Source organism: Microlunatus sp. M237 (assembly GCF_056896895.1).
Map to the genome: position 1 here is coordinate 226,417 of NZ_JBXHBL010000002.1, position 57,671 is coordinate 284,087.

Annotated in this window: 48 protein-coding genes (2 of these 48 only partly in view); 24 read left to right on the forward strand and 24 right to left on the reverse strand. The window is 69.9% G+C overall.

Annotated features, from left to right (window positions below; genetic code table 11):
* The 7 genes from AC1XX3_RS07295 to AC1XX3_RS07325 all read left to right on the forward strand — a co-directional run.
* Positions 1-675, forward strand: the 3' portion of a protein-coding gene (locus AC1XX3_RS07295) for a TIGR01777 family oxidoreductase (RefSeq protein WP_483320426.1). It extends 228 nt beyond the left edge of the window; 675 of the gene's 903 nt are visible here — the last part of the coding sequence; its start codon lies off the left edge, out of view; its stop codon occupies positions 673-675.
* 37 nt (positions 676-712) lie between these two features.
* Positions 713-1,444 carry a lipoyl(octanoyl) transferase LipB gene (gene lipB, locus AC1XX3_RS07300; protein WP_483320427.1) on the forward strand — a complete coding sequence of 244 codons (732 nt, stop codon included), beginning with the start codon at positions 713-715 and terminating at the stop codon, positions 1,442-1,444.
* 53 nt (positions 1,445-1,497) lie between these two features.
* Positions 1,498-2,535 (forward strand): ATP-binding cassette domain-containing protein, encoded by a 1,038-nt coding sequence (locus AC1XX3_RS07305; RefSeq protein ID WP_483320428.1) that lies wholly within the window; start codon positions 1,498-1,500, stop codon positions 2,533-2,535.
* Positions 2,532-3,497 carry a hypothetical protein gene (locus tag AC1XX3_RS07310; protein WP_483320429.1) on the forward strand — a complete coding sequence of 322 codons (966 nt, stop codon included), beginning with the start codon at positions 2,532-2,534 and terminating at the stop codon, positions 3,495-3,497. The genes AC1XX3_RS07305 and AC1XX3_RS07310 overlap by 4 nt, the downstream gene beginning before the upstream one ends.
* Positions 3,498-3,520: 23 nt before the next feature.
* A complete protein-coding gene (locus AC1XX3_RS07315) occupies positions 3,521-4,099 on the forward strand; it encodes a hypothetical protein (protein ID WP_483320430.1) in 579 nt (192 codons plus the stop codon).
* Between the two features lie 101 nt (positions 4,100-4,200).
* Positions 4,201-5,136: a lipoyl synthase gene (lipA, locus tag AC1XX3_RS07320; protein WP_483321160.1), complete on the forward strand. Its 936-nt coding sequence runs from the start codon at positions 4,201-4,203 to the stop codon at positions 5,134-5,136.
* Complete coding sequence (locus tag AC1XX3_RS07325; RefSeq protein ID WP_483320431.1) at positions 5,129-5,920, forward strand: DUF4191 domain-containing protein; 792 nt, start codon at positions 5,129-5,131, stop codon at positions 5,918-5,920. The genes lipA and AC1XX3_RS07325 overlap by 8 nt, the downstream gene beginning before the upstream one ends.
* A 45-nt stretch (positions 5,921-5,965) precedes the next feature.
* Here AC1XX3_RS07325 and AC1XX3_RS07330 read toward each other — a convergent pair whose 3' ends face one another.
* Positions 5,966-6,478 (reverse strand): DUF1707 SHOCT-like domain-containing protein, encoded by a 513-nt coding sequence (locus AC1XX3_RS07330; RefSeq protein WP_483320432.1) that lies wholly within the window; start codon positions 6,476-6,478, stop codon positions 5,966-5,968.
* Between the two features lie 158 nt (positions 6,479-6,636).
* Complete coding sequence (locus tag AC1XX3_RS07335; RefSeq protein ID WP_483320433.1) at positions 6,637-7,884, reverse strand: hypothetical protein; 1,248 nt, start codon at positions 7,882-7,884, stop codon at positions 6,637-6,639.
* A gap of 127 nt (positions 7,885-8,011) precedes the next feature.
* On the opposite strand from AC1XX3_RS07335, the gene AC1XX3_RS07340 reads away from it, so the two are divergent.
* Positions 8,012-9,808, forward strand: a complete 1,797-nt coding sequence (locus AC1XX3_RS07340; RefSeq protein ID WP_483320434.1) for an ABC-F family ATP-binding cassette domain-containing protein — start codon at positions 8,012-8,014, stop codon at positions 9,806-9,808.
* Positions 9,809-9,813: 5 nt separating this feature from the next.
* On the opposite strand, the gene AC1XX3_RS07345 is transcribed toward AC1XX3_RS07340, so the two are convergent.
* The 4 genes from AC1XX3_RS07345 to AC1XX3_RS07360 are packed head-to-tail and all read right to left on the reverse strand — an operon-like array spanning position 9,814 to position 15,330.
* Positions 9,814-11,703, reverse strand: a complete 1,890-nt coding sequence (locus AC1XX3_RS07345) for an ABC transporter ATP-binding protein (protein WP_483320435.1) — start codon at positions 11,701-11,703, stop codon at positions 9,814-9,816.
* 1 nt (position 11,704) lies between these two features.
* The gene (locus tag AC1XX3_RS07350; protein WP_483320436.1) at positions 11,705-12,625 is read right to left on the reverse strand and encodes an ABC transporter permease; all 921 of its coding nucleotides are present in this window, start codon (positions 12,623-12,625) and stop codon (positions 11,705-11,707) included.
* Positions 12,626-12,638: 13 nt separating this feature from the next.
* Positions 12,639-13,628, reverse strand: coding sequence for an ABC transporter permease (locus AC1XX3_RS07355; protein ID WP_483320437.1), 990 nt, complete (start codon positions 13,626-13,628; stop codon positions 12,639-12,641).
* Between the two features lie 16 nt (positions 13,629-13,644).
* A complete protein-coding gene (locus AC1XX3_RS07360; RefSeq protein ID WP_483320438.1) occupies positions 13,645-15,330 on the reverse strand; it encodes an ABC transporter substrate-binding protein in 1,686 nt (561 codons plus the stop codon).
* Positions 15,331-15,647: 317 nt separating this feature from the next.
* Here AC1XX3_RS07360 and AC1XX3_RS07365 point away from each other — a divergent pair, with 317 nt between their 5' ends.
* The 4 genes from AC1XX3_RS07365 to AC1XX3_RS07380 are packed head-to-tail and all read left to right on the forward strand — an operon-like array spanning position 15,648 to position 22,753.
* Positions 15,648-17,810 (forward strand): glycoside hydrolase family 3 N-terminal domain-containing protein, encoded by a 2,163-nt coding sequence (locus AC1XX3_RS07365; protein WP_483320439.1) that lies wholly within the window; start codon positions 15,648-15,650, stop codon positions 17,808-17,810.
* The gene (locus tag AC1XX3_RS07370; protein WP_483320440.1) at positions 17,807-20,188 is read left to right on the forward strand and encodes a beta-galactosidase; all 2,382 of its coding nucleotides are present in this window, start codon (positions 17,807-17,809) and stop codon (positions 20,186-20,188) included. The genes AC1XX3_RS07365 and AC1XX3_RS07370 overlap by 4 nt, the downstream gene beginning before the upstream one ends.
* A 59-nt stretch (positions 20,189-20,247) precedes the next feature.
* The gene (locus tag AC1XX3_RS07375) at positions 20,248-21,615 is read left to right on the forward strand and encodes an FAD-binding oxidoreductase (RefSeq protein WP_483320441.1); all 1,368 of its coding nucleotides are present in this window, start codon (positions 20,248-20,250) and stop codon (positions 21,613-21,615) included.
* Between the two features lie 16 nt (positions 21,616-21,631).
* Positions 21,632-22,753 carry a pyridoxal-phosphate-dependent aminotransferase family protein gene (locus tag AC1XX3_RS07380; protein WP_483320442.1) on the forward strand — a complete coding sequence of 374 codons (1,122 nt, stop codon included), beginning with the start codon at positions 21,632-21,634 and terminating at the stop codon, positions 22,751-22,753.
* Between the two features lie 42 nt (positions 22,754-22,795).
* Here AC1XX3_RS07380 and AC1XX3_RS07385 read toward each other — a convergent pair whose 3' ends face one another.
* Entirely contained in the window at positions 22,796-23,239 is a 444-nt protein-coding gene (locus tag AC1XX3_RS07385; RefSeq protein ID WP_483320443.1) for an RDD family protein, read from the reverse strand.
* Positions 23,240-23,434: 195 nt separating this feature from the next.
* On the opposite strand from AC1XX3_RS07385, the gene glnA reads away from it, so the two are divergent.
* Positions 23,435-24,856 (forward strand): type I glutamate--ammonia ligase, encoded by a 1,422-nt coding sequence (gene glnA, locus AC1XX3_RS07390; RefSeq protein WP_483320444.1) that lies wholly within the window; start codon positions 23,435-23,437, stop codon positions 24,854-24,856.
* Positions 24,857-25,017: 161 nt separating this feature from the next.
* Here the strand turns inward: glnA and AC1XX3_RS07395 are convergent, their stop codons facing one another.
* The 7 genes from AC1XX3_RS07395 to AC1XX3_RS07425 form a co-directional block, all read right to left on the reverse strand.
* The gene (locus tag AC1XX3_RS07395) at positions 25,018-25,659 is read right to left on the reverse strand and encodes a Fic family protein (protein ID WP_483320445.1); all 642 of its coding nucleotides are present in this window, start codon (positions 25,657-25,659) and stop codon (positions 25,018-25,020) included.
* Entirely contained in the window at positions 25,659-25,814 is a 156-nt protein-coding gene (locus AC1XX3_RS07400) for a hypothetical protein (protein WP_483320446.1), read from the reverse strand. Before AC1XX3_RS07400 ends, AC1XX3_RS07395 begins: the two co-directional genes overlap by 1 nt.
* 283 nt (positions 25,815-26,097) lie before the next feature.
* Positions 26,098-27,030, reverse strand: a complete 933-nt coding sequence (locus AC1XX3_RS07405) for a Fic family protein (RefSeq protein WP_483320447.1) — start codon at positions 27,028-27,030, stop codon at positions 26,098-26,100.
* Between the two features lie 123 nt (positions 27,031-27,153).
* Positions 27,154-27,300: a hypothetical protein gene (locus tag AC1XX3_RS07410; RefSeq protein ID WP_483320448.1), complete on the reverse strand. Its 147-nt coding sequence runs from the start codon at positions 27,298-27,300 to the stop codon at positions 27,154-27,156.
* Positions 27,301-27,544: 244 nt separating this feature from the next.
* Positions 27,545-28,393: a class I SAM-dependent methyltransferase gene (locus AC1XX3_RS07415; RefSeq protein ID WP_483320449.1), complete on the reverse strand. Its 849-nt coding sequence runs from the start codon at positions 28,391-28,393 to the stop codon at positions 27,545-27,547.
* A gap of 9 nt (positions 28,394-28,402) precedes the next feature.
* The gene (locus AC1XX3_RS07420; RefSeq protein ID WP_483320450.1) at positions 28,403-29,035 is read right to left on the reverse strand and encodes a hypothetical protein; all 633 of its coding nucleotides are present in this window, start codon (positions 29,033-29,035) and stop codon (positions 28,403-28,405) included.
* Between the two features lie 37 nt (positions 29,036-29,072).
* Positions 29,073-29,486 (reverse strand): (R)-mandelonitrile lyase, encoded by a 414-nt coding sequence (locus tag AC1XX3_RS07425; protein WP_483320451.1) that lies wholly within the window; start codon positions 29,484-29,486, stop codon positions 29,073-29,075.
* A gap of 234 nt (positions 29,487-29,720) precedes the next feature.
* On the opposite strand from AC1XX3_RS07425, the gene AC1XX3_RS07430 reads away from it, so the two are divergent.
* The 3 genes from AC1XX3_RS07430 to AC1XX3_RS07440 all read left to right on the forward strand — a co-directional run bounded on the left by AC1XX3_RS07430 (position 29,721) and on the right by AC1XX3_RS07440 (position 31,851).
* Entirely contained in the window at positions 29,721-30,740 is a 1,020-nt protein-coding gene (locus AC1XX3_RS07430; protein WP_483320452.1) for a zinc-dependent alcohol dehydrogenase family protein, read from the forward strand.
* A gap of 83 nt (positions 30,741-30,823) precedes the next feature.
* The gene (locus AC1XX3_RS07435) at positions 30,824-31,399 is read left to right on the forward strand and encodes a DapH/DapD/GlmU-related protein (protein WP_483320453.1); all 576 of its coding nucleotides are present in this window, start codon (positions 30,824-30,826) and stop codon (positions 31,397-31,399) included.
* Positions 31,400-31,518: 119 nt separating this feature from the next.
* On the forward strand, positions 31,519-31,851 hold the full coding sequence (locus AC1XX3_RS07440) for a VOC family protein (protein ID WP_483320454.1): 333 nt from the start codon (positions 31,519-31,521) through the stop codon (positions 31,849-31,851).
* Positions 31,852-31,855: 4 nt separating this feature from the next.
* Here AC1XX3_RS07440 and AC1XX3_RS07445 read toward each other — a convergent pair whose 3' ends face one another.
* A complete protein-coding gene (locus AC1XX3_RS07445) occupies positions 31,856-32,254 on the reverse strand; it encodes a pyridoxamine 5'-phosphate oxidase family protein (protein ID WP_483320455.1) in 399 nt (132 codons plus the stop codon).
* Between the two features lie 441 nt (positions 32,255-32,695).
* Positions 32,696-33,241, reverse strand: a complete 546-nt coding sequence (locus AC1XX3_RS07450) for a GbsR/MarR family transcriptional regulator (protein WP_483320456.1) — start codon at positions 33,239-33,241, stop codon at positions 32,696-32,698.
* 54 nt (positions 33,242-33,295) lie between these two features.
* Between AC1XX3_RS07450 and AC1XX3_RS07455 the strand changes: the two genes are divergently transcribed.
* From AC1XX3_RS07455 to mshA, 3 genes are all read left to right on the forward strand, one after another.
* Positions 33,296-34,228 carry an ABC transporter ATP-binding protein gene (locus tag AC1XX3_RS07455; RefSeq protein WP_483320457.1) on the forward strand — a complete coding sequence of 311 codons (933 nt, stop codon included), beginning with the start codon at positions 33,296-33,298 and terminating at the stop codon, positions 34,226-34,228.
* Positions 34,229-34,334: 106 nt separating this feature from the next.
* On the forward strand, positions 34,335-35,834 hold the full coding sequence (locus AC1XX3_RS07460) for an ABC transporter permease (protein ID WP_483320458.1): 1,500 nt from the start codon (positions 34,335-34,337) through the stop codon (positions 35,832-35,834).
* Between the two features lie 38 nt (positions 35,835-35,872).
* Positions 35,873-37,105, forward strand: coding sequence for a D-inositol-3-phosphate glycosyltransferase (mshA, locus tag AC1XX3_RS07465; protein WP_483320459.1), 1,233 nt, complete (start codon positions 35,873-35,875; stop codon positions 37,103-37,105).
* A gap of 48 nt (positions 37,106-37,153) precedes the next feature.
* On the opposite strand, the gene AC1XX3_RS07470 is transcribed toward mshA, so the two are convergent.
* The 4 genes from AC1XX3_RS07470 to AC1XX3_RS07485 form a co-directional block, all read right to left on the reverse strand.
* Positions 37,154-43,129, reverse strand: a complete 5,976-nt coding sequence (locus tag AC1XX3_RS07470; protein WP_483320460.1) for a DUF3320 domain-containing protein — start codon at positions 43,127-43,129, stop codon at positions 37,154-37,156.
* Between the two features lie 51 nt (positions 43,130-43,180).
* Positions 43,181-43,738 carry a DUF1990 family protein gene (locus AC1XX3_RS07475; RefSeq protein ID WP_483320461.1) on the reverse strand — a complete coding sequence of 186 codons (558 nt, stop codon included), beginning with the start codon at positions 43,736-43,738 and terminating at the stop codon, positions 43,181-43,183.
* A 43-nt stretch (positions 43,739-43,781) separates the two neighbouring features.
* The gene (locus AC1XX3_RS07480; protein ID WP_483320462.1) at positions 43,782-46,742 is read right to left on the reverse strand and encodes a bifunctional [glutamine synthetase] adenylyltransferase/[glutamine synthetase]-adenylyl-L-tyrosine phosphorylase; all 2,961 of its coding nucleotides are present in this window, start codon (positions 46,740-46,742) and stop codon (positions 43,782-43,784) included.
* Between the two features lie 70 nt (positions 46,743-46,812).
* Positions 46,813-48,156: an MFS transporter gene (locus AC1XX3_RS07485; protein WP_483320463.1), complete on the reverse strand. Its 1,344-nt coding sequence runs from the start codon at positions 48,154-48,156 to the stop codon at positions 46,813-46,815.
* Positions 48,157-48,197: 41 nt separating this feature from the next.
* Between AC1XX3_RS07485 and AC1XX3_RS07490 the strand changes: the two genes are divergently transcribed.
* The gene (locus tag AC1XX3_RS07490) at positions 48,198-49,313 is read left to right on the forward strand and encodes a LacI family DNA-binding transcriptional regulator (protein ID WP_483320464.1); all 1,116 of its coding nucleotides are present in this window, start codon (positions 48,198-48,200) and stop codon (positions 49,311-49,313) included.
* An 11-nt stretch (positions 49,314-49,324) separates the two neighbouring features.
* Positions 49,325-49,843: a GNAT family N-acetyltransferase gene (locus AC1XX3_RS07495; RefSeq protein ID WP_483320465.1), complete on the forward strand. Its 519-nt coding sequence runs from the start codon at positions 49,325-49,327 to the stop codon at positions 49,841-49,843.
* Between the two features lie 12 nt (positions 49,844-49,855).
* On the opposite strand, the gene AC1XX3_RS07500 is transcribed toward AC1XX3_RS07495, so the two are convergent.
* The 3 genes from AC1XX3_RS07500 to AC1XX3_RS07510 all read right to left on the reverse strand — a co-directional run bounded on the left by AC1XX3_RS07500 (position 49,856) and on the right by AC1XX3_RS07510 (position 53,223).
* Positions 49,856-51,121 (reverse strand): glucarate dehydratase family protein, encoded by a 1,266-nt coding sequence (locus AC1XX3_RS07500; RefSeq protein ID WP_483320466.1) that lies wholly within the window; start codon positions 51,119-51,121, stop codon positions 49,856-49,858.
* 151 nt (positions 51,122-51,272) lie between these two features.
* A complete protein-coding gene (locus AC1XX3_RS07505) occupies positions 51,273-52,196 on the reverse strand; it encodes an LLM class F420-dependent oxidoreductase (RefSeq protein ID WP_483320467.1) in 924 nt (307 codons plus the stop codon).
* A 154-nt stretch (positions 52,197-52,350) separates the two neighbouring features.
* Positions 52,351-53,223, reverse strand: a complete 873-nt coding sequence (locus tag AC1XX3_RS07510) for an MBL fold metallo-hydrolase (protein WP_483320468.1) — start codon at positions 53,221-53,223, stop codon at positions 52,351-52,353.
* A 182-nt stretch (positions 53,224-53,405) separates the two neighbouring features.
* On the opposite strand from AC1XX3_RS07510, the gene AC1XX3_RS07515 reads away from it, so the two are divergent.
* Positions 53,406-54,197, forward strand: coding sequence for a sterol carrier family protein (locus AC1XX3_RS07515; RefSeq protein ID WP_483320469.1), 792 nt, complete (start codon positions 53,406-53,408; stop codon positions 54,195-54,197).
* A gap of 73 nt (positions 54,198-54,270) precedes the next feature.
* Here the strand turns inward: AC1XX3_RS07515 and AC1XX3_RS07520 are convergent, their stop codons facing one another.
* Positions 54,271-55,608, reverse strand: a complete 1,338-nt coding sequence (locus tag AC1XX3_RS07520) for a glutamine synthetase family protein (protein WP_483320470.1) — start codon at positions 55,606-55,608, stop codon at positions 54,271-54,273.
* A gap of 92 nt (positions 55,609-55,700) precedes the next feature.
* Here AC1XX3_RS07520 and AC1XX3_RS07525 point away from each other — a divergent pair, with 92 nt between their 5' ends.
* Positions 55,701-57,455: an NAD+ synthase gene (locus tag AC1XX3_RS07525; RefSeq protein WP_483321161.1), complete on the forward strand. Its 1,755-nt coding sequence runs from the start codon at positions 55,701-55,703 to the stop codon at positions 57,453-57,455.
* Between the two features lie 7 nt (positions 57,456-57,462).
* On the forward strand, positions 57,463-57,671 hold the 5' portion of the coding sequence (locus AC1XX3_RS07530) for a DUF2510 domain-containing protein (protein WP_483320471.1). 700 nt of this gene lie beyond the right edge of the window; the window shows 209 of its 909 coding nt (coding positions 1-209); its start codon is at positions 57,463-57,465; its stop codon lies beyond the right edge, outside the window.

Here is a 57,671-nt window from a genome sequence, read left to right on the forward strand (position 1 = left end):
GCCCGCCGGGAGCTGATCTTGTCCTCACGGGTGAACACCACCCGCACCCTGGCCCAGGCTGTCGCCGCGGCGGCCGTGGACGGATCGCCGCCGGTGCTGATCCAGGCCAGCGGGATCTCCCGCTACGGCACGGTCGCCGGCGACGCCCCGTTCACCGAGGACTCCCCACCCGGTACCGACTTCCTCTCCTCGGTCGTGGTGGCCTGGGAGGCCGCGGCCGCGCCGGCCTCGCAGGCCGGAGCCCGGGTGGTGTTCCTGCGTACCGCGCCGGTGATGGACCGCCGCGGTGGACCGCTGCAGCTGATGCGCATCCCGTGGTCGCTGGGGCTCGGCGCCCAGCTTGGCGACGGCCGCCAGCGGATGCCGATGATCGCTCTGGAGGACTATCTCCGGGCGCTGCTGTGGACCGTCGAGATCCCGACCGCGGCGGGGGCCTACAACCTGACCCTCCCGCAGCCGGCCACGAACGCCGAGTTCACCACCACCTTGGCTGCGGTGTTGAACCGGCCGACTGTGCTCCGAGCACCCGGGTTCGTGTTCCGCGCAGCGCTCGGGGAGCTCGCCGAACAGCTGCTGGGTGACATCTACGCGGTGCCCCGTCGGCTCGAGCAAGGGGGATTCGAATTCCTCGCACCCGACGTCGAGTCCACCCTGCGTTCGGCACTGCGCCGATGACCCCCGGGCGAGTCGCGTCGGCGTAGACTCCCCCGTCATGACCCTCGAATTCCTCCATCCTGGACTCGGAAGCGAGCAGGTCGACTACGTGTCGGCCTGGGACCTGCAGCGCAAGATCCATGCCGCGGTCTCCACCGGCGAGGAACCGAACACGGTCATCCTGCTCGAACACCAGCCCGTGTACACCGCGGGCAAACGGACCCAGCCGCACGAGCGGCCCCTGGACGGAACCCCGGTGGTCGACGTCGACCGGGGCGGCAACATCACCTGGCACGGGCCCGGCCAGCTCGTCGGCTATCCGATCGTCCGGCTGCCGGAAGCTGTGAAAGTGGTGGACTACGTCCGCCGCCTGGAGGAAGCGCTGATCGCCACCATGGCGGAGTTCGGCTTGGCCACCGGTCGGGTGACCGGACGTTCGGGGGTGTGGCTGCCGGCCGACGAGCGGCGGCCCGAACGGAAGATCGCGGCCATCGGCGTCCGCGTCGCTGCCCAGACCACGATGCACGGCTTCGCGATCAACGTGGATCCCGATATGACCTGGTTCGACCAGATCGTGCCCTGCGGCATCACCGACGCGGGCGTGACCTCGATGGCCGCCGAGCTCGACCATGCGGTGGACCTGATGTCGGTGGTGCCGGTGCTCACCCCGCAGCTGGAACGGCTGCTCGCCTTCGAGCCGTACGACCGCACACCGGATCTGCCGTCCCGGGAGCGTGCCACCCCCGTCACGGGCTCCATCAGCTATGGCCTCACGGCCGGCATTCGTTGACCGCGAACGCGCACTCAGTGCTCGGGACCCGCGCCGTCGGGCCCCGGCGCGCCATGCCCCGCGAGATCAGCTATGCCATTGAGACCTCAGGCTTGCGCAAGACGTACCGCACCCGCAAGGGAGTGCACGTCGCCGTCGCCGGGCTCGACCTGCGGGTGCCCGAGGGCGGCGTCCATGGCTTCCTGGGTCCCAACGGGTCCGGGAAGACGACCACCATCCGGATGCTGCTCGGGCTGATCACCGCCGACAGCGGGTCGATGCGGGTGTTCGGCGCCGAGCTGCCGGCCGAGCTGCCGTCGGTGATCGACCGGATCGGCGCCATCGTGGAACAACCCAAGTTCTTCCCCGGGTTCAGCGGCCGCAAGAACCTGACCATCCTGGCCCAGGCCATCGGTCGGACCGACCGGGTGTCGCAGGTGCTCGAGGAGGTCGGGCTGTCCGAGCGCAGCCGGGACAAGTTCCACACCTACTCCCTCGGCATGAAACAGCGGCTGGCCATTGGCGCGACCCTGTTGAAGGATCCGGAGCTGCTGATCTTCGACGAGCCGACCAACGGGCTCGACCCCGCCGGCATCCACGAGATCCGCGCCACCATGCGTGACCTGGCCGACCGGGGCAAGACGGTGCTGGTCTCCAGCCACATCCTGAGCGAAGTCCAGCAGGTGGCCGACACGGTCTCGATCATCGGGCGTGGTCGGCTGCTCGCCCAGGGTGAGGTCGACGACATCCTCGCCGCCGGCGAGAAGGGGGTCGTCCGGGTCGGGATCGCCGATCCCGAGCGAGCGACCCAGGTGCTGCAGAGCCGCGGCTTCACGGTGGTGGGCGGGCCGGAGCGGTTCCTCAGCGTCAGTGATCCCGACGGCCGCGCCGGAGACGACCCTGCGGTGATCACCAGGGCGCTGGCCGAGGCCGGCCTCTACGTCGATGAGCTGGTCGCGGTCCGCGCCGACCTCGAGTCGGTGTTCCTCGAGCTCACCGCGGCGGATCATCTCGGCGCCGCCCAGCACCAGCCAGCCGACGGCGTCAGTCGAGCCGGGTCCGCAGCCGCACCGATGCCCGCCGAGATGGCGACCCCCGGCGGACGACGATGATCCGGCTCGCGCAGGCAGAGCTGAACCGGCTCCGCAGTCGACGGTTCGTCTGGATCGCGCTGCTGATCACGGTGCTCGCCCTCGGCGGCTTCCAGGTCATCGTCAACTTCCAGGTCACCCCGCCCTCGGCCGAGGCCGTCGCCGCCAACCGGGCCGACTTCGAGCGATACCAGCAGGACTGGGAGCAGAACCACGCCCAGTTCGAGCAGGAGTGTGTCGACAGCGGCGGCACCCCCGAGGATTGTGCGTCCGACCCGCCGCTAGAAGAGGACTGGGGGCTGCAACCGACCCCCTTCGCGGACGTGGCATCACTGTCGACCTCGGTGGCGGTCTATCTGACGGCGCTGGTGATGTTCATGATCGGCGGGTCGTTCGTCGGCGCCGAGTACAGCAGCGGTTCACTGGCGAACTGGTTGAGCTTCGTCCCCAGCCGCTGGAAGGTGTTCATCTCCAAGGTGGGGGTGCTCGCGGTCACTGCGGCGGCGGTGTCGTTCCTGGCCTCGATCCTGAGTCTGTCCAGCACCGCAGCGCTGGTGGCGCTGCACGGCGGGGACGTCACCAGCTGGCAGCCCTATCTGGCCCAGGCGGGCCGTGGCACGCTGGTGGCGCTCGCGTTGGCCGTCGTCGGCTTCTGTCTGGGTCTGCTCGGACGGCACACCGCCGCGGCCATCGGCGTCCTGCTCGGCTATCTCTTCGTCTTCTTCGTCCGGGTGACCGTCCTCGGCAGCTTCGGTTGGGCCTCCGGACTGACCAAGTGGAGCCCGGAGGGCAACATCGGCGCGATCGTGTTGGACAACTACGTCTACGTCGTCCCCGTCGAGCAGCTCACCGAGGACGGGATGGTGCTCAACTACATCGAGCGCACCATCAGCCACACCCACGGCTTCATCTACTGGGGCGTCGTGCTGACCGTGCTCGTGGCCGGATCCCTGCTGGTGTTCCGGCGCCGGGATGTCAACTAGCGCGGCTCCCCTAGTCTGTCCGCGTGGACCGACCCCTTCCCCGTGCCGAGTACGAGCGGCTGCGCACGTCGCACAACACCTTGCTGGTGGCCCACAGCGAGCTGCGGGCCCTGGTCTCCCGGCTGCAGGTGCTGGTGCTGGTGCTGCTGGGCGCCGCGACGGTGCTCGGCCGCCTGCTCGTCGTCAGCGAGGACTCCGACGATCCCGGTGCCCCGTTTCCGTTGTTGTCGTCGCTGGCGGCTGCCTTCACCGCGGACGCAGCTGACTTCGGCTCCGAGAAGGCGCACCCGTTCGCGATCGCCGGTGGACTGACGCTGCTGCGCGTCGGACTCGTTCTTGTCCTCCTCGCCACCATCGCCGCTCTGGCCTTCTGCCCCGCTCTGCTGGACCCGCCGGTGAGCCGGAGGGTCCGGGTGTTGGCGCGGCTGGTCGGGCTGCTGCTGATCGCAGCGGTCCTGCTGGTGGCGGTGGGTGCCGGCTGGCTGCCCGACGACGAGATCGACGTGCGGGCCGGCGTCGGTCTGCTGGCTCCGGTCGCCGCCGGGCTGTGGCTGGTCGTCGGTTCGCCGAGCACCGAACCGGACCCCGCCCTGCACGCCTGAGGGGGTCGTACGGTCGCCGTCCGGGCCGGGCCGGGCACCACAGCCGGTGGCAGGCGGGCGAGTAGTCTGGTCCGGTGACCATCGCACCTGAAGGACGCAAGATGCTGCGGCTCGAAGTCCGCAACGCCGCCACCCCGATCGAGAAGAAGCCCTCGTGGATCAAGACCACGGCGCGGATGGGGCCGGAATATCGCGAGCTGCGTGAACTGGTCAAGAACGAGGATCTGCACACGGTCTGCCAGGAAGCCGGCTGCCCCAACATCTTCGAGTGCTGGGAAGACCGCGAAGCCACCTTCCTCATCGGCGGTGACCAGTGCACCCGCCGCTGTGACTTCTGCCAGATCGACACCGGCAAGCCGGCCGACTTCGACGCCACCGAACCGCTCCGGGTGGCCGAGTCGGTGCAGAAGATGGGCCTGCGCTACGCCACGGTCACCGGCGTCTGCCGCGACGACCTGCCCGACGAGGGCGCCTGGCTCTACGCCGAGACGATCCGCAAGATCCATGAGCTCAACCCCGGTGTCGGGGTGGAGATGCTGGCGCCGGACTTCTCCGGCAACCTGGACTACCTCAGCCAGCTGTTCGACACCAGGCCTGAGGTGTTCGCCCACAACGTCGAGACCGTGCCCCGGATCTTCAAGCGGATCCGCCCCGGTTTCCGCTACCAGCGTTCGCTCGACGTGCTCCGCGCCTCCCGCGACGCCGACCTGGTGACGAAGTCCAACCTCATCCTCGGCATGGGCGAGACCCGCGAGGAGGTGTCAGAGGCGCTCCGCGACCTGCACGGCGCGGGCACCGAGCTGATCACCATCACCCAGTATCTGCGGCCCTCGCCGCGCCACCACCCGATCGAGCGGTGGGTCAAGCCGGAGGAGTTCGTCGAGCTCGAGGCCGAGGCGCTGGAGATCGGCTTCGCCGGCGTGATGAGCGGTCCGCTCGTCCGGTCGTCGTACCGCGCAGGCAGGCTGTATCGTCAGGCCGTTGAATCCCGGATGAACTTCCAACCGTTAGTGGCAGGACAGACCCAGCATGGCTAAATCGGACCCCAGCTCGACCAGCTCGGACAAGCGAGCGGCCAAAGTCGCGGCGCGTGCCCTGAAGAAGTCGGAGAAGGCCCGCAAGAAGGCCAGCACCGACCCGGCCGACATGGGTCGGATGCGGCAGATCGGTCAGGCGTACAAGCTGACCCACGAGCACGACAAGCAGCTGCCGTATCTGCTGCTGGCCGCGTTCGTGCTGCCCATCGTGGCGTTCTGGGCACTGCACTACGTCTGGGATCACCCGATCTACCTCACCCTGCTCGGGGTGATGGTCGGCTTCCTGCTGGCCATGATCGTGCTCGTCCGCCGAGCCAAGAAGGCGACGTTCAAGCGGTACGCCGGACAGGCCGGTTCGGCCGAGGTGGCTCTGCAGATGCTGCCCAAGCAGTGGATCTCCACCCCGGTGGTGGCCGTCAACCGACAGATGGACGCGGTCCACCGCACGCTCGGCCCGGGTGGTCTGGTGCTGATCGGTGAGGGCGAGCCCGGCCGGCTCAAGCCGATGCTCGCCGGTGAGGTCCGCAAGCACGAGCGGGTGGCGTACGGCGTCAAGGTCATCACCATCGTGATGGGAGACAAGCCCGGCCAGGTGCCGCTGAACCGGTTGGCCGAGCACATCAAGAAGCTGCCGAAGGTGCTGCAGCCCGCTCAGATCACTGACATCAAGCAGCGGCTCCGCGCCCTCGACGCCGTCCGGCCCCAGATGCCGGTCCCCAAGGGCCCGATGCCGACCAGCCCTCGCCAGGCGAAGGGCTCACGTCAGGCGATGCGCGGCCGCTGAGCGACCGACCCCGGCGCCGCAGCCACGCTGGCGGCGCCGTCGGTGTCAACGTCGCGGATCCGCGTTCCGGGTCCGCTGGGCCCAGCGAGTGATCAGGAACGCCGTCCCTGCTCCGGCCGAGGCGGCCGCAACCCCGCCGAAGGTCGCGCCGACGAACAGCCACGGCTCGACCAGGCCCAGCAGGAACAGCATCCCGAACGCGGTGAGCGCGGCACCGATGACGCAGAGCAGGACCACCAGGTCGAGCACCGCCGGCTGCCCGGCCGGAGCGGCCGCCGGCCGCGCAGGTGCCGCGAGCGGTGGCAAGTCGGACACCATCAGCTGCAGGTCCCGGATGCTCTGCGCGGCCATCGCCGCCGCCAACCGCTGGTCCAGCTCGACCGGGTCCAGCCGGCCCGCGGCGTAATGGGCCGCGAGCTCGTCGCAGACCTGGTTGCGTTCGAGGTCGCCGACCCGTTGCTGCCAGGGCGCGCGCCGGTCCAGCGGCGGTGCGGCCGCGACGCTGCCGAGGTGGGGGTCGAAGGCGCTGCGCCCGTCCAGCGGTCTGATCTGCTCCATAGCTGTCAGTCTGGTCGCCGCGCGCCGGTCCGCCGGGGCGCTGGGCCAGATCGCAGACCGTACGCCGATCTCCTTGCCCGGGACCGAGACCATGGTCGTACCTGATGCCGGCGATCGGCCCGAGAACCAGTGCGATCCGTCAGAACCGGTGCGATCCGTCAGCGCCGGATCCGGCTGCGTACCGATCTGGCGGCCCGCATCGCGGCCGCCGCGAGCAGGTCCGAGGCGGTGGCGTCGGGGGTGGCCGAATAGGTCCGGAGCCAACGCGCGCCACGTCCTGACTTCGCCAGCCGGCTCTTGCCCGCGCTCAGCCCCGCCTGCGGGTCGAAGAAGGCGCCCTGCCCGGTCGCCGCCGACACCAGCCCGGCCACCATCTCCACCGCCACCTCCATCGGCACCTCGGTGGCGACCGGCAGCTTGGAGTCGATACCGCGCACCGGTGCGGCAAGCGCTGCCAGGTCACCGATGACCTGGCAGTCGACCTCGGCGATGCCCCGGGCGAACTCGGCACCGCGGGCCGCGGCACGGTCCACCGCCCAGGTCGGCAGCACCACCTTCTGCTCGTCCGGGCCGGGGCGCCGGTTCTCCAGCAGCCTGGCCACCGCACCACCACGGATCAGCGTCGAATACTGCTGCCAGCTGAGGTCACCCGCCCGGATCACCCGGTTGACCCGGCGCAGCAGCTCGGCCTCGGCCAGCGACATGCTGCGGTTCGCGGCCAGGCCGCTGCCCTCTTGGCGCAGCATCCCGCGCGGCAGATCCAGCAGATCCTCGAACGCGTCGGTGAGCTGGGTGGGACGGTCCTTATCCGCCACCACCACGGTGACCTTGTCGGCGCCCACAGCGTCGGCCCAGCGGCGGACGATCGCCGCCTGGTCGTTACGGCGATAGAACTGAACCGCCGTGGACGGGTCCGGCTCGGCGGGCAGGATCTCCTCGAGCCAGCGGCCGAAGGACTGTCGCCGCCCCGCCTTGACGTACTGCTGCCAGCTCGAGGTGAGCAGGGCCGGAAATGAGCGCAGCGTGACCACCACGTGCAACGACGGCCCGAGGGAGTCGACGAAGCGGCCGATCCGCTCCTCATCGCTCTCGGAGGCGAACTCATGGCTGATCAGGGCGCGGGCATCGGGATGCCTGTCGATCTCGGCCACCAGCCGGTCCCACAGCCGACGGTCGGGAACGTAGTCGCCTGCACCGGCCCAGCCCAGCCGACGGCCCATCACTGCGCATACCGCCTCCCGGTGGTTGATGCCGGTGCCCGGATAGCACACACCGTGGCGCAGCAACGTGGCCCGGTTGGTGGCCGCGGCATGCTGGATGGCGGTGGTACCGGTCTTCGGAATGCCGATGTGCAGCAGCCGAGCTCCGGGCGGTAATGGCGGGGTGCTTCTCTGGTCCGCGGTCATCGGCTTCCTCCTGCTCGTCTGGGCCGGGCCATCGCGGCGCCGGGTACCCGCTCGGAGCCGCGCCACCGGAAGCAACAACCCCGCCGTGAGAGGATCTCCCGGTCATGACTGATTCCCTGCAGGTGCCATGTCCAATCTGATCAACGCCGAACGCATCTCCATGACGTACGGCACCCGTACGCTACTGGACGAGGTCAGCGTCGGGCTCAGCCGCGGCGACGTGATCGGCGTGGTCGGTCGCAACGGCGACGGCAAGACCACGCTGCTGCGCATCCTCACCGGCGCCCTCGAGCCCGACTCGGGCCGGGTCACGCACACGGGCCGGGTGTCGGTCGGCTATCTGCACCAGGCCGATGACTTCTCCGCCGACGCCACCGTGCGGGACGTCATCGTGGGCGGCCAGCCGGACCACGTCTGGGCCCGCGATGCCGCCACCCGCGGTGTGGTCGAGCACCTGCTGGCCGACGTGGACCTCGACGCGGTGGTCGGTTCGCTCAGCGGTGGCGAACGGCGGCGGACAGCCCTGGTCGCGCTGATGCTGGGCGACCACGACCTGCTGGTCCTGGACGAACCCACCAACCACCTGGACGTGGAGGCGGTCAGCTGGCTCGCCGAGCACCTGCGCGCCCTGCAGAACCGGGACATCGCGATGCTCGTGGTCAGCCACGACCGCTGGTTCCTCGATGCCATCTGCACCCGGATCTGGGAGGTGCACGACGCCGTCGTCGACTCCTACGACGGAGGGTACGCGGCCTACGTGCTGGCCCGGGCGGAGCGGGCCCGGCAGGCGGCCGGGATGGCGTCGCGGCGCAAGAACCTGCTGCGCAAGGAGCTGGCCTGGCTGCGGCGCGGCGCGCCGGCCCGTACCTCGAAGCCCAAGTTCCGCATCGACGCGGCCAACACCCTGATCGCCGACGAGCCCCCGCCGCGGGACTCGATCGAGCTCGAGCGGTTCGCGGTCAGCCGGCTGGGCAAGGACGTGTTCGACCTGGTGCACGTGGACCTGTCGGTCGGCGAAGGTGAGTCGCGCCGGGTGCTGCTGGACGACCTGAGCTGGTCGATCGGGCCCGGCGACCGGATCGGGCTGGTCGGGGTCAACGGGGCCGGCAAGACGTCGCTGCTGCGGCTGCTGACCGGTGACCTCACCCCGGACGCCGGCAAGGTCAAGCAGGGCAAGACACTCAGCCTGGGTCATCTGTCCCAGGCCGTGGCCGAGCTGGACGGCAACGACCGGGTGCTGGACGCGGTCAACCGGATCCGCCAGGCCACCCAGCTGGCCTCGGGGCGCGAGATCAGCACCTCCTCGCTGCTGGAGGACTTCGGCTTCACCGGCGACAAGCTGACGGCACGGCTCGGCGACCTGTCCGGCGGCGAGCGGCGACGGCTGCAGTTCCTCCGGCTGCTGCTGACCGAGCCCAACGTGCTGCTGCTGGACGAGCCGACCAATGACCTGGACATCGACACCCTGACCGTGATCGAGGACTACCTCGACTCCTGGCCGGGCACGCTGATCGTCGTCTCGCACGACCGATACTTCTTGGAGCGGGTCTGCGACGTGACCTATGCCCTGATGGGTGACGGCAGCTGCGTGCTGCTGCCCGGCGGGGTGGAGCAATATCTGGAGCACCGCCGGCAGCGACCACGCTCAGCCACCGCCGGCACCGGCTCGGGCTCCGCCACCGGAGCACCGTCGGGCGGCGGGCTCTCCCCCGCCGAGTCTCGGCAGGCCAAGAAGGAGCTGGCCCGGGTCGAGCAGCAGCTGAGCCGGGTGGACACCCGGATCGCCCGGGTGCACACGGAGATGGCTGCCGCGGCCAGCGACTACGGTCGACTCGCCGAGCTGCAGGCCGACCTGACCCGGCTCGGCGCGGAGAAGGACGAGCTGGAGCTGGCCTGGCTGGAGGCGGCGGAGAAGGTCTCCTGAGCCGCTCAGCCGAGCGTCGGTTCCACCGCGTCGAACGGGTTGGGGATCGCGTCCAGCAGCAGCTGGGTGTACGCATCCTGCGGCTGCCGGATGACGCCCAGTGCCAGACCCTGCTCCACCACCCGGCCCTCGTTGAGCACCACCACCTCGTCGGCCAGCATCCGCGCACTCAGCAGGTCGTGGGTGATGTAGAGGATGCCGACATCGCCGTCCTGGACCAGCCGGTTCAGCAGCTGCAGCACCTCGGCCCGGATGGAGACGTCCAGGCTGGAGATCGGCTCGTCGGCGACGATGAGCTCCGGCTCCACCGCCAGGGCCCGCGCGATCACGACCCGCTGCCGCTGGCCGCCGGAGAGCTCGTAGGCGAACCGGTTGACGAACCGGCTCGCCGGCGTGAGCGCCACCGTCTCCAGCAGCTCGAGAACGCGCTGCCGCACAGCATCACCGCGGAGACCGCGGTAGTTCATCAGGGGCCGGCTGAGGATGTAGCCCAACGTCTTGGCCGGGTTGAGCGATGAGTACGGGTCCTGGAACACCATCTGCACGTGGCTGCGATAGTCGCGGAGCCGCCGACCTTTCATCCCACCGACGGTGAGATCGCCGTCGCGGCCGTGGAACGTCAGCGACCCCGCGGTGGGGGCCTCCACCCCGGTGATCATCCGGGCCAGCGTCGTCTTGCCGCTGCCGCTCTGGCCGACCAGCGCCGTGACACCTCCGCGGCGCAGCACGAAGCTCGCGTCGCGCACCGCCTCGGTCCGGGTGACGGTGGTGCCCCGCCGCTGGACGAAGGTCTTCGACACCCCGGTCACCGTGAGCAGCGGCGCTCGCTCGAGAGCCGCCACCGATTCGTCCGCCGACTTCACGAACTGCGGACCCACGAACACCCGGGTGATGGGGCCGACCTCGGCGCCCGTGCCGTCGGCTGCGCCGGGGCGGCGCTGCAGCTCGGCCACGTGGCAGGCGACCCGGCCACCGTCCAGCGGCACCAGCGGCGGGTCGTCCACGACACAGCGGCCGATCCGCTCCGGACAGCGCGCCGCGAAGGAGCAGCCGACCGGCTTGGCCGAGAGGTCCGGTGGCCGGCCCGGGATGTAGGTGATCCGGACGGTCTCGCCGCGCGGGTCGGCGTACGAGCCGAGGAGGCCCTTCGTGTACGGGTGCATCGGGTCACGCAGCAGTCGGTCCGCCGGCTGCTCCTCCACGATGGTGCCGGCGTACATGACGAGGATCCGGTCGGACAGCTCCAGCACGGTGCCGATGTCGTGGCTGATGAACAGCACCGCGAAGCCCAGCTCGCTCTGCAGCCGGCGGACGTTGTCCAAGATGCTGCGCTGGACCACGACGTCGAGACCGGTCGTCGGTTCGTCCAGCAGCACCAGCCGCGGCTCCACTGCCAGGGCCAGGGCCAGGTTGACCCGCTGCTTCATCCCGCCGGACAGCTCGTGCGGGAAGGCGTCGATGAACTGGTGGTCGATCAGAACCATGTCGAACAGGGTGCGGATCCGCTCGCGTACCTGGCTGCCGCGCAGCGCCGTGTGGTGCTCGATCACGTCGCGGAACTGGCCCTCGATCCGGACGACCGGGTTCAGGGCGTTCATGCTGCTCTGGAACACGGTGGCGATGCCGGTCCACCGCAGTGAGCGCAGCTCGTCCTGGCTCAGGGTGGTGATGTCGGTGCCGTCGAAGACGATCGAGCCACCGGCGATCCGGCCCGGCCGCTCGAGCAGACGCAGCAGCGCGGTGCCCAGGGTCGTCTTGCCCGAGCCGGACTCGCCGATCAGGCCGACGAACTCACCGGGCTCGATCGCGAACGAGATGTCGGTGACGGCGTCGACCGCGGCACTCCGCTTCGGCTCGTAGCGGATGTGCAGGTCGGTGACCTCAAGCAGCGCCACGTCAGCCCTCCCTCAGATGTGGGTTGCTCAGCAGATCGACGCCGAAGTTGATGAACGACATCGCGGTGATCAACACGGCCAGGACCAGTCCCGGCACGAAGACCCAGGCGAACAGCCCTTGGGAGACGGCCCCCGCGGCATCGGCCTGGTACAGGATCGTTCCCCAGGAGACCGAGTCGCTGCTGCCGAGCCCCAGCACCGCCAGGCCCGCCTCGGCCCCGATCGCACCGGTGGCCGCGCCGACGAACGCCGCGGCGACCAGCGAGGTCATGTTCGGCATGATCTCGAAGAACACGATCCGCAGCGGCCCTTCGCCGGAGAACTTGGCAGCGGTGACGAAGTCCCGGTTGCGCAAGGTGATGATCTGGGCCCGTTTTCCACGCGCCGCGCCGGCCCAGGAGGTGATCGCGATGACGCCGACGATCAGGCCGATCCCGCGAACCTCGGAATAGGCCACCAGGGTGATCACCAGCGGCAGCACCGGGATCACCAGCGCCACGTTGGTGACGAAGGACAGGCCGTCGTCGACCACGGTGCCCTCGGCGTAACCCGAGACCATGCCGACCAGCAGCGCGATCACCGTGGCCAGCGTGCCGCCGAGGAGGCCCACCAGCAGCGACACCCGGCTGCCGTAGACCAGCTGGGAGAACACGTCCTGACCCCCGACATTGGTGCCCAACAGGTGCGTGGCCGACGGCGGCTCCAGCGGCACGAAGGAACCGTCGGTCGGTGCGTGCGGCGCGATCACCGGCGCCAGCAACGCGATCAGCGCGTAGACGGCCACCACCGCGATGCCCACCCGGGCCTTCTTGCTGCTCCAGACGACGCTCCACCAGGCTTCGGGCCGCTCGGCGGCGCCGAGGGGTTCCCCGCCCTGCTCGGGGGCGCCCTCGGCCATGGGGTCGGCCCCGACGAGGGTCATACGGCTCCTCTCCTCATGCTTGGCTCCGGCGGACCCGCGGGTCCAGCACGCCGTAGAGCAGGTCGGCCACCAGGTTGGCCACCAGCGTCGCCACTGCCGTGAGCAGCATCAGCGCCTGCAACAGCGGGTAGTCCTTGAGGCCGACGGCCTCCCCCATCAGCCGGCCCAGACCGGGATAGTCGAAGACGGTCTCGACCAGGATGGTGCCGCCCAGCACGCCGCCGAGCGCCAGGGCGAACCCGGTCACACTCGGCAGCAGGGCGTTGCGGGCCGCGTAGCGCAGGGCCACCACCCGGTCGGGAAGACCCTTGGCCTTGGCCAGCTTGATGTAGTCCTCACCCAGGTTCATGATCATCGTGTTGCGCATGCCGAGGATCCAACCGATCGGCGTCACGATCATCAGGGTCAGTGCCGGCAGGAAAGCATGGCTCACGGCGTCGTAGAGGAAGGCCCAGTTGAAGCCCGGCGTTGACTGCTCATAGCCGCCCGAGGTGGCGAACCAGCCCAAGCCGTAACCCAGGCCGAAGATCAACAGCAGCGCGATCCAGAACGGCTGCAGTGTGCCGAGGAACGTCGAGACCAGCGTGACGGTGGTGTCGAAGCGACCGTTGCGACGCCAGGCAGCGAAGGCGCCCAGCAGGATGCCGACGGCGAAGGACAGCACCTGCACAACGGTCACCAGCACGACGGTCCACCAGAACGCCTGCGCGATCACCTCGGTGACCTTGAACGGGTAGTAGTTGTACGACAGTCCGAGGTCGCCGCGGAGCAGCTGACCCAGATACTGCACGTACTGGGTGGCCAACGAACCGGTCGGGGTGCCGAGCAGGTCCCGCATCGCCTGCACCTGTGCTTGGTCCAGCTGGGCGTTCTTGCCCGCCAGCCGCTGGACCATGATCTCGGCCGGGTCGCCGGGCTGCAGCCGCGGGATCAAGAAGTTGAGCGTGACCACGGCCCACAGGGTCAACAGGAAGAACCCCAGCTTGCGCAGGTAGTACGTCATCGGCGTCCGGTCCCGTTCACTTCGGCGCGCTCAGTCGGGTCATCCACAGCCGGGCATTGTCCTGCGGGTTGGCGTACGGGTCCTCCGCGCTCGGCCAGCCCACGGCGCGGTCGGTGCGGTAGATCCCCCGCGCCGGGGCGTAGAACAGCGGCACCACCGGATATTGGGTCATCATCGTCGTGACGAGGACGCCGACCAGATCCCTGGTCTGTGCCGGGTCGGTGGCACCCGTCAGCTGGTCCACCGCAGCGTCCACCGCGGGGCTGGAGTAGCGGCCGATGTTGTTCTTGATCTCGGTCTTCGTCGGGAACGTCCGGGTGCTCAGGGTCGCGCCCATCCCGTTCGCGTGATCGCAGCCGGCCGCCATGAAGTTGATCATGAGCTGGAACTCGCCGCTCTTCTTCTGTTGGTCGACCGACTCCGGAGCCGCCTTGTTGGCTTTGATCCGCAGGCCGAGGCCACGCAGGTCGGCGACCACCTGGTCCGCCGTCGCCTCATAGTCGATGTAACCCGCCTGCACCGACATGACGATGTCGATCGGCGACCCGTCCGGGTTGGTGCGGAAGCCGTCCGCGCCCGTGGCATAGCCGGCGGCGTCCAGCAGCTGGTTGGCCCGGGCACGGTCGAACCCGATCACCGTCGTCTCGGCGGGGTAGCCCGGTGGCAGCAGGTCCTCCTTGGCGGGCAGCGTCAGGCCGGACTGGCTTGCCGGCTCCATCAATCCGTAGGTCGCCTTGAGCGAGGCGCTGCGCTTGTCCACCCCGTAGGCCAACGCCTCGCGAAACTTGACGTCGCTGAACGGCTTGAGCTTCAGGTTCGGAGCCAGCACGGTCAGGCCGTTCGCGGGATACCAGATGTGGTTGGTCGCCGGATCGGCCTCGACGAAGGTCTTCTGCGGGTTGGGCAGCTCACCGGAATAGAAGTCGAGGCCGCCGCTGCGGAGCTTGAGGGCGGCCTGGTTGGCGTCGTAGTTGCCCTCCAGCACCAGCCGCTGGACCTTGATCTTGTCCGCCTGCCAATAGTCCGGCCGACGCACCAGCTCCAGCCGCCGACCGTTGTAGCTGTCGACAGCGAACGGGCCGGTCGCGACCGGCTTCTCATCGACATACTTGGTCGGGTCGCCGACCGACCCGTACTGCTTCTCCGACACGATCAGCTGGTTGATGATCGAGGGGAACTTCGACGCGGCGTCACCGCTGAACTCCAGGACCACCTGGCTGCCGGTCGCGGTGACCGAGACCGCTTTGGCACCGAAGATGTCGTTCCAGACGCCGCTGGTGTCCATCGCCGGATATTTCTTGGCCAGGTTGAAGGTGAACGCCACATCGGCCGCGGTGAACGGCGAGCCGTCGCTCCAGGTCACGCCCTCGCGGATATCGAAGGTCAGCCGGTCGGCACCTTGCCAGCGATAGGCCGTCGCCAGCCACGGGGTGACTGTGCAGTCGAGACTGTTCTGGATCATCAACGGCTCGTAGAGCCAGGTCTTCGTCAGCTGCTTGGGGGCGTACGGGTTGTAGTTGACCAGGCCGCCGATGGAGGCGTCGGTCTCGGCCGGGAAGGTCAGCTGCGCCACGTCACCGCCGGCCGCCACGGCGTCGGTCCGTTGCAGCTTGCGCTCGTTGGCCAGCCGGCTGCCGGCACACCCTGGGATCAGCAGGAGCACCGCGACAGCGGCGGCGGCGAGCGCTTTGCGCGTGACCATCTCCGCTCCTTTGCGGTCGGTGTCGGACGTCGGCGTCCACCGACACTCAAGCCCTCCGGCGCCCACTTGTCTAGCCCGGACCCGTGCTGGTGTCTTGGAGTGTGAGATCACTTGGCAAAGCTGCGGGGAACCGTCCGCTGGCGGACAGGGTGCTGTCGTGGTCGGCTACCGGCACATCGTCCGCTCTGATCAGCAGTTATGGTCTGAGCAGAAGTCCCTTCGGCCGAGCGGCTCGGTGAACGCGCCGGCGCCCTGCGAACCATTCCATCTCATTAGCCGGACAATCGTGCATGCGGTCGGCGGAACCAGGAGAACCGATGAGCACCACGACGGCGCCGGTGCGCCGGTGGCTGGACCAGTCGATCCCCGCCGAGGAACGAGTCGAGCTGCTGCTGGCGGCACTGACGTTGGCGGAGAAGGCAGGTCAGCTGCATCTCGCCGGCGGACTGGACCCTGACGGGTCACGGGCCGAGATCGCCGCCGGACTGGTCGGGGCCGCCATCTTGTCCGGCGGCGCGCACCCGGACCGGGTCGGGCCCGCCTCGCTGGCCGCCTCGATCGCCAGGTGTCAGCAGGTGGCGCGCGAGGATTCGCGGCTGGGTGTCCCGCTGCTGCTCGGCAGCGACGTGGTGCACGGGCTGCGCACCACCTTTCCCATCCCGCTGGGTCTGGCGGCAGCCTGGGATCCTGCGCTGGTGACCGCCTGCGCCGAGGCGGCGGCGGGCGAGGCGAACGCCGACGGCCTGCACCTGACCTTTGCGCCGATGGTGGACCTGGCGTCCGAGCACCGCTGGGGGCGGATCGGTGAGACCTCCGGCGACGAGCCGCTGCTGGCCAGCCGGATGGGCGCGGCTGCGGTCACCGGGTTCCAGCGCAGCGGCCGCTTCGCCGCCACCGCCAAGCACTTCTGCGGTTACGGGCCGGTCCAGGCGGAGCGGGATCACCAGACGTTGTCGATGGGTCTCACCACGCTGCACAACCTCCATCTGCGACCGTTCCGCGCCGCGGTGGATGCCGGTGTCGCCGCCGTGATGGTCGGCTTCCACGACGTGGACGGCGTACCCATGCACGGGCACCGGGATCTGGTCCGCGGGCTGCTCAAACAGGAGTGGGGTTTCCCCGGCGTGGTCACCAGCGACTGGGACGGCATCGGCCAGCTCGTGCACCAAGGCGTGGCCGCAGACCGCCGCGACGCAGCACGACAGGCGATGCTGGCCGGCGTCGACCTCGACATGGCCTCCGGCGCCTACCGTGATCACCTCCCCGACCTGGTCGTCCGTGGCGACCTCGATCTCGCCCTCGTCGACGACGCCGTCCGCCGAGTCCTCCGACTGAAGCTGGCGCTCGGGTTGCTGGACGGCGACGCACCCCCCAGCCACGCTGCCGGGCGCTCTCCCGCCGACGCGACGGGGTCCGCGGTGCTCGCCCGCCGGGCCGCGGCCTCATCCATGGTGCTGCTGAAGAACAGCGGCATCCTGCCGTTGCATCGCAACGTCGGCACCGTGCACCTGTGTGGGCCGTTCGTCGAGGATGTCCAGGCGCTGCTCGGAGCCTGGGTGCAGCAGCCCGGGCAGTCTGCCTCGGCCCCCACCCCGGCCGCGGCCATCGCCGCGGAGCTGGCGGGTGGCAACCTGGTGGTCTCCGACGCCCGGTTCAGCGACCTCGCCGTCCGCCGCGCCGAGACTGCCGATCTCACCGTGGCCATGGTGGGCGAGCACCCCAGCCGCAGCGGTGAGGATCGGTGCCTGCCCGCGGCGGACCTGCCGGCCGGCCAGCTCGAGCTGCTCCAGGCACTCGCCGATGTCGGCAAACCACTGGTGGTCGTCGTGGCGACGGCGCGACCGCTGGAGCTGCGCCCGGTGCTGCGGCTGGCCGACGCGGTGCTGCTCGTCTGGCATCCCGGTGGGCAGGCCGGTCCAGCGCTCGCCGACGTGCTGTTCGGCACCACCGCGCCCGGGGGCCGGCTGCCGATGAACCTTCCCCGGATGGAGCCGCAGGGAGCCACCGGCACCTTCGAGCGAACCTCGGGTCGCCGGCTCGGGCGGTCCCGCGACGCCAAGTTCGGTCACTACCTCAGTGCGCTCGGCTCGCCCGAGCTCTCGCTCGGCTTCGGGCTGACCTACACGACTTTCGCCTACTCCGACCTGGAGCTGAGCAGAGACGTCCTGCCGCTGAAGGGCGGCGTACTGCGGGCCAGCGTCGAGGTCGCCAACACCGGCACGCGCGCCGGCCGGGAGGTCGTCCAGCTGTATCTGCGGGACCTGGTGGCCGACGTGGTGCGGCCGCTGCTGGAGCTCGCCGACTGGCAGAGTATCGAGCTCGATCCCGGGCAGTCCGCGAAGGTGGTCTTCCGGGTCACGGCCGACCAGTTCGCCTACTGGGACCGGAAGCTGCGCCGCCGCGTCGACCCGGGCGAGGTCGAGCTGGTGATCGGTCCCAACGCCGCCCGCGGCAGCTCGGCCCGGGTCATGATCACATGATCGAGCTGCGCAACCACCGGATCGTGGTCGATGGCCGGCCCGTGATCGTGCTGGCGGGCGAAGTGCACTACTTCCGGGTGCCCCGGGACGAGTGGGCGCAGCGGCTCGAGCTGCTCGCGGAGACCGGTTGCAGCTGCGTCGCGTCGTACATCCCCTGGATCTTCCACGAGCTGCCCGACGGCAGTTTCGACCTCACTGGACGTACCCGGCCCGAACGCGACCTCGGCGCGTTTCTGGATCTGTGCGCCGCCCACGGCCTCACCTTCTTGGCCCGGCCGGGCCCGTTCGTGATGGCGGAGCTGAAGAACGAGGGACTGCCGTACCGTCTCTATCGCGAGCATCCCGAGATCGTGCCGGTCGGCTGGGACGGTGTCGCCGCCCCGACCCGCACCGTCGACTATCTCGCGCCGGCCTTTGTGACCGAGGTGGAGCGCTGGTACGCCGCCGTGATGCCGGTGCTGGCCGCCCGGTTGCAGCCCGGTGGTGGGCCGGTGCTCGCCGTCCAGCTGGACAACGAGATCGGCATGCTCGCCTGGGTCAGCAACTCTCCCGACCTGACCGACCAGCTGCTGGCCGATCTGCGGCGCTGGTGCGTCGAGCGCTACGGGACGCAGCTGGCGCAGCGCTACCCCGACACCGAGGACGAGGCGGACTGGGCGCGCGCCGTCCGCTCGCCCCAGGAGAGCTGGGCGGCGGCACTTCGGGTGGACCTGGGCTGGTTCATGCGGGACCGCTTCGCCCGCTACGTCGACCTGCTGGCGTCGCTCGCTCGGCGCCACGGAGTGCGCGGGGTGCCATTCCTGATCAACATCCATGGCACCGAAGGCGGCAACGGTGTTCCGTTCGCGATCGGCGTCAGCCAGCTCTACCGCTCTTACGCCGGGCGCGCCGGCTTCGCCGCCGGCTCCGATCACTACCTCGGTGACCTCTCGCCCGGGGTGCTCGCCGACCTGCACTTCCTGGGCGCCACCATGGCCGCGGTGCACGGCGATGACCAGCCGCTGACGTCGCTGGAGTTCGAGGCCGGGACCGGCGACTACGGCGGTGGCCACGACGAGCTGTACGACCCCGCCACCGTCGACCTGAAGACCCGGCTGAGCCTGGCCCAGGGCCATCGACTGCTGAACTTCTATCTCCTCGCCGGCGGAGTGAACCCGCCGTTGGACGTGCCGGTCGGCGACGGGAACGACCGGCTGAGCTTCACCGGCGAGCGGCACGGGACCGCCGCCCCCATCGGGCCGCGCGGTGAGCGCGGACTCGCCTTCGCCGCGACCGCGGCCGTGGCCCAGGTCGCCCGGCTCCACGCAGACTGGCTGGCCGACCTGGACGAGGAGCACGACGACCTCACGGTGGGGTTCTGGCCGGACGCCTTCCTGACCGAGTATCACTACCCCGACAGCGCGGTGATGACAGCGGTGGTCGACGACCTCACCGCGCATCGTGGGCCGGGGCCGGGCAAGGCTTTGTGGCGCGCTCTGCTGTACGCCGGGTTCCGCTTCGGCGCCACCGACCTGCAGGACCCGACCCGGTCGCTACCGCGGACCATCGCCCTGCCCTGCGGCCGGGTGCTCGACGCCGACGTCCAGCGTCGCGTCGCCGACCATGTGCTCGGCGGTGGGTCGCTGTTGCTGTTCGGCCGGGTGCCGCAGCGTGACCAGGAGGACCGGCCGTGCACGGTGCTGGCCGACGCCCTCGGCGTCGCGCCCGGCGCCCGGGTCGAGGCCACCTCCGACTACTACCCGTCGGTGCTCGGCCACGGACCCGCCGCCGGCCTGCCGGAGACCCGCGTCGGCTGGCTGGAGGAGGTGCTGGCCCCGGACGGGGCACCGCTGCTGACCGACGTCGCGGGCCGGGTGTGTGCGGCGACAGTGACGCCGGGACGGGGTCGGGCCGTGGTCATCAGCGCGGAGCTGCCTGCCCTGCCGAGGCTGTTCAGCACGCTGCTGGACTGGCTGGGTTCGGCGGCAGGGCTGCGGCTGCGCACCACCGTGCCCGGGGTGCTCGTCAGCACCGGGATCTCCCCCTCCGGCGGCCGGCTGCTGCAGCTGCTCAACCCCACCGGACATTCGGCCACTGTGCAGATCGACGTTGACGCCCCGGCCGGCCTGCTGGACCAGCCGATGGTGCTGCCGCCGCGTAGCGGCCGGATGCTGGCGCTCGGACTTGATCTCGCCGGCCTGGCCACGGTGGTGGCCAGCAATGCCGAGCTGGCGGGGGTGAGCGCGGATCGCGTCCGCTTCTCCCCCGGCCTGCAGGACCGCACCGAGGTCTGGCTGCGGACCTCGCGCCCGGTGCGTGCTGCCGAGGTCCGGACGGTGGCCGGGCTGGTCGTGGTCAGCGGTCCCGGCGACGCCGAGCTGCTGGTCGAGTTCGGCTGAGGGGCCAGCGAGCCGTGGCCGCGATCGGAGCGAGATCGGGGGCGGCTAGGTTGGTCGCCATGAGCGAGTTGCCACTGGAGGCACTGCGGGCGGTGCTGCCGGCGGACACGGTGATCACCGAGCCCGCCACTATCGAGAGCTACCGTCGGGACTGGTCCCGCGACCCGGACGCCGGCACGCCGTTCGCCGTGATCCGACCGGTCGACGCCGACCAGGTGCAGACCGCATTGCGCTGGGCGGCCAAGCACCGGGTCGCGGTGGTCCCCCGGGGCGCCGGTACGGGGCTGTCCGGCGGGTCGTCCGCCGTGGACGGTGGCGTGGTGCTGAGTCTGGACCGGATGCGGTCGGTGGAGATCGACCCCGCCTGCAACGTCGCGGTGGTCGAGCCAGGCGCACTCAACATCGAGGTCAAGCGGGCGGCCGCCGAGTACGGTCTGTGGTATCCGCCCGACCCCTCCTCCTACGAGATCTGCTCGATCGGCGGCAACATCGCCACCAACGCGGGCGGGTTGTGCTGCGTGAAATACGGGGTGACCACCGACTACGTGCTCGGCCTCGATGTGGTGCTGGCTGACGGCACCAAGATCGTTCTCGGTGGTCCGCGGATCAAGGACGTCGCCGGCTTGTCACTGCTGAAGCTGTTTGTGGGCAGCGAAGGCACGCTCGGAGTGATCACCCGGGCGGTGCTGCGACTGGTTCCCGCCCAGCCGCCCCGCTCGACCGTGGTGGCGACCTTCCCGACGGTCGCCGCTGCAGCGACCGCCGTCGCGGCAGTGGCGCGGACCATGCGGCCGTCGATGATGGAGCTGATGGACCAGGTCTCGATCAACGCCATCGAAGATCATCGGCCGATGGGGCTGGACCGTGCTGCGGGCGCGATGCTGATCGCCCAGACCGATGCGCCCGGTGCAGCCGGCGGCGCCGAGCTGTCGATCATGGAAGCCGCCTTCGTGACCTCGGGTGCCAAGGAGGTGTTCGTCACCGATGACCCGGACGAGGGCGAGCTCTTCATCGCCGCCCGGCGGGCCGCCTTCCCCGCCCTCGAGGCCCAGGGGGCGCTCCTGCTGGAAGACGTCGGCGTCCCGGTGCCGGTGCTGCCGGCGCTGCTGGCCGGGGTCACCGAGATCGGCATCCGGCACGCCGTGGTGGTGGCGATGGTGGCGCACGCCGGTGACGGCAACACCCATCCGAACGTGATCTACGACCCCACCGACCCGGACTCGCTCGCCCGCGCGCGCACCGCGTTCGACGAGATCATGGCGCTCGCCATCCAGCTCGGCGGCACCATCACCGGTGAGCACGGCGTGGGCCGGATGAAGAAGGCGGCGCTGCCGGACCAGCTCGGACCCGACGTGATGGCGCTGACCCGGCGGATCAAGGATGCCTTCGACCCGGCGGGGATCCTCAACCCCGGCGCCATGCTCTGAGCGATAGGTTCGGCTCATGGTCTCCCTCGCACTGAACGGCGCCGCGCACCCTCCCATCGTGGAACGCCGACTGTTCGGCCCCGGCCCGTCCAACCCATATCCGGAGGCCACCGCCGCGCTGGCATTGCCGCTGCTCGGTCACCTCGACCCCGCCTTCTTGCAGATCATGGACGAGACCTGCGCCTCGCTGCGTACCGCCTGGGGCACGGCCAATAGCCGTACGCTGCCGCTCAGTGCCACCGGGTCGGCCGGGATGGAAGCCGCCTTCGTCAACACCGTCGGCCCCGGCGACGTCGCCGTCATCGCCGTCAACGGGCTGTTCGGCGAGCGCATGTGCGAGGTGGCCGCACGCTGCGGCGCCGAGGTGGTCCGGGTGGACCACCCCTGGGGTGAGCCGATCGACCCGGAGCGGGTGGCCGACGCCCATCCGCAGCCCAAGGTCATCGCGGCGGTGCACGCGGAGACGTCGACCGGCGTACGCTCCGACATCGCCGCCCTGGGCGAGCTGAAGGGAGACGCGCTGCTGATCGCCGACGCGGTCACCTCCATCGGCGGGATCGAGCTACGGGCCGACGCCTGGGGCATCGACGTGGGCTATGCCGGCACCCAGAAGTGCCTGGGCGTGGCGCCGGGACTGGCCCCGTTCACCATCACCGACCGAGCCTTCGAACGCCGGATCGAGCGACCGCAGTCGTGGTACCTCGACCTCGGGCTGCTCGGTGGCTACGTCGACGGCAGCAGCGGCGGGCGTACGTACCACCACACCGCCCCGGTCGCCATGGTGGCGAGCCTGCACGCGGGCCTGGCCCGGGTGCTGGCGGAGGGCCTGGAGAACGTCTGGGCTCGGCACGCGGAGGCCGGGCAGATCCTCCAGGACGGCCTGCAGGAGATGGGGCTGGAGCTGTTCGCGGCCGAGCGCTTCCGGCTGCCGGAGCTGACCACGGTGAAGGTGCCCGACGGGGTGGACTCGGCCGCGGTACGCCGGGTGCTGCTGGAACGGCACAACCTGGAGATCGGGGGCGGCGCCGGTGCGTACGCCGCCACGGTGTGGCGGATCGGCCTGATGGGCCACAACGCCCGGCCCGATGCCGCCTTGCTGATGCTGGCCGCGCTCCGAGACGCCCTCACCCGAGTCTGATCCCTGGCAGGTCTTGGGGGTCGTGGAGTCGAGAGGCTGCGGTCAGCGGCGGTTGATGACCACCGTGCCGGCGGCGAGGTCGTGCAGCCCGCGGCGGTCGACGCCGATCACCAGCGCCGGCAGGGCCAGGCACACCAGAGCGCTGCGTCCGATGGCGCGGACGAAGCCGAGCGGCTTGGCGTCCAACCGGAAGATCGCGATCCGGCAGAGCAGCTGGCCGAAGGTGCCGCCGGTGAGCGCGGACAGCACCGAGCTCTCCACGAAGAAGACAGCCAGCACCATCCCGGCACGCCACCCGTCCTCGGTCAGCACTCCGATGCCGAACAGAGCCACGGCGACGATCATGCTGGCGGCCCAGTCCAAGACCAGGGCGGTGATGCGTGACCGCCACGGGGCGAGTGACCCACGGCCGGTCGCGGGGAGTCCGAGGCTCTGCCCCGGATAGGAGCTGTCCTCGGTGCGGGAGGGGACGGAGTTCGTGGCCACCCCCCGAGGCTACCCGGGCACGGTCGGTGCCCAGCCCACGTCGCCAGCTGCCGTGTTACACGTACGAAACAATTGTGGAACTGGACGGAAATGCCACCTCCCTAGGCTCCAGCCACCGAGTACCGAGTCCTAGCACGGCGCTCGTCCAGCCAGTAATGCTCACTGTGAGCGATTCACGACTTCACCGGAGGACAGATGTTCCAAGGAGCCGACGACCTGTTGGCATACATCAAGGACGAGGGTGTCGAGATCATCGACATCCGCTTCTGCGATCTGCCAGGCATCATGCAGCACTTCACCGTCCCGGCCGGGTCCTTCGGGCCCGAGGTCTTCGAGGAAGGTCTGGCGTTCGACGGCTCCTCGGTTCGCGGCTTCCAGAAGATCCACGAGTCGGACATGGCCCTGCTGCCTGACCCGACGACGGCATACCTCGATCCCTTCCGCAGCGTCAAGACGCTGTGCGTCAACTTCTTCGTCCACGACCCGCTGACCAAGGAGGCCTACAGCCGCGACCCGCGCAACATCGCGCGCAAGGCCGAGGCCTACCTCGCCTCCACCGGCATCGGTGACACCGCGTTCTTCGCCCCCGAGGCCGAGTTCTACGTCTTCGACGACGTGCGGTTCGAGACCAAGGCCAACACCGGCTACTACGCGATCGACTCCGTCGCCGGCGCCTGGAACACCGGCCGGGTCGAGGACGGTGGCAACCGCGGCTACAAGGTCCGCTACAAGGGTGGCTACTTCCCCGTCGCACCGACCGACCACTTCGGCGAGCTGCGCGACCAGATGACGCTGAACCTGGAGAACTCCGGTCTCGTCGTCGAGCGTGCTCACCACGAGGTCGGCACCGCCGGTCAGGCAGAGATCAACTACCGCTTCAACACGCTGCTGCAGGCCGGCGACGACGTGATGAAGTTCAAGTACATCATCAAGAACACCGCCTGGGCGGCCGGCAAGACGGCCACCTTCATGCCGAAGCCGATCTTCGGCGACAACGGCTCGGGCATGCACGTCCACAGCTCGATCTGGAACGACGGCATCCCGCTGTTCTACGACGAGGCCGGCTACGGCGGCCTGTCCGACATCGCCCGGTGGTACATCGGCGGCATCCTGAAGCACGCGCCGTCGCTGCTGGCGTTCACCAACCCGAGCGTCAACTCCTATCACCGCCTGGTGCCGGGCTTCGAGGCTCCGGTCAACCTGGTCTACAGCTCGCGCAACCGCTCCGCCTGCATCCGGATCCCGATCACGGGCTCCAACCCCAAGGCGAAGCGCGTCGAGTTCCGCTGCCCCGACCCGTCGTCGAACCCGTATCTGGCGTTCTCGGCGATCCTGCTGGCCGGCCTGGACGGCATCCAGAACAAGATCGAGCCGATGGCTCCGGTCGACAAGGACCTCTACGAGCTGCCGCCCGAGGAGCACGCTTCCGTGCCCACCGTGCCGGCCGACCTCAGCGCCGTCCTCGACTCCCTCGAGGCCGACCACGAGTTCCTGCTCGCCGGTGACGTGTTCACCGCCGACCTGATCGAGTCTTGGGTCGAGCTCAAGCGCGCCGAGATCGACGCCATCCGGCTGCGTCCGACGCCGCACGAGTTCGAGCTGTACTACGACGTCTGATCGGTAACTGCAAGAACTGCACGACGGGCCGTCATCACAGTGTTGATGGCGGCCCTTGTGCTGTCATCGGAGTTCTGCCACAGGTGACCGTAGGTGTCGAGGGTGGTCTTCGCTGACGAGTGCCGCAGGCCGGCGGAACCGCTGTTGGTCGATCGCTGGATCTACTCGGTCGTCCCGTCCTCAAGTGAGACCACCGGAATGAACTCGGCTAAGGCCGTCGGGTCCCGAGTCATGTCGTACTCGCCGAGTAGCCGGATATAGGTCTGTCGATCGACGTCCCAGTCGTAGCCCAGCAACGGCTCCCAACCAGTCTGCGCGGCGAGGAACACCAGGTCGGCGAGCAGTCTCGTCACTCTGCCGTTGCCATCCACGAACGGATGGATGCGCACCACTGCGGCGTGTGCTGCGATTCCGAGTGTGCGACCAGTGATGCCCGTTTGGCGGTCCCACTGATAGCTGAGGTTGTCCAGCGCATTCCGTAGTTCTACGGCGATGTGCTCCGGAGCGATGCCGATGTTGGTCTCCACCGAGCGCTGGCGACCACCCCACTCCCAAACTGGCGCATAGAGACGACGGTGAAGTTCTCTGACGAAGTGGTCGGTAAGAAGATCACGAACCGGAATGTTCCAGTTCAGCAGGGTCTCCCACCACTCATCAGCCGCCTCGTCCTGGATCTGCTGTTCGAGGTCATACAGATCCGCCTTGCGGACCGGATCACCCAGAATCTCCCGAGCCGCAGGCGTGAGCGCCTCGGCTTCCTCGTCGCTGACGACGGTCTCGCCATAGTCAGGTTCGAGGGCCATCAGGCCTTCGCGCGCAGCGACTCCACGAACTTCTCAACCTTCGTCGAGCGAACGTGACCGTCAGGCACGACGCGTCGTTCCAATCGTGCCGACGCCTTGGTGGAGCGCGCGACGAATTGGCGACGGGCCTTAGCCGAGACAGTCTTCTTGTTCATCGCTCCTCCTCGAGGAAAGTCTAGCCACCATCTGCGCGGGCTGGCCACGATCCGCGGTCCTTCAGCAGCACGGATGACCGCGACAAGCAGCCGCTGACCCGTGCGAAGCTAGCCCTCTGCGACCACTGTCCGGGATACGGAAGAACGCGGCGGCGGTTGCGGCACAGACGTCCTGGTTCGCACGGCAGGACCCCTGGCGCTTGCGGGCCAAGGACGGTGTGCCCGGCGTCCACGGGAGCCAGGGCCCTCAACAACCGCCCTCGCCCATCGCCCGTTAACCAACTCAGCGCTGCGGCAGTGCGGACACGTTTCGGTTGGGTGGCGCACTCCTGGTGTCGAACTGGGTGCTCGCGAGTGCCCGCTCGGACAACGTGATGAGGTCCAGCACCTCTCGCGCGATGTAGGCCGTGGCGCCACGCTCGATCGACTTGATCGACAGGATCCCCGCGTGGCGGAGTTCCTCTAGGGCCGCGCTCGCAGCCGGGAACGACACACCAAGGATCTTGGTCAGCGTCGTCGCCGTCACAACCGGAGCCTCGGGCAGCTGAGCAAGCAGACGGGCCACAGCTGAGTCGGCGCGCGGCGTCGCCCACAAGCCCGTCGCCACACGATGCGACGCGAGCCGATGCATCCAGGCCTGACGGAGATCGTTGATCTTCGTCATCAGCGCCGCCGGCTGCTCAACGGCGATTCCAGCTGCATCGACGAAGGTGGCAAGCCAAGCATTGGTCGAGACGCTTGCATCGACGCTGGCAGGAGACGCTGAGTGCCGATAGTCAGTGAGTCCGTCGACGTATCGATCACGCAGAGTCGCCCGTACCAAGCTGATCGGGAGGACCGCGCGCTCGGTGAGCCCGCGTCGCGCGAGCACTGTATGGATGAGCGCACGACCGACCCGGCCATCGCCATCTGTGAACGGGTGGATGGTCTCGAACTGCGCATGCACCATCGCAGCTTGGATCAGTGGCGCATGGGCGGAGCCGTTCAGATAGTCGACAAGGTCTGCCATGTAGTCGGCGACCCGCTCAGGAGCTGGCGACACGAAGGACGCGCCGATCGGGGTCCAGCTCCATGTGCCGACCCAGTTCTGAACAGTGCGGAGGCCGTGGTGACCCGGCTCGTCGGGAAGCAGCGAGCGGTGAAGCTGGACATTGTGATCTACCGTCAGCAAGTCGGCGTCGACCAAGTCGGTGGTTGCACCGCGGACGATCGTCATATTGTTGGCGACAAGCTTCGCCTGTTCGCTGATCCCTCTGACCGTCTCTGATTGTCCGAGTTCGGCGAAGGCAACCTGTTGCGCTGACGGCGCGATTCCCTTGATCCTCGAGCTGGCGCTGGCCTATGAACGAAGAAGGAATCGAGCGATCCCGGCGAGCCCCTCGGCGCCCGAGCCATTGAGGGCGCGGATGCTGCGCTCGACGATCGACACGTGCCGGGAGATGTCCCCGTTGACAGCCAGGCCGATGCCGTCGAGGTGGTCGGGCACGTAACGTTGGTACCGGCCCGCTCGTTGTTCCGCCTTCGCCGCACCGGAGTCGATCGACGCCTCCTAGCGCGCGTCTTCCCACGTCGCCATCACGCGTTTCCTTTCATGGCGCATTAGTCTATGAAAGGATAAGTATTCAACCTTTAACTCAGCAGGCGGCCCTGAAGGAAAGACTGCGAACCTTCAGTAGGGCACCAGCTGCGCACGCGTGCCGTTGACACGCTGCGCGCGAGCTTCCGCCGAATCAAGCCCTTTTGTGCGCCTCGAGAAGAAAACGCTGACTCCGCACCACGAACCCGCCAGTGTGCACGATCTGGTCGTGGATGCGGCGAAGCTGCTCGCGATGACGTACGACGTCAAAGCTGGGCGCCTGCCATGGGATCGCCCGCAACTGGAACACCACGGCGCCGACGTCGAGGTAGCGCGTGACAACGATCGACTCCCGCACCGTACGAGGGATGAACCCGGCGCGCTGCAATTGATCGGCGAGCCCTTCGAGTCCAGCCGGTGCTGTCGAACTGACCGACACCGGGATGGCCAAAGCTTCGTTGAACTCGAGGTCGTTGTGTGCGCCGACCTGCTGGCTCAGCAGCCGACCACCAGGTTCCAGCACCCGGTAGGTCTCCCGCAGGTTCAGCCACGCGTGGCGGTTCAGTACAAGGTCAAACAGCGCGTCATCGACCGGCAGCGCGTCGGCGGTGCGGGCCACCACGTGAATCCCGAGCGGCTCGAGTCGTCGCGCAGCGACTGTCACATTCGGCGGATACGGCTCCACCGCGACGCTTCCCGGTGGTGGTCGCAATGAGCTGAAAATCTCACCGCCGCCGGTATCGACGTCGAGGATTCGGCGAGCGTTCGGGACGAGGTCGGCAGCCCGACGTTCATAGCTCCACGGAAGTGGCTCCGTTTCGACCCGTCCCGCAAGGAAGGAGAAGTCCCAGCCCTCAAGGCGGGTCGACGTCGCTTCCTCGACGAGTTGATCGAACGTCCGCGGTGCTGATGTGGACAAGAGAAGTTTCCCTTCGTGTGATGCTGGCGACTGGTGATGATCACTGAGAACGCGCGGTGAATGTTCTCCTTGTGGGAGGGCCACGGCGTCCGGTCACATCACCTCAAGCCAGGAGTGCCCGGGGTGGACCAGCTCGATGGCTTCGCGCAGCCAGCGTCGAGCGGCCGGATCCAGTCGCGGCCAGGTCGCGGCGAAATCAGCTTGATCCTTCGGCCTGAGCCCGGCCGCCTTGTGCAGCAGCTGCACCTGTGGACGCAGGTACGCAATCCCGTCGACGGTCCACACGATCTCGTCGATCGGGAGACTGATCCGAGAGTCCCGCTTGAACACCCACCTGTCCCCCGTCACACCCATCAAGATGATGTCGAACTGCCAAGGCTCGCCCCCGCTGCTCCGCGCCCAGACGTTCTCGCAGCTGTCCGCCAGCGAGTCCCGCTCCAGATCGCCGGGGAGCAGCACTCGCAGGGTCTCTTGGTCCGCCGACCACAAGTCGATCTTGCCGGCCAGATGCCGCCGGAGCAGCGGCAGCTCGTGACGAGGGATGCTGGGGTCCAGATCGCCGTGCGGACGGCGTACGCCGGTGAAGGCCTCCAGGGCCCACCCGCCAGCGATCCACCATCGTCCGGGGTAGCCGTCGAACAGAACCGCAGCATCGCGGGGCGTCCGCGGGAGCCAGGGCCCATAGATCCTGGTCACTTCGCTAGGGGTCAGATCACTCAGCGGCATCGCAGCACGCTACCGCCGCCCAGAGCCTGGACGAGCCTCAGTAGTCGAGCGGCGGCGCGGCGGCGTACTCCTCTGCGGTGACCGGCTCGAGCCAGTGGACGACCTCGTGCTCGTCGTCGCCCTCGTTGATGGCGAGGTGCACCATCAGCCGCGTGGGCGCGGCTCCGTGCCAGTGCTCCTCGTCGGCCTCGAAGAGGACGCGGTCGCCCGGGCGGATCACCTCGACCGGCCCGCCGCGGCGCTGGCACAGGCCGACGCCCTCGGTGACGAAGACAGTCTGGCTCAGCGGGTGGCGGTGCCAGTGGGTACGAGCCCCGGGCATGAAGTGCACCAGGTTGGCGGCGACCCGCGACGGCGGCGGGGCGGCGGCGACGGCGTCGATGAAGACGTCGCCGGTGAACCAGTCGGCGGGGCCCTTGGCGGTGTCGATCGAGCTGCGGGTGATCTGCATGGTCTTCCTTCGGTCAATGTCGGGTGGGAAGAAACTCGGGTACTTCTCGACCCACGTCATGGCTGTTGTCCACGCCTTGAGCGTAGGGCCCGACTAGACGTCTCGGAGCGCTCCAAGGGTTCCCTGTCAGTGCACCGACCGCCAGGGACTTCCTCTCCAAGGCCAGGAGCGCTTGACTCGATGACATGGCGGCAGCCGCCACCATGCGTGCACGAGCCGAGGAGGAGAAACGCGATGCGCCAGGTTGTCATGTACGGACCCGGGGACGTGCGGGTCGAGGACCGCGAGGACCCGAAGATCATCGAGCCCACCGACGCCATCATCCGCCTTGCGGCGACGTGCATCTGCGGCAGCGACCTGTGGCCCTACCGCGGTGCTGAGCCGGTCGATCACCAGGTGATGGGCCACGAGTACGTCGGCGTCGTGACGGAGCTCGGCTCGCAGGTGCGCACCATTCGGGTCGGCGACTTCGTCGTCGGCTCCTTCTGGGCTTCCGACAACACCTGTGAGATCTGCCGGGCCGGCTATCAGGCCTATTGCGTGCACCGGGTGCTGATGGGCACCCTTGGGACGCAGTCCGAGCTGGCGCGCATCCCTCTCGCCGACGGCACCCTGGTCGCGACCCCGGCGATGCCCGACCCCGACCTCATCCCCTCGCTGATGGCCGCCTCCGACGTGCTCGGCACCGGATGGTTCGCCGCGGTCGCCGCCGAGGCCGGCCCCGGCAGGACTGTGGCCGTCGTCGGCGACGGTGCGGTCGGCCTGCTCGCCATCCTGGCCGCCCGGCAGCTCGGCGCGGAGCGCATCATCGCCTTCAGCCGGCACGCGGACCGACAGGCGCTGGCGCGCGAGTTCGGCGCGACCGATTTCATCGCGGAGCGCGGCGTGGCGGGAGCGGCTCGGGTCAAGGAGCTCACCGACGGCCTCGGCGCACACTCGGTGATCGAGGCCGTCGGCACCCAGGAGGCGATGATGCAGGCCATCCACTCCGCCCGGGCCGGTGGGCACGTCGGGTTCGTCGGCGTCTCGCACGACGTCGCCATCCCCGGCGATGAGCTGTTCATGGCCGGCGTCCACCTCCACGGTGGCCCGGCGCCCGTACGTCGGTTCCTCCCCGACCTGATCCAGCTCATCTGGGACCGCACGATCGACCCGGGCAAGGTCTTCGACCTCACTCTCCCGCTTGAGCGTGCCGCCGAGGGCTACCAGGCGATGGACCAGCGCACCGCGACCAAAGTCCTGCTGAGCGTCTGAGCCATAATCTCGTCCGAACAATCCTGACCACAGCCCCGTGCCCACGCCCGGGCTGATGGCGCTACCCGAGCACGGAGGCTCCCATGGACCTGCAGGACTTCCTCAACCACGTGAACAGCGGGACGCCGATCGAGGGTGGCTCCGAGCAGCACCAGTTCATGTATCAAGCCTCCCTGGACGCGTTTCGGGTCACTGCTGAGATCAACAACGGCTACCGCACGCCTGAACAGATCCGTGCCCTGGTCGCTGAGCTCACCGGCAAGCCGATCGACGACTCCGTTAATGTCTTCCCGCCGTTCCACAGCGAGTTCGGCAAGAACCTGACCCTCGGCCGGCGCGTCTTCATCAACCTCGGCTGCCGCTTCCAGGACACCGGCGGCATCACCATCGGCGACGACACCCTCATCGGCCACGGCAGCACGCTGACCACACTCAACCACCACATCGACCCGGATCGACGTGGCGATATCGTGCCCGCTCCGATTCACATCGGTCGCAAGGTCTGGCTCGGTGCGGCCGTCACCGTCGTCCCCGGCGTCACCATCGGCGACGGAGCGATCGTCGGCGCCGGGGCCGTCGTGACCAAGGACGTACCCGCCAACGCCATCGTCGCCGGTGTGCCCGCGAAGCTCATCCGCATGACCGGTTTCAACGCCTGAGCAGACTGACCGCCGGAACCGATCTTTCCCAGCATCCGGGGCGGGCGAGCTGCGTGCCGCTCACGGATCGATGATGCGTGAGCGGTGCAGCCGCTGTCGGACTGTGCCACGATCTGGGCATGCTCACAATCGGTGCGGTGGTGTTGAAGGTCGCGGACGGCGACCGTGCAGGAGCGTTCTGGTCACAAGCGCTCGGATACGAAGCCGGCTCAGCCAACCCCTCCTTCTTGGGGCCTCGGTCCGGTGAAGGGGTGCGGTTGCATCTCGATGAGGACGACCGGACGCATCTTGACCTGTGGGCCGCCGATGCGGCCGACCAACAGGCCGAGGTCGACCGTCTGGTGTCGCTCGGCGCCCGCCGAGTCGAGTGGGACTATCCGCCGGACGCGGACTTCGTGGTGCTCGCCGACCCGGACGGCAATCTGTTCTGCGTGATCGACACCTCGGCCTGAGTTCTCAGTCGCGTCGGGTGACCCGGCGCCCGGTTACCACGCGCGGCTGCATCCGCAGGTAGATCACGGGGCCTTCAATGCCCCATGGCAGGGAACGTGGGTTCAGAATCCGCTCCACGTCGGTGTCCGTCACCACCGTGAGCGGACCACGGACCACGACGCTCCAGCCGGTGGCGACCAGCGCGGCGTGGTGGTCGATCTCGAACACCGCGTCGCCGTGGCCGACCGAATGGGCCATGTCCCCATCGGCCCCGGTGCTGAACAAGATGTCGGTCCCGACCAAGCCGAAGTTGACCGGCAGCAGTCCCAGGCCGTGCGGCCCGTCAAAGGCGATCCGGCCCACCGTGGTGGTGGCCAGCAACTCGTAGCACTCCGCAGTCTCCAGCGCGGTGATGATGTTCATCCTGTGTTCTTACCCTATAAGCGTGACATCACGGCGTTTCGGCCCAGTCCGACCGGACGCGCCAGCCGGTCGCACGACGCGTGGACCCGAACCCCACCGCTTGGCTGGCCCCGGCCGCAACGCTGCTCGCCCTGTGCAGATGATCACCGGATCTCACCGTTCCACCTTGGCCGGTGATAGCTCTCGCGCCGGAGTGATGGTCGTGGCCGCACTGATCAACCGGCACAGAGAAGCCGTCCAGCCCGCGTCGGCGAAATTTGCAACGATGGTAGAAAATTCGGTGCCGCCCATCGCTGGCGCGGCAGCCGATTCGGCGATATGGTTCAAATGAGTCCGCGGTTACCTGAACCCCCGAGCAGGCGACCGCGGACTTCTTGCTGTCCAGATGTCGCCCGCGGCGCGACCGACACCAGGTCGGATTTCACCTGACGACAAAGCACCTCAGGGCAGGCCAGCTGACTGGACCCGGCGACGGTGCTCGTCCCAGCGAGCGGCGATCTGCTCCATCTCCCGGCTGAGAAACCGGAGAAACTCCACCGACAAACTCAGCCGCGCCCCCGGCGCCGTCGAGGATCCGCCGACGGCGTCGACGCCCTGGGTGAGGACATCCAGCAACGGCGCGTACGTCCGGCCGCTGTTGATGATCGCGTCGTGCCAGGCGTCCTCCCTCACGACGTAGACGTCACGCCGGGTCCCCCGCTCGCGCTCCCGATGGATCAGCTGGATCTGCGCCAGATAGCGCACCGCACCCGACACCGCGGCCGGGCTCACCTGCAGCGTCTCCGCCAGCTCGGCCGCAGTCATCCGCCCGTCCTCGTCGGCGAGCAATGCGGCGAACACCCGGGCCGGCAGCCGCGGCATCCCGGCATCGGTCAGCGCCGAGCCGAAGCGCTCGACGAAGGTCGCGGCGGAGGCGAATGCCCCGGCCGCTACCGGGCGCTCCGTGAGGGACGGGTCGGTGGTCGGAGACTCGGGGGACGAGGTCATGGCGGCTACTTTACTTCATTCATATTTCTCTGAAATCTGTGTAACGTGACGGGTATGGCGATCATCTCCGTGCAGGACCTGCACAAGTCGTTCGGCCGATCCCCGGCCCTCGACGGGCTTGATCTCGAGGTGGCAGCCGGTGAGGTACACGGCTTCCTCGGTCCCAACGGTGCCGGCAAGTCGACCACCATCCGCATCCTGCTCGGTCTGCTCCGCGCCGACTCCGGCTCCGCCACCCTGCTCGGCGGGGACCCCTGGCGCGACGTCGAGCGGCTGCACCGGCGGCTGGCGTACGTGCCTGGCGATGTGACCCTGTGGCCGACGCTGACCGGCGGTGAGGTGATCGACCTGCTCGGCCGGCTCCGCGGCGGCCTGGCTGCAGGCCGCCGGGCCGATCTGCTCGAACGTTTCGACCTGGACCCGACCAAGAAGAGTCGGACGTACTCCAAGGGCAACCGGCAGAAGGTGGCCCTGGTCGCCGCGCTGGCTTCCGACGTCGAGCTGCTCATCCTCGACGAGCCGACCTCCGGGCTCGACCCGCTGATGGAGGCGGTGTTCCGCCAGTGCGTCGAGGAGGTCCGCAGGCAGGGACGGACGGTGCTGTTGTCCAGCCATATCCTGAGCGAGGTCGAGGCCCTGTGTGACCGGGTCACCATCGTCCGCGCCGGTCGCACCGTCGTATCCGGCACTCTGCTCGAGCTGCGGCGGCTGACCCGCACCACCGTCGACGCCCGGGTGGCCGAACCCGTGACCCCGGAGCTCTTCGGGACCCTCCCCGGCGTGCATGCGGTCCAGGTCCACGACAACCGGGTCCGCTGCTCGATCGAGACGCTGCACCTCGGTGACGCCATCGCCCGACTGTCCGGCTATCACCTCACTGCCCTGACCTGTCAGCCTCCCTCGCTGGAGGACCTGTTCCTCAGCTCCTACCAGCGCGATCCCGCCCAGGACCGCGCCAGCGCATCAGCGGGCACGAGCGCAGCATGAGCGCCGAGCGCTGGGGCCTCGCCGGCACCGGCACGCTGGTCCGGCTGGCCGTGCACCGTGACCGCCTGCTCGCCATCGGAGCAATCGCCGGGCTGGTGCTGCTGGCGTGGGTCTCCGCCGCCGCCTCCGTCCGCCTCTACGCCGAGCCGGCCGCCGCGGTGGCAGCCGGGCGCAGCATCGCGGCCAGCCGGCACTGCTCGCCCTCTACGGCCCGCTGGGCGACGCCGACAACCCCGACGCCATCGCCGTGTTCAAGACCACCCTGCTCGGCGCGGCTCTGCTGGCGCTGCTCGCGTCGGCGATCGTACGGCGCCATACCCGGGCCGAAGAGGAGGCTGGTCGGATCGAGCTCGTCGGGGCAGCGGTGGTGGGCCGTCGCGCGCCGCTGACGGCAGCAGTGCTGGTTGCCGCGGCTGCTGTCGTGCTGACGGCGGCGCTGGCGTCAGCGAGCCTGATCGCCGTCGGTCTCGGGGTGGCCGGATCGGTGACCTTCGGCCTCAGCTGGGCCGGAGCCGGGCTCAGCTTCATCGGCATCGCCGCGGTCGCCGCCCAGCTGACCGAGTCGTCGCGTGGCGCGGCCGCCTGGTCGGTCGGGGCGCTGGGACTCGCGTACGCGCTCCGGGCGACAGCCGACACGAGCACCGGCGCAGTGGCCGCGCTGAGCTGGCTGTCGCCCCTGGGCTGGGCGCAGAAGCTGCAGCCGTTCGGCGCCGACCGCTACTCGCTGGCGCTGATCCCTGTCTGCTTCTTCGCGGGCAGCGTCGGCCTCGCGTACGCCCTGCTGGAACGCCGCGACCTGGGAGCCGGGTTGGTGGCAGCCCGGTCGGGTCGGGCGGTCGCCGGCCGCTGGCTACGGTCCCCGGCCGCGCTCGCCTGGCGGCTGCAGCGCGCGTCGCTGCTGGGCTGGACGGTGGGATTCGCCTTATTGGGCCTGCTTCTCGGCAGCGTCGCCGTGAACGTCGACGCCATGACCGACACCCCCCAGGTGCAACAGATGCTGCGCGCACTCGGCGGCACCAGCAGCAGCATGACCGACCTGTTCCTGGCCACCGAGTCGCACTTCGCCGCCCTCGCCGCCGCGGCGTACGGAATCGGCGCCGCCCTTCGGCTGCACGGTGAGGAGACCAGCCTCCATGCCGAGACGCTGCTGGCCGGCGGGGTGTCGCGTCCTGCGCTGCTCGCCAGCCACGCTGTGGTCGCCCTGGTGGGCAGTGCCGCGTTGCTGGTCATCTTCGGGCTGACGCTGTCGCTCAGCTTCGGGGCCGCGATCGGGACACCCGGCGAGATGGTGCCGCACCTGGTGCCGATGGTGCTGGCACCGGTCGCGCCGGTGTGGGTCTGCGTCGGTCTGACCCTGGCGCTCACCGGGGTGCTCCCCCGTCGGACCTCGCTGGCCTGGCTGCTGCTGATCGCCTTCCTGGTCGTCGGCGAGTTCGGCCCGTTGCTCGAGCTGCCGCGATGGCTGGTTGACCTCTCACCGTTCAACCACGTCAAGGTGGTGCCCGGTGGCCCGGTCGACGCGGCCCCACTGCTGGCGCTCGGAGCCATCGCCGCAGCGTTGCTGGCCGTCGCCGTTGTCGGGTTCCGCCGCCGCGACCTGACCTGACCCACGCGCGAGTGCTCGGCGCGTGGTTGCATGTGCAGGTGAGATCGGAATATCCGCAGCGGATCGCCATGGTCAGCATGCACACGTCGCCGCTGGAGACGCCCGGGTTGGGCGACGCCGGCGGCCTCAACGTCTATGTCGCCGAGGTCGCGACCCGGCTGGCCGAACGAGGGCTCCACGTCGACGTCTTCACCCGACGCACCGACCCCGACACCCCCGACATCGTCGACCTGGGTGAGCGCACCCGTGTCATCCACCTCACCGCCGGGCCGACCGAGCCAGTACCGAAGGAACAGCTGCCGGGGCTGGTCGACTCCTTCGCCGACGCGATGGAAGCCGGCATCGCCGGCTACGACCTGCTGCACACCCACTACTGGCTCTCCGGCATGGTCGGCTTGGAGCTGGCGAGGCGGCACGACGTCCCGGTGGTGCACACCATGCACACGATGGCCAAGGTGAAGAACGCCGCTCGCGGGTCGGGGCAGCTGGCCGAGCCGGACGTACGCGAGCTGGGCGAGTCCGCGATCGTCGCCTCGAGCGCGGTGCTGACCGCCAACACCCCCGACGAGGCGCACGACCTGCGCCTGCATTACGCAGCCCGCGACGAGCAGATCGTCATCGTCCCACCGGGTGTCGACCTGCACACCTTCCATCCCTGTGACCAGCCGAAGTCGCGGGCCCAGCTGGGGGTGCGCGACGACGCCCAGGTGATCTTGTTCGTCGGTCGGATCCAGCCACTCAAGGCTCCCGATGTGCTGATCCGGGCCACCGCCGAGCTGATCCGCCGCCGGCCCGACCGCCGCTCCACCCTAGAGGTGATCATCATCGGCAGCCCCAGCGGACCCGAGGCCCACTGGGCCGAGACCCTGCCCGCGCTCGCCAGCTCGCTCGGCGTCGCTGACCTGGTCGAGTTCCGGCCGCACTCCCCCCGTTCGGAGCTGTTCCGGTGGTACTGCGTGTCAGATGTCGTCGGTGTCCCGTCCTACAACGAGTCCTTCGGGCTGGTCGCCCTCGAGGCCCAGGCCTGCGGCCGACCGGTGGTGGCCACCGACGTCGGCGGACTGCGGCATGCGGTGGAGGACCAGCACACCGGCGTGCTGGTCGACGGCCACGACCCGATCCGCTGGGCCGACGCGCTGGCGGCCGTCCTCGACGACCGGGAGGAGTCGGTACGCCTGGGCGCGAACGCCGCGGCGCATGCGGCCCGGTTCAGCTGGGACAACTCGGCCGCCGCCACGCTGGACGCCTACCACGTAGCCCTGCGCCGCTGAGTCGGACCGGGCCGATGGCGACGGGGCCCTGAGCGCTGGGCCGCTGCGTCAGACCACCGGTGCGACCACGCCACCCCGGCGGGTCAGCCGCTCCTCGGCGCAGGCCGACCGGAGCGCCAGCTCCAGTCGGGCGGCGATCCCGTCGGTGACCCGCGAGCCACCGAACAGTCGGCAGGTCTGCTTGAACAGCTCGGCCTCGCCGATGCCCATCGAGCTCCTCGCCAGCTGCACCATGGCGTTGGCGATCTCGCGTACTGCCACGTCATCCAATGGCCGCTCCTTGCTCGGGCCCGACCAGGGCCGGAATCCCTCCCAGCGCAGCGGATCCCGTGTCGGCGGCCAGACGAAGCCTTCAGAGTCGCGGCGCAGGTCGGCCGGCACGACCCGGTCCACCTCGGCCACCCGGGTGGCCTGCAACCGACTCACCCCGTGCGCGAGCACGACGCACCGAGCCAGCCGCTCGACCGAGATCGGCCCTTCTGCATCGACGATCTGACGGACGAGACCGTCCAGCTGCGAGCTGCTCCGACCCCTCGCCAGCGACTCCAACCCATGGCGTGGCTGCACCGCGCCGGGCCGGTATGCGACGAACTCCTCCAGCTCCGCCACAGCGCTCACCGGGACGGTCACCGGCAGGTCCGCATGCGCTCCGAGCGGCGCCGACGCCAGGGCAAGCCGTTGTGGATCAGGAATCCGTTCATGATCATCTCTTCGGTGATCATGGTCGCCGTCAAGCCGGCGAAGGTCAGGCCCGGGATCGGCTGGCTGATCAAGATCATCATCATCATCGGCCCGGGTCTCGCCCCCCGCCGTCGGACGCGCCGCCACCGCCCTGGTGCGTTCCACCAGCTCGTCGAGCACAGCCTCGGGCTGCTGCAGCCAGGCCGGGAGCCACACCCGGACCACGTCCGGCCAGCCCATGATCTCGTGCAGCACCACGGTCGGCAGACCATCGCGGTCACCGGTGGTCCGTCGCGCCGCCCACGCCGGTGAGTCCAGCAGCACCGCGACCGCGGCCTGCTCGCCGCGCTCGGGCCACGACAACGCCAGGTCGACCTGGAAGTCCGACAGCCCGACGCCGGTGCGGACCACGAGCCCACGCGCCCGCAACGCCGCGGCCAGGTCGTCGCGGTGACGGTCCACCGCGCGCGGCAGGGCCAGCGACGGCGCCGCCGCGCCGTCCAGCTCTGCCGCCGCCACGCCGTACTTGGCCAGCTCGAGATAGCCGCGGAGATGCTTGATCCCGACCGACGACGTCTGGTCGGCCCGCAGGTCCTCGGGTTCGAAGGAGGAGAACACCATCACCCGGCGGCGGGCGCGGGTGATGGCCACGTTGAGGCGCCGCTCACCGCCACTGCGGTTCAGGGGTCCGAAGTTCAGCGGCAGCTGCCCGTCGGCATCGGCGGAGAACCCGGTGGAGAAGATGATCACGTCGCGCTCGTCGCCCTGGACGTTCTCCAGGTTCTTGACGAAGAGGCCGTCCTGGCGGGCGGCGAGCGACTCGATCACCCCTTCGACCCCGCAGTCCCACAGCATCTGCTCGATCAGGGTCCGCTGCTGGAGGTTGAAGGTCACCACGCCGATGGAACGCTCGCGGGCGTGCCAGCGACGCAGCACCTCCGCCACCACCGCCGCCGCCTCGACCGGGTTGGTCCGCAGCGGACCGTCGCCGCGACCGCGGTTGAAGCGGCCGTCGACCCGGACGAAGGAGACCCCGGAGTCGCTGTGTCGTCCCGGGGCCGTCGGGAAGGACGACAGCCGGCCCTCGTAGTAGGCGGAGTTGCTGAACGCGATCAGCGCCTCGTCCTGGCTGCGGTAGTGCCACGACAGCCACAGCCGCGGGACTCTGGCCTGGACGCACTCGGAGAGGATCGACTCCTCGTCGGTCACCACGGCGAAGTCCGACTCGTCGTCGTTCTCCTCCGGACCGGCTGCGCCGAAGGCGGTCGGGGGCAGCTGCTTGGAGTCACCAGCCACCACCACCGTGTCCGCGCGGCCGAGCGCACCGACCGCGTCGGCGACTCGGATCTGGGACGCCTCGTCGAAGACGACCAGGTCGAACGAGATGCTGCCCGGCGGCACGAACCGGGCCAGCGAGTCGGGGCTGACCAGGACGCACGGAGTGATCTCCGCGATCACACCGCCGAACCGCTGCACCAGCCGCCGTACGCTCAGCCCGCCCCGACTGCGACCGATCTCGCGCTCCAGCGCGCCCACCTGTCCGAAGGTCGCCCCGGCCCGAAAGGGTCTGCGGCCCACCACTGCGGCGGGCACGACACTCCGCAGCTGGTCGCGCAGCTGCTCCGACCCGACGACGAAGCGGTCAACGGTGCGGTCGTGGTGCGCGCCGTCGAAATGCCGCAGCCGCCCCGCCGCCAACCGCTCGGCCACGCTGGCGCCGGCCAGTCCGCGGTCGAGGGCGGCGACGGCGTCGTCCGGGTCGACCACGCCGGTCAGCAGCTCCAGGCGTGCCGTCGGCAATACCCGCTCCAGCGGCTGGAGGGCGCAGACGCACTCGGTCCAGGCCCGGAGGTCGACGCAGCGCGGCAGGTCCGCCGCACGCTCGGGCTGGCTGTCCGCCCAGCGGCGCAGCAGACCGCGGCCACCGGCGAAGGCGCGCTGATCCTCGTCGGTGGACCCGGTCGGCCCCAGCACCGTCCGCAGCGCGGCAACGGCCGCAGTGATGGTGGAGCGGCCGGCGTCGGCCAGTGGCGCCTCCACCGCCCGGGCCCGGGACACCTCGTCGCGCAGCGCGGCCGGCAGCCCGGCGAGCGCTGCGGCATCGCGGGTCAGGGCGGTCAGCGTCTCCTCGAGCTCGCCCACGCCGGCGTCGGACAGCAGGTTGGTGCGCTCCGGCAGGACAGCGAGACCGGGCAGCGCCCGCCACCCGGAGACGACGGCGGTGTGGTCGCGCTGCAGGGCGGCCACCTGCTCCACCACCTGCGGCAGCTGTTTGGGCTCGACGGTGCGACCGGGGAGCAGCAGGGCCAGCAGTGGTGCACCCGCGGACACCAGCCGTGACTTTCGGCCGAGGAAGAATGAGGCGGCCGCCTCACGGACGGCCTGGCGTACCGGCTCCAGTGGCAGCTCGACGACCGCCGGGGCGAAGTCCGCCAGCAGGGTGCGCGCCTGGCCGCGCAGCGTCTCGGTCCGGGCGTCCAGCTCGGCCCGGGCCTGCTGCCAGCGGCCGGTCGACGACTCCGCCAACAGGGCCGGCGGCGCAGCACGGACCGACAGCAGCCAGGACACCGCCGCCAGCTCGGCGGCGGTTCGGCACGCCTCAAGGGCTCGCCCGACGGCCAGGCCGGTGGAGTCGATCAGCGCCAGTGCCGCCGCCACCGCGGCCGCCGACTCCTCGACGGGGCCGGTCAGGTCGACGTCGGGCAGCTGCCGGGCGAACGCCCACGGGTGCTCCGGCCGCAACCGCGCGTGCCGGAGCGCGGGGACGGCCCGGTCCACGGCCGCCCGGGCCGCCTCGACGGCCGCGGGGTCTGCCGCTCCCCCGCCCGGCTCCGCTGCCGGCCGTCCGCCCTGCGCACCGCCGAGGTCGTCGTCGGTCACGGTCAGCACCGGGCCGACGCCACGGGCGAGCAGCCGGGTCCGCGCCTGATAGAGCGACAGCCCGAGGTGGTTGGGACTGTGCACGCGGGAGACATAGTCGGCAAGCGTCTCCGAGCTGCTGCGGACATCCTGGGCGGCGATCCGGTAGCCCTCCGGGTCGACCTGCGGGGCCTGGGCCAACGCGGCCCGCAGCCGGGCGCGCACCTCCGCCGGGCGGGCGTTGCGGTCGTGCAGGTCCAAGGTGAACGGCGCCAGCCCGACCTCACCGAGCCGGGTTCGGACGACGTCGAGCGCAGCCCCCTTCTCAGCCACGAACAAGACGGTACGGCCCTGCGCGAGCTGGTCGGTGAGGATGTTGGTGATGGTCTGGGACTTGCCGGTGCCGGGTGGGCCCTCCAGGACGAAGCTGCGGCCGGCCCGTGCCGCGGCGATGGCCTCCGCCTGGGCTCCATCAGCCGGGATCGGCGAAGCCGCCACCACCTCGTCCAGCGGCGGCGGCTCGGCTCCGTTACCGGTGCCGGGGAAGGACTCGTGCGGTGACTCCACCAGGTGCCGGATGAGAGGCCTGGTCATGAACTCCTGCCAATGCTCGTCCAGGTCGCGCCAGAGGAGATAGCCGGTGAACGCGACGATGGCCAGCCGGGCCTCGGTCTCCACCCGGAAGCGCAGCTCGGCGGCGTCGATGGCCTCGCGGACGATGCGGACCACCGCGTCCACGTCGACGCCGTCACCGTCGGTGCGCAGCGGCAGCTCCTCCAGCTCGGGGATGACCAGGCCGAACTCCTGCCGTAGCTTCTCCAGCAGTGACAGGTTGACCGTCACGGCGCCGGTCTCGTCGAACGCGATCCGGAACGGCATCACCACCCCTTTGACGTCGACCGGCGCGAGCAGCAGCGGGGCGGACAGCTCCCGGTCGCCGAGCCGCCAGTCCAGCCGGGCCAGGGTGACGTACAGCGGGTTGGCGCCGGTCTCCTCGATGGTGGTCCGGGCCCGGTAGCGCAGCCGGTTGATCGCCGCCTCATGGTGTCCGGTGGCCAGCGCTGAGTAGACGGTGGAGCGATTGGTCAGCATCGCCCGCTGCACATCGCCCGGCAATGCGAACGCATCCCGGGCGCCTTCCTTGGCGACGGCGCCCGAGAGGTCGTCGAGGGCCCGCACCGTCACGGTCCGGCCATCCTGCAGCAAGCCGGCCAGCGTGCCGAGCTGCTCGCCGGCGACCACCAGCGGCACCTGCGTCATCTGGCTGGTCATGTTCAGCAGCCGGTTGCGCAGCGTCAGGTCCAGCAGCGCGTTCTTCCACTGCCGAATCCGGGCCGGGGCCGGATCGGCAGCCGGTTCGACGGCCCGCGAGGGTGTGCTCGGCTCGGCTGCGGCCGGGATGCCGATCTCGGGCGGGGTGTAGTCGACGATCTCCACCACACCGTCATCGCGGACCCGGCGGGCAGGGACGGGCAGCACCCGCATCCAGCGCGCCATGGCCACGTCGACCACCCCGACCAGGTCGGCGGTGTTGCCGTGGAAATAGCTGTCCAGCGGTGCCTGGCGAGCGCGTCGGAACCCCTCGGCGGGCGGCGGCCGGCGGTCGGTGGTGACCAGGGTGGTCTCGACCACGCCCATCAGCTGCAGGTCGACGGCGTTGGCCGCGCCGGCGGGCTGCAGGCTGGCCGCCTCGGGCAGGCCGGAGTTGGGCGCGCGCCAATAGCCGAGGAAGGCGTGGCCGCGGGCCACCCAGAGCACCGGGGCGATGCCGATCTGCTCCAGGGCGGCGGCCATCACCACGGTGGTGTCCAAGCAGGTGCCCAGCCGCCCGTCCAGCACGTCGCCGGGCGTACGCACCTTCTGTCCGTAGCCCCAGCTGGCCGGCTCCTGGGCGTAGTGGATGCCAACCGCAGACATCGCGGTGAACAGCGCCTCAACGATGGCGTCCAGGCGCTCCGGTGGTTGGTCGGCGACCACCAGAGCCCCGTTGCCGGTACGCCGGGTCAGCTCGCCGGCGGTCGCCGCGACGAGTCCGGCCACCGCGGGGTGGTTCGGCTGGATGAAGGAGGCGAGCAGCTCCAGCGACAGCACCGGGGCCGCCGGGTCCAGCACCCACTGCCGCGCCGCCAACAGCCGGATCGGCGTGTGCGACCGGGCGAGCAGCTCATTGCCCGCCTGCAGCTCGACCAGGACCTCGGCCGAGGTCTCCTCTTCCAGCTCCGACATCCGCTGCGCGTCAAGGCGGACATCGGGGTTGTCCAAGACCACGGTGCCCGAATCCAGCGACTCCCACCGCCGACTCCAGGGCCGGCTGACCACCGTCCCCTGCGCGTCCACCAGCCGGAGCGAGAGGCAGACGTCGGACAGCGGCTGCCGGGTCGTGACGTCGACCACGAGACGGTGCAAGAAGGACAGCTCGTTGTGCGCCATGGCGTAGTTCACCGACGGCGCCGCGAGCACCTCGATCTCCACGGTCACGGCCATGACGTGCACCCTATGCCGCCGTGCTGACGCCGCGCCTGGGCCACCGCCGGGTCATCGGGCGATCGCGTCGACGACCGCCTGCAGATAGCGCCGCGTGGTGCGGGCCTGCAGCCGGCGCGCCACCGGTGAACCCAGCCGGACCAGAGGCGACCCCGCCCGGCTGACCGCGCGAACCACCACCGTCACCCGGTCGGCGGTGTCGCGCTCGATGAGGAACTCCTCCACACCGGTCACCGGGTGCCCCGGAAGAGTCGCATAGCGGAAGCCGCGGCGGTGGTCGGTGTCGTAGACCGCCGTCACCCGACAAGGGGCGAGCACGTCCACCGGCCCGATCCCGATGGCCAGCACCACGGTGGTCCCCAGCTCCGCCGCTGGGGTGCTGGCGACCACCTGCAGTCCAGCACCGGTCTGCATGCCCCAGGCCCGGACGTACTCGCCGGCGGCCAGCAACAGCTCGTGGCCGTGGCCGAGCTCACGCCGCTGCTCGATCCGCATCATCGTGGCCAGGTCGGCAGCCGGGTCGGCGCTGGAGGTGGGCTGCTGGCTGCGGGCCCGGGCCAGCCGTCGCTCGGCGGCGGCGCGGTCGCCGCGTACGGACATCGCGACCATGTCGTCTCCTCGGTCTCGCCCAGCTCGCTTGGCCGGGTCAGGCTCAGTCGTCCTGCCCCCAGAAGATCCGGTCCACCACGTGGCGGGCCCGTCGGGTGACCCGTTGGTAGTCGGCGAGCAGGTGTGACGACTCCCGCGGTCCATAGCCCATCAGCTCGGCCACCGCCTCCAGGTCCCGGCTGTCGCTGGGCAGCGAGTCCGAACCCCGGCCGCGGACCAGCATGATCTGGTTGCGGATCCGGCTCGCCATCAGCCACGCGGCCTCCAGGTGACCGCAGTCGACCGGATCGAGATAGCCGGCATCGCGGGCGGCCCGCAGCGCCACGATGGTGCGGGTGGATCGCAGCGCCGGCACCTCCCAGGCGTGCTGGAGCTGGAGCAGCTGCACAGTCCACTCGACATCGGCCAAGCCACCGGGGCCGAGCTTGGTGTGCTTGGCCGGGTTGGCCCCCCGGGGCAGCCGCTCGGCCTCGACCCGCGCCTTGAGCTTGCGGATCTCGGTCAGCTGGGAGGGAGTGAGCCCGCCCTCCGGCCAGCGACGGGTGTCGATCTCCGCCACCAGCGCGGCCCCCAGCTCCTCGTCCCCGGCCAGCGCCTCGGCCCGGATCAGCGCCTGCAGCTCCCAGGTCGAGGACCATCGGCTGTAGTAGTTGCGGTAGGCGGACAGCGAGCGGATCAGCGCGCCGCCCTTGCCTTCCGGCCGGAGATCGGCGTCGATGCTGAGGACCGGGTCGGCACCCGGACGGGCCAGCAGCTTGCGCATCGCGGTGATCACGGCCGCGGCCGAGCGGGTCTCGTTCTGGTCGCTGTCGGCCATCACGAACATGGCATCGGCGTCGGAGGAGTACGACATCTCCCGGCCGCCCCACCGGCCCATCGCGATGACCGCGATCCGCGGCACCGGGGTGATCTCGGCGTGGTCACGCGCAACGGTGAGCGCGGCGTCCACGGTGGCCGAGGCGAGGTCGGCGAGAGCGTCGCCGACGACGAGCACATCGTTGAGGCCGAGCAGGTCGCCCACCGCGACCCGGAAGAGCTCGCGGCGGCGGATCGCGCGGATCGTCTCCACCGCCGCCACCGGGTCGTCGTGCCGGCGCGCCGCGATGTTCATCTCCTTGCGCAGGTCCACCAAGGACCGGGGCACCAGCTCCTCGTCGTTGGCGAGCATCTGCACCGTCTGCGGCGCCCGGGTCAGCAGCTGGACGGCATAGCGGCTGGACGCCAGGATGCGGGCCAGTCGCTCGGCCATCATGCCCTCGTCGCGCAGTGCGCGGAGATACCAGTGGGTGGTCCCCAACGCCTCCGACACCTGCCGGAACGCCAGCAGCCCGTGGTCGGGGTTGGGTGCGCCGGCGAACCAGCCGAGCATGGCCGGCAGCAGCTGGCGTTGGATCTCGGCCTGTCGGGTGACGCCCTGGCTGAGCGCGCCGATGTGCCGCAGCGCCGCTGTGGGGTCGGCGTAGCCGAGGGCCTTCAGCCGATCGGTCGCCGACTCCGGGGTCAGCCGGAGCTCCGAGGACGGTATCCGTGCCACAGCGTCGAGCAGCGGGGAGTAGAACAGTCGCTCGTGCAGCCGCAGCACCCGGTGGGTGCAGGAACGCCAGGTGCTCAGCAGCTCCTTCGCCGGGTCGCCGTAGCCCAAGGAACGGCCGATCCGGCGGAGGTCCTCGTCGCTGTCGGGCAGAACGTGGGTACGCCGCAGCCGGAACAGCTGGATCCGGTGCTCCAGCGTCCGCAGGAACCGGTACGCCAGCCCGAAGCCCTTGCCGTCCTCGCGCCCGACGTAGCCGGCATCGATCAGCCGCTTCAGGCTCTCCAGCGTGCCGCGCGAGCGCAGCCGGGTGTCGACCCGGCCGTGCACCAGCTGCAGCAGCTGCACGGAGAACTCGACGTCGCGCAGCCCGCCGCGGCCGAGCTTCAGCTCCCGGCCTGCGTCGCGGGCCGGGATGTGCGCGATCACCCGTTTGCGCATCGCCTGGCTGTCGGCGACGAAGTGCTCCCGCTCGGCGGCGGTCCAGACACGAGGGCTGACCATGTCGACGAACTGCTGGCCCAGCTCGAGGTCCCCTGCGCTGGGACGAGCCTTGAGCATGGCCTGGAACTCCCAGGTCTTCGCCCACGTCGTGTAGTAGGCCTCGTGGCTGGCCAGGGTACGGACCAGCTGACCGGCGCGGCCCTCCGGCCGCAGGGCGGCGTCGACCTCCCAGATCGTGCCCGCGCCGGTGTGGGCGGAGCAGATCCGGCTCAGCTCGCCGGCCAGCCGGGTGGCCACGGTGATGGCCTCGTCGGTGGACACCACCGGCTCGCCCGCCTCGTCGAGCGCGGGCTCCGCGACGAAGATCACGTCGACGTCGCTGACGTAGTTGAGCTCCTGGGCGCCGCACTTGCCCAGGCCGACCACCGCCAGTCGGCAGGTCAGGGCCCGCTCGCCGAGGCTGCCGCGGGCGATGGCCAGCGCGGCCTCCAAGGTGGCGTCGGCGAGGTCAGAGAGCTCGGCGGCGATGTCGTCGAGGATCTCGATCGGCTCGGGGGCGCAGAGGTCGCGGGCAGCGATCCGCAGCAGCGCGCCGCGGTACGCGATCCGCAGCGCATCACCGGTCAGCTCGGTGGCGACCGGGACGGCTGCGTCCGGATCCGCGCCGGCGGCTCGCAGCATCTCGGTACGCAGCTCCGCTGCGCCATGGCGCTCCACCGGCACCTGCAGCAGGTCCAGCTGCTCGGGGTGGGTGATGACGTGCTGCTGCAGCGCCGCGCTGACACCGAACACCTGGATGAGCTGCGTGGCGAGGACGTCATCAGCCAGCAACCGGGTGCACACTCCCGGCAGCACGTCGGCGAGGCGGTCCAACCCGGCCAACGCCAGGTCCGGGTCGGGCGCGGCGGCGACCACGTCCAACAGCGGCTCATGCACCTGGTCCCATTGCTGCACGATCCGGGCCGCGGTGGCGGAGTCACTGAAGCCGCGACGAGCCAAGGTGCCCTGGGTGGTCTGCAGCCTGCTCACGCAGGCATGCTAGCCGGAGGGCTCGGACCTGCTGCGGCGCGCAACGCTCCGGCACGGGCGTTGTCGCCGATCAGGCGCGGCGACGGCCGGTCAGCGTGGCTGCGGTGATGGCCGCGAGTGCGCAGGCAAGGGCCCAGGCGACGGGGATACCCATGGTCGGTGGGCGCACCGTGGCGGCGAGCGTGACGAGAGCCGCGACACCGACGGCGGTGCCGAGCTGAGCGCCGGTGTTGAGGATGCCGGCGGCGCTTCCGGTGAGGCTGTCGGGGACCGCGGTGCCGATACTGGTGGCTGCGACAGCGGCCATCCCCAGGCCGGCTCCGGCGACCACGACACCGCAGAGGATGCCGGGCCGGCTTCCCTGGGTGGCGCTGAGCACGGCGGTTCCGGCGGCCACGGCGGCGAGTCCCCAGCCGGCCAGACGGTGGGGCGTCAGCCGACGCGCGAGCGGTCCGGCCAGGACCGAGCCGACGATCACCGCCAGGCTGAACGGCAGCAGGGACAATCCGGCCTCGACCGGGCTGGCTCCGCGTTGTTGTTGCAGATGCAGCGCGACCAGCACCCCGGCTGAGCTCGTGGTGGCGGTGTTGACGAACGAGACGGCAGTCCCGGTCCGCAGGTTGGCACTCGCCACCGCCTGCCGGGGCACCAGAGGATCGGCGGCTCGTCGCTGCTGACGAACGAACACGGCAGCCACCAGCACCCCCGCGGCGATGGCACCGATGCCCCAGCTCCGCAACTCATCTCGCTCCACCATGGAGGTGCCGACGACCACGGCCATGATGAGGACGACCAACAACGACGCCCCGGCCAGGTCGAGACTGCGGCGGTTTTCATCGCGCGGCGCCGGTGGCACGGTGATGGCGATCGCGACCAGCAGGGTGAGCCCGATCGGCAGGTTGATCCAAAAGATGGAGCGCCAGCTCCACAGATCAGTCAGGAATCCTCCGGCGAGGAAACCGAGGGCGCCGGCGGCGGCTCCACTGGCACCCCAGGCGGCGACTGCGGCGCTTCGCCTCCTCGGGTCTGGGCTGAGGTGCAGCAGGAGCCGCAGGGCGCTGGGAACACTGACGGCGGCGGCAAGGCCCTGCAGTGCCCGCGCGATCACCAGCTGCACGATCTCCTGAGCGCTGAAGCCGAGCACGGCCACCACGGTGAACGACGCGACGCCGACCACGAGGACACGCCGGTGGCCGTAGCGGTCGCCCAGCCGCGCCCCCACGATCAAGAACGCGCCGAAGAACATCGCGTACACCGTGGCCAGGACACCGGTCGACCATCGGGGGGCGGCGAGGTCAGCGGTCATGGCGGGGATGGCTGTGGTGGCGCTGGTCACCCCGAGGACGTCGACGAACTGCACCAGGCAGAGCGCCACCGCACCCGCCGTCGCTCTTCTACCGTTTCCGGGGATCACCCGATCAGGCTACTTCAACGATGAAGTGCAAGGCTAGCGTCATGACGGATGCATCTCGGCCTCGCCGCAGGATGCGACTCCGCGATGTTGCCGACGAGGTGGGCGTCTCGGCGAAGACCGTCTCGAACGCCTACCGGGCCCCCGGCCAGCTCACTCCCGAATTGCGACAGCGGATTCTCGAGGCCGCGAGCCGGCTGGGATACGCAGGGCCGGACCCCATCGCCTCCGGCTTGCGACGGGGCCGGGTCGGGGCCATCGGGGTGCTCTACGCCAACCAGTTGTCCTACGCCTTCGACGACCCCAACACCAACGCGCTGCTCGCCGGCGTGACCGTGGCCGCGGGAGAGGCGGCCGTCGGGTTGTTGCTGCTGCCAGGATCGGCCGACCCGACACGTCGAACGGCCGCCGTCTCTGACGCCGTCGTCGACGGCATCATCGCCTCCTCCCTGGCCGAGGACGACCCGCTGCTGCAGACCTGCGTCGACCGGCGACTGCCGCTGGTCGTCGTCGACCAACCCGATCCCTCCGTCCTGGCCCGCCTCAGGCCTGACCCCATACCGTGGATCGGCATCGACGACCGGGCGGCGGCCTTCGAGATCGCCGAACATCTGCTCCTCCTGGGCCACCGTCACCTCGGCGTCGTGTCGTTCGCCCTGCGGCGGACCACTCCGACCGGCTTCGCCACCGTCGCCGACCAGGACACGGCCACGTTGTCCGTCACCAGGAATCGACTCGCCGGATACCGCGCCGCAGCCGAGCGATATGACGTCGACTGGACGCAGGTCCCCATCTCGCAGGGTGTCGACAGCACGCCCGCCGAAGGCGAGAAGGGTGCGCTCGCTGTGCTGAGCACCACTCCCCGCCCGACGGCACTTCTCTGCCTCAGTGACCGACTCGCCGAAGGTGCCCTCGTCGCGGCCACCAGGCTCGGTCTCCGGGTGCCCGAGGACCTGTCGCTGGTCGGATTCGACGACGCGCCCAACCTGGCACACAATCTCGCGCTCACCACCGTGCACCAACCCAGCAGACTGAAAGGGCAGTACGCCGCCCAGGCTCTCCTCGCCCTGACCAACGGAACCGCCGTCAGCCCGGTCCCCCGCCTCGACACCCACCTCGTCGTCCGCGGAACCACCCGCCCCCCGATCTCTGGCCCGTGAAGGAGTGCCCCATGGCGGACGCTACGCCCCCCGACGTGAAGATCATCCCGTTCACACAGCACCATCGCGAGCCACTGTTGGCGCTGTCCCTGCGAGCGTGGGGGCCAGTGTTTCCACTGCTCAAGGAAGCGGTCTCGCCCTTCGTCTACGAGTCGTTCTATCCAAAGGGCTGGCGCAAACGGCAGTACGACGACGTGGCCACCGTGCTGGACGCCGAGCCCGACAACGTCGATGTGGCGATGATCGATGACTTGGCGGTGGGGTGGGTGTGCACCCGGTTGCACCCCAAGGACAGCATGGGCGAGATCTACGTCCTCGCGGTCGACCCGGCGCATCAACGGCACGGGGTCGGTCGTGCTCTGATGGAGCAGGCGCAGGAGCGGTGTCGACGCGCCGGCATGCGGATGATCATGGTCGAGACCGGTGACGACCCCGGCCACGAACCGGCGCGCCGGGCGTACGAAGCTGTCGGCTTCGAGCGATGGCCCGTCGCTCGCTATTTCAAGGAGATCCCCGACACCACCGGCTAGCAGCTCGTCCGTTCAATAGCGCGGCAGGGTCGGATCGTAGATCGGGTCCACCGTACGCATGTAGCTGGTGTCGTCGCGCTCCTGCCGTCCAGAGGCGACGTACAGCTCGTGCTGGCGGGCCAGGGCATCTCGGTCCAGCTCGACGCCGAGCCCCGGACCGCTCGGTACGGCCAGGCTGCCGTCGACGAACTCGAGGTCTCCGGCTACGACGATGTCGGAGTCCCGGTTCCACGGGTAGTGGGTGTCGCAGGCATAGCTGAGGTCAGCCGTTGCCGCACCGAGGTGCGTCATGGCGGCCAACGAGATGCCCAGGTGCGAGTTGGAGTGCATCGACAGGCCAAGACCGAAGGTGGAGCAGATGGCCGACAGCTCCATGCTGTGCCGCAGCCCACCCCACACGTGGTGGTCTGACAAGATCACCCCGACCGAGCCCTTCGCCACGGCGTCGGCGACGTCGTCGAAGCCGATCACGCACATATTGGTGGCCAGCGGCATCCTGACCTCCCGCGCCACCTCGGCCATCAGGTCACGGCCCAGCACCGGGTCCTCGAGATACTCCAGCTCGTCGACCAGCTCGCTGCCCACCCGGATCGCTGTCTCTTTGGTCCAGCCGCCGTTCGGGTCGATCCGCAGCGGCATCCCGGGGAACGCCTCCGCCAGCGCCGAGATGGCAGCGATCTCCTCATCGGGCGGGAAGACGCCCGCCTTGAGCTTGATCGACTTGAACCCGTAGCTGTCGATCATGGCCTGCGCCTGGGCGACCACCCCGGCTGGGTCGAGCGCCGCGCCCCAGGTGTCGCCGACGGCGTCCCGGTCGGCGGTGGCAGGGTGCTCGGCCCACTTGTAGAAGAGGTAGGCGCTGTAGGGCACGGCATCGCGCACCGGCCCACCGAGCAGGTCACAGACCCGCACGCCGAGCAGCTTGCCCTGTGCGTCCAGGCAGGCCACCTCGATCGGGGCGAAGACGCCGCGACTGGCCTTGGTCGGTCGGCCGACCGCGCCCCCGCCGGTCAGGGTGGCGCCGCCCAGCCGTTCGGCGATGCGCTGCTCGATCAGCTGGGTGGCGAACACGTCGAGACCGATCACCGCGTCGCGGACTGCTTCCAGCTGGGCCACCCGGGTCGCTCCGCCGGCGCACTCGCCCAGCCCGACTGTGCCGTCGTCGAGCACGACCTCGACCACACAGCGCAGCGCGAGCGGCTCGTGCACCCCCCAGGAGTTGAGCAGTGGCGGGTCGGCGAAGGCCAACCCGGTGATGATCAGGTCGCGGATCTTCATGACACCTCGGGGGCTCGGATCCGTCCGTGCTGGACGGATCGCCGGACACGCGGAGCCGGGCGGTCGCGCTGCATCGCCCGGGTCGTCCGAGGCTGACCCTACCGGTGCCTGTTCGCACCTGCGCGGCGACGGCCCTCGCGCTCCGCCCGGCTCAGAGCTGAGACAGCACCTCCGCAGCGATCAGCTCGAGGTGGTCGACGTCTGTGGTGTCCACTGTCTGCAGGTAGACCCGGCTGGCACCCAGCTCTCGTAGCCGACCGAGCTTGTCGACGGCCTGCGCCGGTGAGCCACTGACCGACACCTCCGCGAAGCCGTCGGGGTCGTTGCCGCCGTTACGCAGCCGGCGCTGGAACTCGGCGTCGTCGGCGCCGACGGCGGTCGGCAGGGCCACGGAGTATTTGATGCTGTCCGGGTCGCGGCCAAGATCCTGCGCGGCGGCGCGTACCCCGGCGAACTTCTGGGTGATGGTCGCCTCGTCGACGAAGCCGATGTTGAACTCGGTGGCGTACTGGGCGGCCAGTCGCGGCGTCCGCCGCGGACCGCCGCCGCCGACGATGACCGGCAACGGCTGCTGCACCGGCTTGGGCAGCGCCGGAGAGTCGGTCAAGGTGTACGTCTCGCCGGCGTAGGAGAAAGTCTCGCCGATCGGAGTGGACCACAGGCCGGTGACGATGGCCAGGTGCTCCTCCAGCAGCCCGAAGCGCTTCTCCGGAAACGGGATGCCGTAGGCGAGGTGCTCCTCGCGATACCAACCGGTGCCGAGCCCGAGCTCGGCGCGACCGCCGGACATCTGGTCAACGCCCGCGACCTGGATCGCGAGCACGCCGGGATGTCGGTAGGTGACCGACGAGACCAACGTGCCGAGCCGAATCCGGCTCGTCTCGCGGGCCAACCCGGCCAGCGTGGTCCAGGCGTCGCTCGACCCCGGCAGGCCATCGACCCGGTCGCCCATCTTCAGATAGTGGTCGGACCGGAAGAAGCCGTGGAAGCCGAGGCGCTCCGCCGCCTGAGCGTAGCTGAGCAGCTCGTCGTAGGTCGCGCCCTGCTGGGGCTCGGTGAACACGCAGATCTCCATGGCGCCATCCTTGCAAGGGCCGCCCACGGCGGCGGACCGGGTCGCCACCGGATGCGTACGCACCGGGTCGCCACCGGGTGCTACGCACCGGGTCACCCCCAGGTGCTACGCACCGACCCAGGCGCTCGCCGACGTGACTCCCAGCCGACGCGACTCAGCCGACGGCGCGCCGGGGCGTCGCCCCGGAGCTCGACCCAGCCAGGTCCGGCGCCCGGTGCGAGACCGCCAGCTGCGCCGCCCGGCGCGGGGAAGGTGCGAGCGGCCCGCCGGCGAGGTCGACCCGGAGCCCGCGGCGAGCGACCTGCGCATCGTGGAGCCCGACCTCGGCGGCATGCCGCAGCGCCCGGGCGGCGTCCGTGCCCGGCCACAGGTGGGTCAGCACCGTCACCGCGACGTCAGCCTCCAGCGCTAGGGCAGCAACCTGTCCGGCGCTGGAGAGGTACGCCCGCTCGTCCGGTGGCACCTCGTCGGCGAAGGTTGCTTCACCGAGCAACAGGTCGGCGTTCTTGGCCAGCGCGACCCGGTCCGAGGACGCGCCGCTGTCGCCGGTGTAGGCCAGCACCTCGCCGCCGGCGCTGATCCGCATCCCGACGGTGACGACGTGGTGCGGCAGCACCACCGTGTCGACCACGAACGGCCCCAGGCGTACCGACCCGCCGTCGTCGAGTCGGGCGACCTCCGCGGCCCGGTTCACGTGCCGGAGCTGGTCCAGGCTGAGGACGGCGTCCAAGGCTCCGCGAGGGGCGTAGACCGGCAACGCCGGCGTCGAGCTGTGGCCGGCCTGAGCGCCCCCGGCCAGCACCCTGGCCCGCAGCAGCGGATTCAGGTCGGCGCAGTGGTCCAGATGACCGTGACTGATCAGGACCGCGTCGACCTCGTCGGGTCCGCACACCTGGAGCAGCTGCGGCAGCACCGCATACCCCGGATCGATCAGCAGCCGGAACCCGTCCTGCTCCACCAGGTAGCCGCCGCAGGCGTAGTCGGCGGTCGGCCAGGCCGCACCGCCACCGAGCACGGTAAGAATCACCGAGCACACGCTCCTCATGCCGCTGACGTTTGAGAGATCAGGCGATCTCGATCCGAGCGACTCCTGCCGTTCGGCCAGCGGTCCGGCCGTCACTCTAGTGACGCCGACTCGGCTTCGAGAAGACCTCCGCGACGACGTCTCACGGGCGAGCGGCGACGCCTGGGCTGATAGCGTTGCCGACCGTGGCCAGAGCGAAGGCGAACCCGTCCGAGGCGCTGGTTGCGCAGTCCCGATCCCTGCTCAGCTGGCTCTCGGCACTGCCGTCGGAGACTTTCGAGGTGGCCTCGGTGCTGCCCGGGTGGGATCTCCGGCTGCTGACCGGCCACCTGCTGCTGGTCCACCGCGGTCTGCTCCGCGTCCTGGACCAGCCGAGCCGGGAGCGGCCGCTGGCCATGGCCGACTACGTTCGGCGCTACCGACCCGCCGCAGCAGAGATCTCCGATCTGACCACCGAGGCCGCCGCCGGGCACACCGGTCCAGAGCTGGCGTCCCTGCTTGCGGCTGCGACCGACGCCACCGAGGAGCGTCTCGGCCAGGAGACCGACGTGACCCGGGTGGTGAGTGCGCCCCGCGGTCCGGTGACGGTGCAGGACTTCCTCCTGACCCGGCTGCTGGATCTCGTGGTGCATGCCGACGACTTCTCCCGATCGGTGCCCGAAGATCGCGAACCGGTGGTGCTGGTCCGTCCGGCGATGGCGTCGGCCTGCCGGACGCTGGCGGCGATCCTCGCCGCGCAGCATCCCGGCCGCTCGGTCGAGGTACGGGTGCCGCCGTACGCCGCCGTCCAGTGCGGCATCGGCGATCCCGGCCCCACGCACACCCGCGGCACGCCGCCGAACGTGGTGGAGACCGACCCGCTGACGTTCCTGCGGCTGGCTGCCGGCCGGATCAGCTGGGAGCAGGCCCGGATGTCCGGTGCGGTCTCGGCCAGCGGGCTCCGGGCTGACCTGGAGCCGGTGCTGCCGTTGCTCTGAGCCCGGCGGCTCTGTGGAACCAGCAGCAGCCGGTTGAGCGGCTCAGCGAACCAACAGCAGCCAGGTGAGTGGGTCAGAGGACCGGCAGCAGCCGGTTGAGCTCCATCGGCGTCACCTGGCGGCGATACTCGTCGAACTCGGCCCGCTTGTTGCGCAGGAAGAAGTCGAAGACGTGCTCGCCGAGGGTCTCGGCGACCAGGTCGGAGGACTCCATCACCCGGATCGCCTCGTCCAGGTTGCGCGGCAACGGAGAGATCCCCAGCGCCTGACGCTCCCGCTCGGTCAGTGACCAGACGTCATCCTCGGCCTCCTCCGGCAGCTGGTACTCGCCCTCGATGCCGGCCAGACCGGCGTTCAGCATCAGGGCGAAGGCCAGATAGGGGTTGCAGGCGGTGTCGATCGAGCGCAGCTCGACCCGGGCTGAGGCACCCTTGTTGGGCTTGTACATCGGGACCCGGACCAGGGCCGACCGGTTGTTGCGGCCCCAGCAGATGTACTTCGGGGCCTCGCCGCCGCCGGCCAGCCGCTTGTAGGAGTTGACCCACTGGTTGGTGACCGCGGTGATCTCCCCCGCGTGGCGGAGCAGGCCGGCGATGAAGTGCCGGGCGATCTTGGACAGGTGGTGCTCGGCGCTGGCGTCGTAGAAGGCGTTGTTGTCGCCCTCGAACAAGGACATGTGGGTGTGCATGCCGGAGCCGGGGTGCTCGGTGAACGGCTTGGGCATGAAGGAGGCAAGGATGCCCTGGGACAGCGCGACTTCCTTCACCACCACCCGGAAGGTCATCAGGTTGTCGGCGGTGGACAGCGCGTCGGCATAGCGGAGGTCGATTTCCTGCTGGCCGGGAGCACCCTCGTGGTGGGAGAACTCCACCGAGATGCCCATCTGCTCCAGCATGGTGATCGCCTTGCGGCGGAAGTCACTGCCGACACTTTGCGGCGTGTGGTCGAAGTAGCCCGACTGGTCGACCGGGACCGGCGGCTGGCCGGGGACGATCGGGTCCTTGAACAAGAAGAACTCGACCTCGGGGTGGGTGTAGAAGGTGAAGCCGAGGTCGGCTGCCTTCTTCAGCGCCCGCTTCAGCACATACCGGGGGTCGGCGTAGGACGGCGAACCGTCGGGCATCTTGATGTCGCAGAACATCCGCGCGGTGGCGGGCTTGGTGTCGCGCCACGGCAGCACCTGGAAGGTCGACGGGTCGGGGCGGGCCACCATGTCGGACTCATACACCCGAGCGAAGCCCTCGATCGCGGAGCCGTCGAAGCCGATCCCCTCGGCGAAGGCACCCTCGAGCTCCGCCGGGGCTATGGCCACCGACTTGAGAAAACCAAGGACATCGGTGAACCACATCCGGACAAAACGGACGTCGCGTTCTTCGATGGCACGCAACACGAACTCTGTCTGTTTGTCCACGGGCTCAGTCTGCCTGTCGACGTGTAACGACGGCGTTACATCTGCGGATCTCCCCGCAACACCTCGGGCAGTACCCTCTCCCCGTGCCCCACATGCGACTCGCCCTGGCCCAGGTCAACGCGACGGTCGGTGATATCTCGGCCAACGCCGACCTGGTGATGGACTGGTCGCGCCAGGCGGCGGAGGCCGGAGCGGACCTGGTGTTGTTTCCCGAGATGGTGCTCACCGGCTACCCGGTCGAGGACCTGGCCCTGCGGCAGAGCTTCGTCGAGGCCTCCCGCACGTCGGTCACCCGGCTCGCGACCCGGCTGTCGGAGGCCGGGCTGGCCGAGCTCGTGGTGGTGGTCGGCTATCTGGACCGCACCGAGAAGCCCGGCCATCCCAAAGGCGGCCATCCGCAGAACCGCGCCGCGGTGATCACCGGCGGCCGGGTGGTCACCTCCTACGCGAAGCACCACCTGCCCAACTACGGGGTGTTCGACGAGTTCCGCTATTTTCAGCCGGGCCACGAGCTGCAGGTGGTGCGGATCCGCGGCGTCGACGTCGCCGTGGCCATCTGCGAGGACCTGTGGCAAGACGGTGGCCCGGTGGCCGCCGCGGCCGAGGCCGGGGCCGGTCTGCTCGCGGTGATCAATGCCAGCCCGTACGAGCGGGACAAGGACGACACCCGCGGCGCCCTGGTGGCCCGCCGCGCCGGCGAGGCCGGCTGCGCACTGGCCTATGTCAACCTGGTCGGCGGTCAGGACGAGCTCGTCTTCGACGGTGACTCGATGATCAGTGACGCCGCGGGCCAGATCGTCGTCCGCGGCCACCAGTTCGTCGAAGAGCTGGTGCTGGCCGACCTCGACCTGCCGGCCGGCACCCGTCAGTCACCCGGTCTCAGTGCCGATCCTGAGGCACCCGGCCTCAGTGGCATGACCATCTCCCGGCACCTGGTCAGCGAGGCCGGTCCAGCACGGTCGGACTGGATCACCCCGGCGATCAGCGATCGGCTCAGCGGACTGGAGGAGGTCTACTCCGCCCTGGTGATGGGGCTGCGTGACTACTGCGTCAAGAACGGCATCCAGCGGGTCTACCTCGGCCTGTCCGGGGGGATCGACTCCACCCTGGTGGCGGCCCTGGCCTGCGACGCGATCGGGGCGACCAACGTGTACGGGATCTCCAACCCCAGCTCGTTCTCGTCCGAACACTCCAAGAGCGATGCTCTCGATCTGGCGCAGCGCACCGGTCTGCACTTCAGCACGGTGCCGATCGCCCCGATCGTCGACGCGTTCGAGTCGGCGGTCGAGCTCGACGGGATCGCGGCCGAGAACCTGCAGGCTCGGGTCCGTGGCGTCATCTGGATGGCGGAGTCCAACCAGCACGGACCGTCGATCGTGCTGGCCTGCGGCAACAAGAGCGAGCTCGCCGTCGGCTACAGCACCATCTACGGCGATGCCGTCGGCGGCTTCGCTCCGATCAAGGACGTACCCAAGACGTGGGTCTGGGAGCTCGCCCGGTGGCGCAACGAAGTCGCCGCTGCTCGCGGTGAGCAACCGCCGATCCCACCCGGCACCATCACCAAGGAGCCCAGCGCGGAGCTCCGTCCGGGACAGAAAGACACCGACTCGCTGCCGCCCTACGACGTGCTGGACAAGATCCTCAGCGACTACGTCGAGGGCGACAAGGGCCGCGAGGAGATCATGGCGATGGGCTACGACGCCGAGCTCGTCGATCAGGTGATGCGACTGGTGGACCGGGCCGAATACAAGCGCCGCCAGTATCCGCCGGGGACCAAGATCTCGTTCAAGGCGTTCGGCCGGGACCGGCGGCTGCCCATCGTCAACGGCTGGCGCGAGGGCCGCTGAGGCCTCGATGACGACGCCGGCTACCCCGCCTCCGCCGCCGGGCTGGTATCCAGACCCCGCGGGAGGCCCAGGGCTGAGGTATTGGGACGGGCAGCATTGGACCGGGCAGACCCAGTCGGCCGGTGCGCCCGCCGCCACCCGCGGTGGACGGGGCGGCCGCGGGCTGCTGGTGGTGTTGCTCGCTGTCCTGCTCGTCGGCGTGCTGGCAACGGGCGT

What these genes read in the sequence shown, in the direction of transcription:
- AC1XX3_RS07350 (WP_483320436.1), bottom strand. Translation starts at nt 12,625, where the DNA reads ATGACCCTCGTCGGGGCCGACCCCATGGCCGAGGGCGCCCCCGAGCAG.
- AC1XX3_RS07325 (WP_483320431.1), top strand. Translation starts at nt 5,129, where the DNA reads ATGGCTAAATCGGACCCCAGCTCGACCAGCTCGGACAAGCGAGCGGCC.
- AC1XX3_RS07335 (WP_483320433.1), bottom strand. Translation starts at nt 7,884, where the DNA reads ATGACCGCGGACCAGAGAAGCACCCCGCCATTACCGCCCGGAGCTCGG.
- AC1XX3_RS07330 (WP_483320432.1), bottom strand. Translation starts at nt 6,478, where the DNA reads ATGGAGCAGATCAGACCGCTGGACGGGCGCAGCGCCTTCGACCCCCAC.
- lipA (WP_483321160.1), top strand. Translation starts at nt 4,201, where the DNA reads ATGCTGCGGCTCGAAGTCCGCAACGCCGCCACCCCGATCGAGAAGAAG.
- AC1XX3_RS07340 (WP_483320434.1), top strand. Translation starts at nt 8,012, where the DNA reads ATGTCCAATCTGATCAACGCCGAACGCATCTCCATGACGTACGGCACC.
- AC1XX3_RS07400 (WP_483320446.1), bottom strand. Translation starts at nt 25,814, where the DNA reads ATGAACAAGAAGACTGTCTCGGCTAAGGCCCGTCGCCAATTCGTCGCG.
- AC1XX3_RS07310 (WP_483320429.1), top strand. Translation starts at nt 2,532, where the DNA reads ATGATCCGGCTCGCGCAGGCAGAGCTGAACCGGCTCCGCAGTCGACGG.
- AC1XX3_RS07455 (WP_483320457.1), top strand. Translation starts at nt 33,296, where the DNA reads ATGGCGATCATCTCCGTGCAGGACCTGCACAAGTCGTTCGGCCGATCC.
- lipB (WP_483320427.1), top strand. Translation starts at nt 713, where the DNA reads ATGACCCTCGAATTCCTCCATCCTGGACTCGGAAGCGAGCAGGTCGAC.
- AC1XX3_RS07435 (WP_483320453.1), top strand. Translation starts at nt 30,824, where the DNA reads ATGGACCTGCAGGACTTCCTCAACCACGTGAACAGCGGGACGCCGATC.
- AC1XX3_RS07360 (WP_483320438.1), bottom strand. Translation starts at nt 15,330, where the DNA reads ATGGTCACGCGCAAAGCGCTCGCCGCCGCCGCTGTCGCGGTGCTCCTG.
- AC1XX3_RS07490 (WP_483320464.1), top strand. Translation starts at nt 48,198, where the DNA reads ATGACGGATGCATCTCGGCCTCGCCGCAGGATGCGACTCCGCGATGTT.
- AC1XX3_RS07375 (WP_483320441.1), top strand. Translation starts at nt 20,248, where the DNA reads ATGAGCGAGTTGCCACTGGAGGCACTGCGGGCGGTGCTGCCGGCGGAC.
- AC1XX3_RS07370 (WP_483320440.1), top strand. Translation starts at nt 17,807, where the DNA reads ATGATCGAGCTGCGCAACCACCGGATCGTGGTCGATGGCCGGCCCGTG.
- AC1XX3_RS07495 (WP_483320465.1), top strand. Translation starts at nt 49,325, where the DNA reads ATGGCGGACGCTACGCCCCCCGACGTGAAGATCATCCCGTTCACACAG.
- AC1XX3_RS07440 (WP_483320454.1), top strand. Translation starts at nt 31,519, where the DNA reads ATGCTCACAATCGGTGCGGTGGTGTTGAAGGTCGCGGACGGCGACCGT.
- AC1XX3_RS07395 (WP_483320445.1), bottom strand. Translation starts at nt 25,659, where the DNA reads ATGGCCCTCGAACCTGACTATGGCGAGACCGTCGTCAGCGACGAGGAA.
- glnA (WP_483320444.1), top strand. Translation starts at nt 23,435, where the DNA reads ATGTTCCAAGGAGCCGACGACCTGTTGGCATACATCAAGGACGAGGGT.
- AC1XX3_RS07450 (WP_483320456.1), bottom strand. Translation starts at nt 33,241, where the DNA reads ATGACCTCGTCCCCCGAGTCTCCGACCACCGACCCGTCCCTCACGGAG.
- AC1XX3_RS07405 (WP_483320447.1), bottom strand. Translation starts at nt 27,030, where the DNA reads ATGACGATCGTCCGCGGTGCAACCACCGACTTGGTCGACGCCGACTTG.
- AC1XX3_RS07475 (WP_483320461.1), bottom strand. Translation starts at nt 43,738, where the DNA reads ATGGTCGCGATGTCCGTACGCGGCGACCGCGCCGCCGCCGAGCGACGG.
- AC1XX3_RS07420 (WP_483320450.1), bottom strand. Translation starts at nt 29,035, where the DNA reads ATGCCGCTGAGTGATCTGACCCCTAGCGAAGTGACCAGGATCTATGGG.
- AC1XX3_RS07305 (WP_483320428.1), top strand. Translation starts at nt 1,498, where the DNA reads ATGCCCCGCGAGATCAGCTATGCCATTGAGACCTCAGGCTTGCGCAAG.
- AC1XX3_RS07500 (WP_483320466.1), bottom strand. Translation starts at nt 51,121, where the DNA reads ATGAAGATCCGCGACCTGATCATCACCGGGTTGGCCTTCGCCGACCCG.
- AC1XX3_RS07355 (WP_483320437.1), bottom strand. Translation starts at nt 13,628, where the DNA reads ATGACGTACTACCTGCGCAAGCTGGGGTTCTTCCTGTTGACCCTGTGG.
- AC1XX3_RS07380 (WP_483320442.1), top strand. Translation starts at nt 21,632, where the DNA reads ATGGTCTCCCTCGCACTGAACGGCGCCGCGCACCCTCCCATCGTGGAA.
- AC1XX3_RS07425 (WP_483320451.1), bottom strand. Translation starts at nt 29,486, where the DNA reads ATGCAGATCACCCGCAGCTCGATCGACACCGCCAAGGGCCCCGCCGAC.
- AC1XX3_RS07470 (WP_483320460.1), bottom strand. Translation starts at nt 43,129, where the DNA reads ATGGCCGTGACCGTGGAGATCGAGGTGCTCGCGGCGCCGTCGGTGAAC.
- AC1XX3_RS07505 (WP_483320467.1), bottom strand. Translation starts at nt 52,196, where the DNA reads ATGGAGATCTGCGTGTTCACCGAGCCCCAGCAGGGCGCGACCTACGAC.
- AC1XX3_RS07445 (WP_483320455.1), bottom strand. Translation starts at nt 32,254, where the DNA reads ATGAACATCATCACCGCGCTGGAGACTGCGGAGTGCTACGAGTTGCTG.
- AC1XX3_RS07525 (WP_483321161.1), top strand. Translation starts at nt 55,701, where the DNA reads ATGCGACTCGCCCTGGCCCAGGTCAACGCGACGGTCGGTGATATCTCG.
- AC1XX3_RS07365 (WP_483320439.1), top strand. Translation starts at nt 15,648, where the DNA reads ATGAGCACCACGACGGCGCCGGTGCGCCGGTGGCTGGACCAGTCGATC.
- AC1XX3_RS07430 (WP_483320452.1), top strand. Translation starts at nt 29,721, where the DNA reads ATGCGCCAGGTTGTCATGTACGGACCCGGGGACGTGCGGGTCGAGGAC.